General features: G+C 44.0%; 52 protein-coding genes (1 of these 52 running past the window's edge). 24 read left to right on the forward strand and 28 right to left on the reverse strand.

Going from position 1 to position 57,671, the window contains the following annotated elements:
* Window positions 1-202 precede the first annotated feature (202 nt).
* Together D6V41_RS12635 and D6V41_RS12640 are read right to left on the reverse strand one after the other, a co-directional pair.
* Window positions 203-583 carry a DUF6768 family protein gene (locus D6V41_RS12635; RefSeq protein ID WP_136251902.1) on the reverse strand — a complete coding sequence of 127 codons (381 nt, stop codon included), beginning with the start codon at window positions 581-583 and terminating at the stop codon, window positions 203-205.
* 97 nt (window positions 584-680) lie between these two features.
* Window positions 681-1,247 (reverse strand): RNA polymerase sigma factor, encoded by a 567-nt coding sequence (locus D6V41_RS12640; RefSeq protein WP_136251903.1) that lies wholly within the window; start codon window positions 1,245-1,247, stop codon window positions 681-683.
* A 171-nt stretch (window positions 1,248-1,418) separates the two neighbouring features.
* Here D6V41_RS12640 and D6V41_RS12645 point away from each other — a divergent pair, with 171 nt between their 5' ends.
* Window positions 1,419-2,240, forward strand: a complete 822-nt coding sequence (locus D6V41_RS12645) for a M90 family metallopeptidase (RefSeq protein WP_136251904.1) — start codon at window positions 1,419-1,421, stop codon at window positions 2,238-2,240.
* A gap of 15 nt (window positions 2,241-2,255) precedes the next feature.
* Here D6V41_RS12645 and D6V41_RS12650 read toward each other — a convergent pair whose 3' ends face one another.
* Both D6V41_RS12650 and D6V41_RS12655 read right to left on the reverse strand, forming a co-directional pair.
* A complete protein-coding gene (locus D6V41_RS12650; protein ID WP_136251905.1) occupies window positions 2,256-2,603 on the reverse strand; it encodes a hypothetical protein in 348 nt (115 codons plus the stop codon).
* 145 nt (window positions 2,604-2,748) lie between these two features.
* The gene (locus tag D6V41_RS12655) at window positions 2,749-3,318 is read right to left on the reverse strand and encodes an exopolysaccharide biosynthesis protein (protein WP_241664540.1); all 570 of its coding nucleotides are present in this window, start codon (window positions 3,316-3,318) and stop codon (window positions 2,749-2,751) included.
* Window positions 3,319-3,615: 297 nt separating this feature from the next.
* On the opposite strand from D6V41_RS12655, the gene D6V41_RS12660 reads away from it, so the two are divergent.
* Together D6V41_RS12660 and D6V41_RS12665 are read left to right on the forward strand one after the other, a co-directional pair.
* Entirely contained in the window at window positions 3,616-5,205 is a 1,590-nt protein-coding gene (locus D6V41_RS12660; protein ID WP_136251906.1) for an L-lactate permease, read from the forward strand.
* A 123-nt stretch (window positions 5,206-5,328) separates the two neighbouring features.
* Window positions 5,329-6,144, forward strand: coding sequence for a 2OG-Fe(II) oxygenase (locus tag D6V41_RS12665; protein ID WP_338324266.1), 816 nt, complete (start codon window positions 5,329-5,331; stop codon window positions 6,142-6,144).
* A gap of 31 nt (window positions 6,145-6,175) precedes the next feature.
* Here D6V41_RS12665 and dcd read toward each other — a convergent pair whose 3' ends face one another.
* Entirely contained in the window at window positions 6,176-6,769 is a 594-nt protein-coding gene (dcd, locus tag D6V41_RS12670; protein WP_136251907.1) for a dCTP deaminase, read from the reverse strand.
* 128 nt (window positions 6,770-6,897) lie between these two features.
* Window positions 6,898-8,049 (reverse strand): iron-sulfur cluster carrier protein ApbC, encoded by a 1,152-nt coding sequence (gene apbC, locus D6V41_RS12675; protein WP_136251908.1) that lies wholly within the window; start codon window positions 8,047-8,049, stop codon window positions 6,898-6,900.
* A 121-nt stretch (window positions 8,050-8,170) separates the two neighbouring features.
* Between apbC and metG the strand changes: the two genes are divergently transcribed.
* The gene (gene metG, locus D6V41_RS12680) at window positions 8,171-10,213 is read left to right on the forward strand and encodes a methionine--tRNA ligase (RefSeq protein ID WP_136251909.1); all 2,043 of its coding nucleotides are present in this window, start codon (window positions 8,171-8,173) and stop codon (window positions 10,211-10,213) included.
* Window positions 10,214-10,272: 59 nt separating this feature from the next.
* Here metG and D6V41_RS12685 read toward each other — a convergent pair whose 3' ends face one another.
* Window positions 10,273-11,043 carry a methyltransferase domain-containing protein gene (locus D6V41_RS12685; RefSeq protein ID WP_136251910.1) on the reverse strand — a complete coding sequence of 257 codons (771 nt, stop codon included), beginning with the start codon at window positions 11,041-11,043 and terminating at the stop codon, window positions 10,273-10,275.
* A 130-nt stretch (window positions 11,044-11,173) separates the two neighbouring features.
* On the opposite strand from D6V41_RS12685, the gene gloB reads away from it, so the two are divergent.
* Together gloB and D6V41_RS12695 are read left to right on the forward strand one after the other, a co-directional pair.
* Complete coding sequence (gloB, locus tag D6V41_RS12690) at window positions 11,174-11,974, forward strand: hydroxyacylglutathione hydrolase (RefSeq protein ID WP_136251911.1); 801 nt, start codon at window positions 11,174-11,176, stop codon at window positions 11,972-11,974.
* 112 nt (window positions 11,975-12,086) lie between these two features.
* The gene (locus D6V41_RS12695) at window positions 12,087-13,787 is read left to right on the forward strand and encodes a lytic transglycosylase (protein ID WP_241664541.1); all 1,701 of its coding nucleotides are present in this window, start codon (window positions 12,087-12,089) and stop codon (window positions 13,785-13,787) included.
* Between the two features lie 33 nt (window positions 13,788-13,820).
* Here the strand turns inward: D6V41_RS12695 and cysS are convergent, their stop codons facing one another.
* On the reverse strand, window positions 13,821-15,227 hold the full coding sequence (gene cysS, locus D6V41_RS12700) for a cysteine--tRNA ligase (protein ID WP_136251912.1): 1,407 nt from the start codon (window positions 15,225-15,227) through the stop codon (window positions 13,821-13,823).
* A gap of 191 nt (window positions 15,228-15,418) precedes the next feature.
* On the opposite strand from cysS, the gene D6V41_RS12705 reads away from it, so the two are divergent.
* The 3 genes from D6V41_RS12705 to D6V41_RS12715 all read left to right on the forward strand — a co-directional run bounded on the left by D6V41_RS12705 (window position 15,419) and on the right by D6V41_RS12715 (window position 17,697).
* Window positions 15,419-15,913, forward strand: coding sequence for a peptidylprolyl isomerase (locus D6V41_RS12705; protein WP_136251913.1), 495 nt, complete (start codon window positions 15,419-15,421; stop codon window positions 15,911-15,913).
* Between the two features lie 5 nt (window positions 15,914-15,918).
* On the forward strand, window positions 15,919-16,647 hold the full coding sequence (gene lpxH / locus D6V41_RS12710; RefSeq protein WP_136251914.1) for a UDP-2,3-diacylglucosamine diphosphatase: 729 nt from the start codon (window positions 15,919-15,921) through the stop codon (window positions 16,645-16,647).
* Window positions 16,648-16,806: 159 nt separating this feature from the next.
* Window positions 16,807-17,697, forward strand: a complete 891-nt coding sequence (locus D6V41_RS12715; RefSeq protein ID WP_136251915.1) for a hypothetical protein — start codon at window positions 16,807-16,809, stop codon at window positions 17,695-17,697.
* Window positions 17,698-17,706: 9 nt separating this feature from the next.
* On the opposite strand, the gene miaE is transcribed toward D6V41_RS12715, so the two are convergent.
* A complete protein-coding gene (gene miaE / locus D6V41_RS12720; protein ID WP_136251916.1) occupies window positions 17,707-18,573 on the reverse strand; it encodes a tRNA isopentenyl-2-thiomethyl-A-37 hydroxylase MiaE in 867 nt (288 codons plus the stop codon).
* A 76-nt stretch (window positions 18,574-18,649) separates the two neighbouring features.
* Complete coding sequence (locus tag D6V41_RS12725; RefSeq protein ID WP_241664542.1) at window positions 18,650-21,316, reverse strand: DUF305 domain-containing protein; 2,667 nt, start codon at window positions 21,314-21,316, stop codon at window positions 18,650-18,652.
* 309 nt (window positions 21,317-21,625) lie between these two features.
* Here D6V41_RS12725 and D6V41_RS12730 point away from each other — a divergent pair, with 309 nt between their 5' ends.
* Both D6V41_RS12730 and D6V41_RS12735 read left to right on the forward strand, forming a co-directional pair.
* Window positions 21,626-24,877 (forward strand): S41 family peptidase, encoded by a 3,252-nt coding sequence (locus D6V41_RS12730; RefSeq protein ID WP_136251917.1) that lies wholly within the window; start codon window positions 21,626-21,628, stop codon window positions 24,875-24,877.
* 646 nt (window positions 24,878-25,523) lie between these two features.
* On the forward strand, window positions 25,524-26,129 hold the full coding sequence (locus D6V41_RS12735) for a Yip1 family protein (RefSeq protein ID WP_136251918.1): 606 nt from the start codon (window positions 25,524-25,526) through the stop codon (window positions 26,127-26,129).
* A gap of 92 nt (window positions 26,130-26,221) precedes the next feature.
* Here the strand turns inward: D6V41_RS12735 and purF are convergent, their stop codons facing one another.
* The 6 genes from purF to D6V41_RS12765 all read right to left on the reverse strand — a co-directional run bounded on the left by purF (window position 26,222) and on the right by D6V41_RS12765 (window position 32,308).
* Complete coding sequence (gene purF, locus D6V41_RS12740; RefSeq protein WP_136251919.1) at window positions 26,222-27,739, reverse strand: amidophosphoribosyltransferase; 1,518 nt, start codon at window positions 27,737-27,739, stop codon at window positions 26,222-26,224.
* Between the two features lie 21 nt (window positions 27,740-27,760).
* The gene (locus D6V41_RS12745; RefSeq protein ID WP_136251920.1) at window positions 27,761-28,246 is read right to left on the reverse strand and encodes a CvpA family protein; all 486 of its coding nucleotides are present in this window, start codon (window positions 28,244-28,246) and stop codon (window positions 27,761-27,763) included.
* A gap of 133 nt (window positions 28,247-28,379) precedes the next feature.
* Window positions 28,380-29,060, reverse strand: coding sequence for an SPOR domain-containing protein (locus tag D6V41_RS12750; protein ID WP_136251921.1), 681 nt, complete (start codon window positions 29,058-29,060; stop codon window positions 28,380-28,382).
* A gap of 66 nt (window positions 29,061-29,126) precedes the next feature.
* On the reverse strand, window positions 29,127-30,530 hold the full coding sequence (gene folC / locus D6V41_RS12755) for a bifunctional tetrahydrofolate synthase/dihydrofolate synthase (RefSeq protein WP_136251922.1): 1,404 nt from the start codon (window positions 30,528-30,530) through the stop codon (window positions 29,127-29,129).
* 17 nt (window positions 30,531-30,547) lie between these two features.
* Window positions 30,548-31,420 carry an acetyl-CoA carboxylase, carboxyltransferase subunit beta gene (gene accD / locus D6V41_RS12760; RefSeq protein WP_136251923.1) on the reverse strand — a complete coding sequence of 291 codons (873 nt, stop codon included), beginning with the start codon at window positions 31,418-31,420 and terminating at the stop codon, window positions 30,548-30,550.
* Between the two features lie 213 nt (window positions 31,421-31,633).
* Window positions 31,634-32,308, reverse strand: a complete 675-nt coding sequence (locus D6V41_RS12765) for a TetR/AcrR family transcriptional regulator (RefSeq protein ID WP_168711031.1) — start codon at window positions 32,306-32,308, stop codon at window positions 31,634-31,636.
* Between the two features lie 125 nt (window positions 32,309-32,433).
* Between D6V41_RS12765 and D6V41_RS12770 the strand changes: the two genes are divergently transcribed.
* The 3 genes from D6V41_RS12770 (at window position 32,434) to D6V41_RS12780 (ending at window position 36,055) form a co-directional block, all read left to right on the forward strand.
* Window positions 32,434-33,402, forward strand: a complete 969-nt coding sequence (locus D6V41_RS12770) for a sterol desaturase family protein (protein ID WP_136251925.1) — start codon at window positions 32,434-32,436, stop codon at window positions 33,400-33,402.
* A gap of 105 nt (window positions 33,403-33,507) precedes the next feature.
* Entirely contained in the window at window positions 33,508-33,945 is a 438-nt protein-coding gene (locus tag D6V41_RS12775; protein WP_136251926.1) for a Plug domain-containing protein, read from the forward strand.
* Window positions 33,926-36,055, forward strand: a complete 2,130-nt coding sequence (locus tag D6V41_RS12780) for a TonB-dependent receptor (RefSeq protein ID WP_136251927.1) — start codon at window positions 33,926-33,928, stop codon at window positions 36,053-36,055. The genes D6V41_RS12775 and D6V41_RS12780 overlap by 20 nt, the downstream gene beginning before the upstream one ends.
* A gap of 13 nt (window positions 36,056-36,068) precedes the next feature.
* Here D6V41_RS12780 and truA read toward each other — a convergent pair whose 3' ends face one another.
* The 6 genes from truA to D6V41_RS12810 all read right to left on the reverse strand — a co-directional run bounded on the left by truA (window position 36,069) and on the right by D6V41_RS12810 (window position 41,168).
* Window positions 36,069-36,854: a tRNA pseudouridine(38-40) synthase TruA gene (gene truA / locus D6V41_RS12785; protein WP_136251928.1), complete on the reverse strand. Its 786-nt coding sequence runs from the start codon at window positions 36,852-36,854 to the stop codon at window positions 36,069-36,071.
* Window positions 36,855-36,884: 30 nt separating this feature from the next.
* Complete coding sequence (rluB, locus tag D6V41_RS12790) at window positions 36,885-37,757, reverse strand: 23S rRNA pseudouridine(2605) synthase RluB (protein WP_136251929.1); 873 nt, start codon at window positions 37,755-37,757, stop codon at window positions 36,885-36,887.
* A 1-nt stretch (window position 37,758) separates the two neighbouring features.
* Window positions 37,759-38,475, reverse strand: a complete 717-nt coding sequence (scpB, locus tag D6V41_RS12795) for an SMC-Scp complex subunit ScpB (RefSeq protein ID WP_136251930.1) — start codon at window positions 38,473-38,475, stop codon at window positions 37,759-37,761.
* Complete coding sequence (locus D6V41_RS12800) at window positions 38,468-39,394, reverse strand: segregation and condensation protein A (RefSeq protein WP_136251931.1); 927 nt, start codon at window positions 39,392-39,394, stop codon at window positions 38,468-38,470. The genes scpB and D6V41_RS12800 overlap by 8 nt, the downstream gene beginning before the upstream one ends.
* A gap of 35 nt (window positions 39,395-39,429) precedes the next feature.
* Complete coding sequence (locus D6V41_RS12805; protein WP_136251932.1) at window positions 39,430-40,050, reverse strand: L-threonylcarbamoyladenylate synthase; 621 nt, start codon at window positions 40,048-40,050, stop codon at window positions 39,430-39,432.
* Between the two features lie 272 nt (window positions 40,051-40,322).
* A complete protein-coding gene (locus D6V41_RS12810) occupies window positions 40,323-41,168 on the reverse strand; it encodes a PHP domain-containing protein (protein WP_136251933.1) in 846 nt (281 codons plus the stop codon).
* A gap of 371 nt (window positions 41,169-41,539) precedes the next feature.
* Between D6V41_RS12810 and D6V41_RS12815 the strand changes: the two genes are divergently transcribed.
* Genes D6V41_RS12815 through D6V41_RS12845 form a run of 7 tightly spaced genes read left to right on the forward strand, consistent with a single transcriptional unit; the run spans window position 41,540 to window position 48,734 of the window.
* The gene (locus tag D6V41_RS12815; protein WP_136251934.1) at window positions 41,540-43,234 is read left to right on the forward strand and encodes an anthranilate synthase component 1; all 1,695 of its coding nucleotides are present in this window, start codon (window positions 41,540-41,542) and stop codon (window positions 43,232-43,234) included.
* Complete coding sequence (locus D6V41_RS12820) at window positions 43,234-43,911, forward strand: aminodeoxychorismate/anthranilate synthase component II (RefSeq protein WP_136251935.1); 678 nt, start codon at window positions 43,234-43,236, stop codon at window positions 43,909-43,911. Before D6V41_RS12815 ends, D6V41_RS12820 begins: the two co-directional genes overlap by 1 nt.
* Window positions 43,904-44,935, forward strand: a complete 1,032-nt coding sequence (trpD, locus tag D6V41_RS12825) for an anthranilate phosphoribosyltransferase (RefSeq protein ID WP_136251936.1) — start codon at window positions 43,904-43,906, stop codon at window positions 44,933-44,935. Before D6V41_RS12820 ends, trpD begins: the two co-directional genes overlap by 8 nt.
* Window position 44,936: 1 nt before the next feature.
* A complete protein-coding gene (gene trpCF, locus D6V41_RS12830; protein WP_136251937.1) occupies window positions 44,937-46,385 on the forward strand; it encodes a bifunctional indole-3-glycerol-phosphate synthase TrpC/phosphoribosylanthranilate isomerase TrpF in 1,449 nt (482 codons plus the stop codon).
* Between the two features lie 10 nt (window positions 46,386-46,395).
* Window positions 46,396-47,577 carry a tryptophan synthase subunit beta gene (gene trpB, locus D6V41_RS12835; RefSeq protein ID WP_136251938.1) on the forward strand — a complete coding sequence of 394 codons (1,182 nt, stop codon included), beginning with the start codon at window positions 46,396-46,398 and terminating at the stop codon, window positions 47,575-47,577.
* The gene (gene trpA, locus D6V41_RS12840) at window positions 47,577-48,422 is read left to right on the forward strand and encodes a tryptophan synthase subunit alpha (RefSeq protein WP_136251939.1); all 846 of its coding nucleotides are present in this window, start codon (window positions 47,577-47,579) and stop codon (window positions 48,420-48,422) included. The genes trpB and trpA overlap by 1 nt, the downstream gene beginning before the upstream one ends.
* Before the next feature lie 12 nt (window positions 48,423-48,434).
* Window positions 48,435-48,734 (forward strand): YciI family protein, encoded by a 300-nt coding sequence (locus tag D6V41_RS12845; protein WP_136251940.1) that lies wholly within the window; start codon window positions 48,435-48,437, stop codon window positions 48,732-48,734.
* A gap of 65 nt (window positions 48,735-48,799) precedes the next feature.
* Here D6V41_RS12845 and D6V41_RS12850 read toward each other — a convergent pair whose 3' ends face one another.
* The gene (locus D6V41_RS12850; protein ID WP_136251941.1) at window positions 48,800-49,798 is read right to left on the reverse strand and encodes a GGDEF domain-containing protein; all 999 of its coding nucleotides are present in this window, start codon (window positions 49,796-49,798) and stop codon (window positions 48,800-48,802) included.
* Between the two features lie 12 nt (window positions 49,799-49,810).
* The gene (locus tag D6V41_RS12855) at window positions 49,811-50,881 is read right to left on the reverse strand and encodes an AI-2E family transporter (RefSeq protein ID WP_136251942.1); all 1,071 of its coding nucleotides are present in this window, start codon (window positions 50,879-50,881) and stop codon (window positions 49,811-49,813) included.
* Between the two features lie 93 nt (window positions 50,882-50,974).
* Here D6V41_RS12855 and folX point away from each other — a divergent pair, with 93 nt between their 5' ends.
* Entirely contained in the window at window positions 50,975-51,340 is a 366-nt protein-coding gene (folX, locus tag D6V41_RS12860) for a dihydroneopterin triphosphate 2'-epimerase (RefSeq protein ID WP_136251943.1), read from the forward strand.
* A 6-nt stretch (window positions 51,341-51,346) separates the two neighbouring features.
* A complete protein-coding gene (locus D6V41_RS12865; protein WP_136251944.1) occupies window positions 51,347-52,237 on the forward strand; it encodes a TIGR01777 family oxidoreductase in 891 nt (296 codons plus the stop codon).
* Window positions 52,238-52,304: 67 nt separating this feature from the next.
* On the opposite strand, the gene D6V41_RS12870 is transcribed toward D6V41_RS12865, so the two are convergent.
* Together D6V41_RS12870 and D6V41_RS12875 are read right to left on the reverse strand one after the other, a co-directional pair.
* Window positions 52,305-54,821, reverse strand: a complete 2,517-nt coding sequence (locus tag D6V41_RS12870; protein WP_136251945.1) for an ABC transporter permease — start codon at window positions 54,819-54,821, stop codon at window positions 52,305-52,307.
* A complete protein-coding gene (locus D6V41_RS12875) occupies window positions 54,818-55,537 on the reverse strand; it encodes an ABC transporter ATP-binding protein (RefSeq protein ID WP_179952558.1) in 720 nt (239 codons plus the stop codon). The genes D6V41_RS12870 and D6V41_RS12875 overlap by 4 nt, the downstream gene beginning before the upstream one ends.
* Window position 55,538: 1 nt before the next feature.
* On the opposite strand from D6V41_RS12875, the gene D6V41_RS12880 reads away from it, so the two are divergent.
* The gene (locus tag D6V41_RS12880) at window positions 55,539-56,234 is read left to right on the forward strand and encodes an arylesterase (RefSeq protein WP_421907810.1); all 696 of its coding nucleotides are present in this window, start codon (window positions 55,539-55,541) and stop codon (window positions 56,232-56,234) included.
* An 89-nt stretch (window positions 56,235-56,323) separates the two neighbouring features.
* Here the strand turns inward: D6V41_RS12880 and D6V41_RS12885 are convergent, their stop codons facing one another.
* Entirely contained in the window at window positions 56,324-56,920 is a 597-nt protein-coding gene (locus tag D6V41_RS12885) for a Uma2 family endonuclease (RefSeq protein WP_136251947.1), read from the reverse strand.
* Window positions 56,921-56,994: 74 nt separating this feature from the next.
* Window positions 56,995-57,671, reverse strand: partial view of an exodeoxyribonuclease III gene (locus tag D6V41_RS12890; RefSeq protein ID WP_136251948.1) — the 3' portion only. It continues 94 nt past the right edge of the window; the window shows 677 of its 771 coding nt (coding positions 95-771); the start codon falls outside the window, past its right edge; the stop codon is at window positions 56,995-56,997.

The following is a 57,671-nucleotide window of genomic DNA, read 5'->3' on the forward strand; positions in this document are numbered from 1 at the left end:
AGTGCGCTACCAAGCTGCGCCACACACCGACCGAGGTTGTGCATTATATTGATTACTTGAAAAAAATCCACCGTTTTTACGGAAATATTAAAGTAGTCAGAGCGATTGAATATAAATCGCTCAGCATCAAAAATAAACAAATACAAGGCCTTATCTTTTTAACTCCATTTTCATCGATTGTTTTATGCATGTTATGTCGTGGCTACTGTGTATTTCTCTCCTCATTTATTATAGCTATCTGAAGTTCAACGCGTTTCAGCTCCCGTAAAATTGAAAGGCGATTAAGCTCTAAAAAGAAATAAATACGGGCAATCGCAAAGACGAGCACAGATACGATTATGGCCACAGACCATTCTATTTTTTCTCCAAGAGGCTCAACTTGTAATAGTTGAGCAGTTGCGTAAATTGCGAAGCCTGCTAACAATAACTGCATCACCACTACAAAAATAAAAGTCAGTTTAAATTTTCCATGAAAGCTTTCTTTTATCAGATCCAGCGCGTTTGCATCCTGCTCATTCAAGCTAGATTGTTTGAGCTCGTCATCTTTAAGCGTCTGTAGTATTTTCTTGTTTATATCGCTCATCGTTCTCTCCTCACAGTAAGCGTTGCTTACCATTTTCATAAGTTATTTAAATTGCTGTAACAACATAATCACTATTAAAAGTAATAAAATAATGAATTCAATTAGTTGCATCATCGTTTTTCTCCACATGCCGTTTGAGCATCTGTCTTGCTTCATACATTCTGGATTTTACTGTGCCTTCTCGAACATTAATAAGCTCGGCAATTTCTTTCACAGAAAACCCCTCCAGATAATAAAGATGAACCACTTTATAAAGCTTTGCTGGTAATGCAGATAAGGCTGCATCAAGTTCATCAAGAGGTGGCGTTTCATCGATTTTATTATATGGCTGGTCTTCGACTGTATTTTCCTGCGTCAAAGCGTCGATAACGACTCTTTGCTTTTGATGCTGACTAATAAGATCGGCACATTTAAAATGTAAAATTCGATAAATCCACTTAGGAAAAGCTTGCGGATCATCCAGCTTCTTAATGGACTTGCAAAGCGCCTCCATGCTATGTTGCACCGCATCCTGCGCACGTGTTTCATCTCGCAGGGTATATCGCGCATATCGCATGAGCTTTGGATACCAAAGTGTGATAAGACGGTCAAAGGCGTCTTTTTCGCCCAACTGGCAACTGATCACCAAGTACTCACTTAATATTTGTTCGGCATTTCGTTTCATAAATATAAGGTCACTACTAGGCTTAAATCGGTTCGATTTATTTTTATACATTTACTCGATGCATATGGTCGTGATGATCATAAGGCTTTTTAATCGTTCTCAATTCGTTGTAACTTGAAATGAAGCGCCACAATGCATACATAGTTGTAATTCAAAGGTGTTGAGTTTCCCATGCTTCCTGTATTTGTTCTTTGTATCATAGCGGCCGTTATTATTGGCCTGATTGCTGGTAAACCCTTTTGGCAGCGCCGCAAACGCGCTCAGATCACAAGCAAAGCCTTTCCAAAGGCCTGGCGCTCAATTATTCAAAAAAGAGTGCCCTACTTTCGAAAAATGCCGAGCGATTTGCAACTGCAGCTTAAAAAACACATACAGGTGTTCTTGGCTGAAAAAAAGTTTATTGGGTGTAATGGCGTGGTCATAAACGATGACATTCGCGTTACCATTGCGGCTCAAGCTTGTTTGTTGTTGTTAAATCGAAAAACAGACTTTTATCCCAAGCTTAAGCGCATTCTTGTTTACCCGCGCGCATTTGTAAAATCGCATCAAAGCGCGAACCCAGATGGGGTGCATTTTTTTCAAAATAGCATCCTGGCAGGAGAATCCTGGGAACAAGGTACGGTGGTTTTATCCTGGCAGGATACGATAAGCGGAGCACATTTGCCCGACGATGGGCACAACGTCGTCATTCATGAGTTTGCCCATCAACTTGACCAGGAGAACGGCTCAGCCAACGGTGCTCCCCGTTTAGCGCGAAACCAAAGTTTACGCAAGTGGGCCGATGTCTTGTCGGAAGAATTTGCCATACTTAATACACAAATGGCTAATGGTGAACCCTCTATTTTCGATTACTACGGTGCAAGCAATCCAGCTGAATTTTTCGCAGTGGCCAGCGAGGTATTTTTTGAAAAACCTCATGACTTAAAGCGTTTTCATCCAAAACTTTATGAACAACTGTCAGCTTATTATATGGTGAATCCGGTTATTTGGTAGTGAGGAAAATTCGAGTTATGCACATTGGCGTGCTTCAAGTTGACGATCAAAAAGCACAAGTGTTCCTACAAGTTGCTCGCTTACATCGTAGATTTCTTCTTCAATTTCTTTCACGAGATGCTCGATCCGCGCTTTATTAACATTGTGTTGAGCAAGTTCTTCTAAGGCGTCATCTAACAAATGGGCCAACATATACGCGTATATATTTTGAGCGTCTATATGCAGTTTCACGCAAAGCGCACTCAATCCATCAAGGTTTTCTTTACTTAAAAGCGTTCGTAAATTTTGAACATGCGTTGCCGATTGCAGGCAAAAATGTGAAAGCTCATTTTTTAAATTGTCAATTTGATTTGGCTGAGTCATCTTATACCTCAAGAAGTCAGAAACGACGCGCAATGTATCAAAGGCTATCGACACATCAAAGCTTAATGTGAGCTGATAAATAGATACAGATCAATACAAGATGAAAAGTTCGCGCTATTTGTCTAATAAGTGTTCAACGAAGCGACTAGGCCAACACTTGAGTGTATACAATATAAACACTCACAGCAGATAGGGCCACGCCAAAAATAGACATCAGGCCGTCTTCAGTGCTCAAGCCTAAACCTAAAAGCACTATTGCACCGGCTGGAATAGCTGCTGCAAAGGGGACAATTTCAAGCGGTATCATTAAAAGTGCTGTAATACTTGCCAGCGCAGCGATAAGGCGCTTTCCAATTTCATTGGTCAAAAAACTCAGGCGCGGTTTAAACACTTTATCAATACGCTTAGTGTAAGGTTCAAATCGTTCCACGCTCTGTTTTAACGTATCTCTTTGTATCTCAATTTCTTTGAGTTTTTTTGGAAGCCATGGATGTTGTTGACCAAACATTAGCTGAACAGTAATTAAAATGATGCTTAAGGCGCACAGGGTAGGAACGGATGGAATAGCGCCAGTCGGCAACAAGGCAATTAGCGCAGGTGCAATGAGCAATGGGCCAAAGCCTCTGCTTTCTAACTGCGCAACCACATCATTTAAAGTGGTTGTCTCACCTTTAGTATCATTGGCCATTTTCTTGAGTACTTGCGTAAGTTTCACTGGCGTCGTTTCTCTTTTAATGGTCTGGTAAAGCGGGATAAGGGAGTAAGCTTAGCACAAAGTCTAATTTTCGCTTGAGTCGCGCTATTTCTCAACGCGCTATTTTTTAAACGTTAAACCTCAACAAAAACGCAACGCGCCATGCTGATTAATTAGCATGTTAATCTAAAGCGCAATGCTTACTTTAAAAGAGCCAAGCATTTTCGGGCTTGAGTAACTACCGAATTGATGCGTACAATTTAAATACGCTTTCCTTTTTAATTGTCTTTTTGGTCAATACTGATTTAAGGTTCTAAGGTGACAGAGCTCATTTTCTCCTACTTGCCAGTTATTTTACTGATCATTTTGATGACCAAGCGCAATAACATGCCTTCTTATCAGGCATTACCACTTTGTGCATTCATTGTTTATTTGCTCCTGATAGCTGTTTTTCAATTCGAGCTTAATTTGATACACGCCAAGCTTATTAGTGGCGCGCTCACTGCATTAACGCCAATAAGTATTATTGCCGGCGCAATTTTTTTGTTCCGCTGTATGGAAATAACTGGCGCACTCGACACAATCAAAGCTTGGTTGAATACGATCAGCAGTCATCCTGTTGCACAGCTAATGATCATAGGATGGGCTTTTGCATTTTTGATTGAAGGCGTGAGCGGATTTGGAACTCCCGCAGCGATTGCCGCGCCGATATTGTTCAGTTTGGGATTTCCGGCGCTAAAAGTTGCGATATTTTGTTTGATCATGAATACCATTCCCGTCACCTTCGGTGCTGTCGGCACGCCGATGTGGTTTGGATTGTCACTGGTTCCCATCAGCCAAGAAACTCTATCTGGCATCGCGTTCTCTTCTGCTTTGTTAAATACTTTTGCGGCTCCTTTTGTTGTCATCGCAGGACTCATGTTTGTGGTAGACAGTTATAAAACCATCATCAAAAATTTACTTTTTATTCTGCTTTCGGTTTTCTCCTGTACCTTGCCATTTTTGCTGATTAGCTATTACAGTCTGGAATTCCCCTCACTTATCGGCGGCTTACTCGGCCTTATATTAACTGTCGTGTTTGCAAAATTCTCAATCGGTCTTGAAAAGCCCGACGAGGAGCAAACTCCATCTGGCCTTGCTCGAGTCAGCATTGGCCAACTGACCAAGGCTAGCTTCCCAATCTGGGGGACGGTACTTCTATTGTCTTTAACAAGGATTGATGCCATAGGCTTAAAAGCTTTGCTTCAGTTAACGGAACCGTCGCTGATCATCGAACTGGGTGTGCTCGGTGAGTTCGCTATCAGCGCCTCTTTGGTATTGTCTTTAAGCAATATTTTTAATACCGGCGAGGTATGGTCTCATAGCCTGTTGTATGTCCCATCTATACTTCCGTTCTTTTTGATAGGGTACTTGACCATGCAATGGTTTCAGCCTGAAAAACTAAAAGTAGCACTTATCGACACCAGTAACAAAATGCTGATGCCTTCTGTAGCGCTAGTTGGAGCGCTAATATTTGTTAATTTAATGATGGCAGGAGGTCTGTCGTCCCCAGTCAATAAAATCGGATTAAACCTTGCTGATCTCAGTCAACAACATTGGGGAATGCTTGCTTCGTTTTTAGGGGCATTGGGTTCATTTTTTTCCGGTTCTGCCACTATATCAAACTTAAGCTTTGGCACCATTCAATTCAGTATTGCTGAGCAGCTTTCTTTAAATACCAACAAAATATTGGCACTGCAATCAGTGGGAGCGGCCATGGGAAACATGGTTTGTATTAATAATATTGTGGCAGTAAGTGCCATTCTTGGGCTTAAAAATATGGACGGTGAAATACTCAAACGCACCGCCATCGTTGTATTGCTCTACGGCATTCTCGTGGGGGTCGCCGCAAATGTTTTACTGACTTAGCGCTTAAGATGCAGCAGTGGCATGCCTAAGCTGATTATCACCGTTCTCAATACAAAAAAATGCTTGTACAAACTTTTAAAAGCGCGTAAAAAGCAGAAAATTTTTTAAGATACTATTCTGACAGTGAAATCCCTAACCGAGACCGCATGTCCCTTGGACTTACAGCAAGCTTCTGAAGCCGCTTTTTTACAAGCCAAGACGCAAAAAATATCAGCAAGTTTATCGTCTGAATCAACGGTACTGGATTCAAGTGTCAGTGCGAGCGCTAATCAGAACATTTATCCTGCTGTTGCCAGCCCAATATCTATTGAAGACGAACAGATATTTGAACAAATAGCCTTGGACTTATTAAGCAAAGGTTATTGTGTTTTACCAAAAGCGCTCCCTCTTGAAATTTGTGACGCCCTGCATTTTCACATGGTTAATATGCCGGAGTATAAATTCACTGAAGCCAGTATTGGCCGTAAATTGGATAACCAGCAAAACGCCAAAATCCGAAACGATGAGATTGCCTGGATCAACGGTGAAAGTCCTGCCGGTCAAAAATGGCTGCAATGGACGCATGCTTTGCAAATGTATTTGAATAGGCGCTTGTTTTTAGGCTTATTTTCTTTTGAAAGTCATTTTGCGCATTATGCACCCGGTCATTTTTACAAACGCCACTTTGATGCCTTTAAAGGTGAAACCAATCGTATTTTATCCTTGGTGACTTATCTCAACCCCAGCTGGGAAGCGCAAATGGGCGGCGAGCTGCAAATTTATGAAAATACAGGCGATGAAAGTGGTTTGAAAGTGCTGCCAGAATACGGCACCCTGTGCGTTTTTCTGTCTGAAGAATTTGAACATGAAGTTAAACCTGCAACGGCGCATCGATACTCTATTGCAGGCTGGTTTAGAGTAAACACGAGTACGGCCGAAAAAGTCGACCCACCGGCCTAAAGCTTATGCGCTTTGGAAAGACGACGTCGAGTTAGTCGTCTTCGCCATCTCCACTAATTCGACTCGCAATCGCACCATCTTGATTGCGATACTTTGCATCAAGCCTCGCATTGTATGGTTTAGCTGCAGAGCCTGAGAGCATTTCAAAACTGATTGCGCCAATTTTCATGCCCGGTTTTAAGGCAAGCGGAAGCTTCCCTGAATTAAAAAACTCCAATACAATATTTCCTGACCAGCCCGGGTCAATTCGATGTGCCGTAACATGAACCATCAGCCCCAAGCGTGCTAACGACGAGCGTCCGTCTAGCCAACCAACAATGTTATCGGGCAAACTTACCGACTCAAGGGTAACGGCAATGGCTAATTCACCCGGATGCAAAAAGAAGGATTCCTCTTCAGCAATTTCAATCTCATCAGACATCACCCGATCAAGTGCAGCTTGCACCTCGGCTTTTGGTCCGCTCAAATCGATAAAGGGAGCTGCGTGATCCTGAAAGACACGAAACTTGTTACCCAAGCGAATATCAACCGTAACGCCACTTATTTGTTCATGAAGGGGGGCTGGATGAATGGCGATTTTTCCATCGTTCAAATATTGGATAATGTCCGTGTCACATAAACGCATAGTTGACCCTAAACCTCATAAATAAGTGCTTGTGAAAATGCTAAATAAGAAAGTGCTCAGGTAACGCTTTGAGCCTTACATAAAATCTGCGCTGATTATGCGCAGACTTTACCTGGGGTGCAAGCCTGTTAGTCGAGTTTTGTAATATCAATGGCATTCGCTGCATATTTTGCCTGGCTTGAGACCTCAAGGGATAAAAGCATCTGCCAGGAAAGCTTAACTGCAGCATTTAAATAAACTTGCGTGATTGCATGGTTCGGATGTTCAGAAATCAAGGATTTACCGCTGTCTGCACACTCACGAACAATCATGTTGAGCGGCACTTGTGCTAGCAGAGGCAAATGGTATTTTTGCGCCAGTCTGTGTGCACCGTGTTCTGAAAAGATGGGGGTTTTGTGTTGGCAATTAGGACATTCAAAATAACTCATGTTTTCAATAAGACCTAAAACCGGAACATCGAGTTTATTAAACATCGCAATACCTTTTTGTGCATCAGACAGCGCGATATCCTGAGGCGTGGTGACGACAATAGCGCCAGTAAGCGGCAATTGCTGAGCCATGGTAAGCTGAATATCACCCGTGCCCGGAGGCATATCAACAATAAGGTAATCCAATAAAGGCCAACGCGTTTCCTTAGCCAGTTGGGTAAGCGCTTTACTTGCCATCGGTCCGCGCCAAATAGACGCATGCTCATTATTAACTAAGTAACCGATAGATATCGACGCAAGCCCGTGCGCCATGATTGCTTGCATATGCTTATTGTCTTGACTTTCTGGCGATGCATTTTCGGTCCCTAGCATGATAGGAACGGACGGGCCATAAATATCTGCATCCAAAATCCCTACTCTCGCCCCTTGTGCAGAAAGTGCAAGCGCAAGATTTACGGCGCTTGCCGATTTTCCTACTCCGCCTTTTCCGGAAGATACCGCAATAACATTTTTCACATTGGCAAGATGCGGCTGCTTGGCTGAAAAAATCGGGACGTTATACTGAATGCTTATATTCGTTTGCGCTAATTCCGAGATATTTGACTTCAACGCTTCTATTAAGGCCTGATTTTGTAATTCGCATACAAAACCAAGCTTTAGTGCAATTGCACTATCGTTCAAGCGCTCGATTGAAACTAAGCTCGTCTGCTGGGCACTCATTTCACTTTTGTCTGCAAAAAATTTCTGTAATACCAGTAGTACTTTAGTTTGCAGTGAGCGTTCAACTGATGCTTTACTTGATGGATCAGTATCGCTGTTTTTTGCTTTATCTTTATTGCGTTTAAAAAACATAAGTTCTCTTAGAGCCTGTTAAATTTAAGTCCCAGTAACATCGAGCGCTTTGCAAAATAGCCCTTTTGGGCTAACATCTGCGCCCAACTACTATAATCTAAAGTGAAAGGTATCGCATTACATGTCATCTCGAAAGCGCCGAATTTTAACCACCAGTGCTCTACCCTATGCAAATGGGTCGATTCACCTCGGGCATTTATTGGAGCATATTCAAACCGATATCTGGGTTCGGTTTCAGCGTTTACGAGGCCACACCTGCTTTAGCGTATGTGCAGATGATGCTCACGGCACACCTGTCATGCTCAAAGCGCAAGAGCTTGGCATAACGCCAGAAGAAATGGTGGCGCAAACCAGACAAGAGCATCATCAGGACTTACTGGATTTTTATGTCAATTACGACAATTACTACGTTACCCACTCTCCTGAAAACAAAGCGTTGTGCGAATTAATCTACAAGCGCTTAGATGAGAATGGCTACATTTCAAAACGGTCGATAAATCAATTGTTTGATCCGGAAAAACAAATGTTTTTACCAGATCGTTTTGTGAAAGGAACCTGTCCTAAATGCGGTGCAGAAGACCAAAACGGCGATAGCTGTGATGTTTGCGGCGCAACATACTCTCCAACGGAGCTTAAAAACCCCAAATCTGTGGTGTCAGGCGCAGAGCCTATCATGAAAGAATCGGAGCATTACTTTTTTGACCTGCCACAATTTGAAAGCATGCTCAAAGAGTGGATAAACACAGGCGCTATTCAAAAAGAAATGGCGAATAAATTTAACGAGTGGTTTGAACAAGGGCTCCAGCAATGGGATATTAGTCGAGATGCGCCGTATTTTGGTTTTGAAATACCGGGCGCGCCAAATAAATTCTTTTATGTATGGGTTGACGCGCCTGTTGGCTACATGGCAAGTTTTAAGAACTACTGCGATGCCAATGGGCTTGACCATGAATTGTATTGGCAAACAGGAAATGACACAGAGCTATATCACTTTATTGGTAAAGATATTAGTTATTTTCACTGCCTGTTTTGGCCTGCCATGCTTGAGGGAGCCGGGTTTCGAAAGCCGACAAAAGTCAACATTCACGGCTTTGTTACCGTAAATGGTGCGAAAATGTCAAAATCACGCGGAACCTTCATAAAAGCGCGAACCTATTTACAACATTTAAACCCCGAGTATCTGCGCTATTACTACGCCAGCAAGCTCAATGATAGTGTGACGGATATTGATTTAAACCTGCCCGATTTAGCACAGAAAGTGAATGCTGATCTGGTTGGAAAAGTTGTAAATATTGCGTCACGTTGTGCAGGATTTATCACAAAAAAGTTTGATGGCAAACTTTCCAACAATATTGAAGATAAAGCCTTAATTAAGCAATTCCAAGAAGCAGAAGATGACATCGCCTGGTATTTTGAATCTCGTCAATATAATAAAGCAATACGCGATATTATGGCTCTGGCAGATAAAGCCAATCAATATATCGATGCGGCAGCGCCATGGGTGACGATTAAAGATGAAAGCAAGCAGCAATATACCCACGATGTTTGTTCAATGGGCATTCACTTATTTAGAATACTCATGATTTATTTAACGCCTGTGCTACCCAAATTATCAGAACAAGCTCAGGCCTTTTTGAACGACGAGTTTAGCTGGGATGCCGCAAAAGACCTCAAGCTAGGACACGAAATTAACAAATTTAAAGCCATGATGTCTCGAGTTGAAATCGATAAGATTGATGCGATGATTGAAGCAAGCAAGGAAAATCTGAAAGAAACAAAAAGCCAGGTGGCAAATGTAGCGTCAGACAAAGGGCAGCTGGCTGAAGACCCAATCAGCGACACAATAAGTTTTGAAGATTTTGCCAAAGTCGATTTGCGCGTCGTAAAGATCGTCAATGCCGAAGCGGTCGAAAAAGCGGATAAATTAATTCGCCTGGAATTGGATTTAGGCGGCGAAACCCGTCAGGTATTTGCTGGCATTAAATCAGCTTACGACCCGTCCACACTTATTGGAAAGCACACAGTGATGGTTGCCAACCTTGCGCCGCGAAAAATGCGATTTGGGGTATCAGAGGGGATGGTGCTCGCAGCAGGGCCAGGTGGAAGTGATTTGTACATATTAAATCCGGATGATGGCGCACAGCCGGGAATGCGGGTTAAGTAACTATAGTCATATCTCAAACTCATCCTCGCCAAGATATCGCCAGATTGGACATCAATATGTTACAGATCAGGCTTATCCTGCGTTTGAGTGCGATAAAACGAGCGAATACTTGCCCCTGCCGCACTTGAGCTGAACTTGGGATTAAGTTTCCATTTGGGTTTAATGGGCGACAGCGGGACTTCGCGCTTTCTCGCGACAATGACGTACATCCCTGAAAACCAAGGTAAATAGCGCTTACACCATTTTTGAATACGGCTTCGCTGATTTAGTCGCTTTCGCATAAATAATGCCGAATATACTACCTGCTCCTGCTGTATAATTTCAAAGTCCAATAACTGCAACCAATCTTTGATACGCGCAGCAGTAAAAAATCGCCCTTCATGAAGCAGGTTGTTGCGATTTATGGGTAAATACTTCATAACGCCAGCAAGGCTAAAAGGATTGAAGCCCGCAATAATGACATGACCATTCGCCGTTATCGCTCTGTCTATTTCACGGATTATCTGATGAGGATCTTGCGCAAAATCGAGCTCCGCTGCCAACAAAAAAGCATCTACGCTATTATTTTGTAGCGGCAACTTACAAGATTCAGATTTAACATTGGCTTGTTCTATGATGGTTTGAGCAAAACAAAACTGATCTCTGATAGGGCACGCTTTTGTGTTAATTTGTGAACTTAAATTACCAAGCTTAACAAAGTAGTAACCAAATACTCGCTCTAAAATGGGTTTAAGTGCAACTTCAAGCTCTCGTTTCACATTCGCGCCCTGGCTTAAGGCCAGCCATTTTTCGGGATATTTAGGGCGAGTGTGGCTACGCGCTTCACGCATTAACAACTTAAGCTCCTAAGGTTGATACTCAATATGACTTATCTTAAACGATATGCACTTGCATGAGTGAGGAATAATCCCTAAAGTTATCGCAACTAAACGAAAGGTCAACACATTTCGCGAGGCAAAAATGAGCTCAGCACTACATATTACCGCTATCAAGGCCTTTACTGACAACTATATCTGGTGTATTCACAATGATACACACGCGGCGGTTGTTGACCCAGGTAATGCCGCGCCCGTGTTGCAATTTCTTAAAAATAATTCGCTTGTATTGAGTGACATTTTAATAACGCATCATCACTATGATCACACTGGTGGTGTGTTGGATTTAAAAGATGCGTGTCAATCGGTACATGTCCTTGGTCCAGTGAACGATAAAATTCTTGGCGTAAACACACGCTTGGTAGAAGGCGATAAGATAAGCATTTTAAATGACTTAGTCAGTTTTGAAGTGCTTGAGACCCCTGGTCACACGCTCGATCACATTGCCTTTTTCAACGGACAATGGCTTTTTTGCGGTGACACACTTTTTTCAGCTGGCTGTGGACGCATGTTTGAAGGCACGCCTGATGTGTTTTTAGCTTCTTTGGACAAATTGTCTGCCTTACCCGGTCATTTAAAGGTGTATTGCACCCACGAATATACGCTAGCTAATCTTAAATTCGCTCGTTTTTTGCTACCGCACGATAAGGCGCTGGCCGAGTATGAAACTTGGGCGAAGGCTGAAAGAGCTGAAAATAGGATAACGCTGCCCTCCACTATTGAACAACAGCGCGAAATTAATCCTTTTTTACAGTGTCATAAAAGGTCATTTCAAGCGAGTGTGGCAGAAAAATTGCAAAGCCAAAGAATACAGATAACATTGCAAAATGAGAATGCGATAAGCACCTTTGCGGCAATACGCGCCGCTAAAGACAATTTTGCTTAACGAATGTCTGAGTATTACGTATGATTGCCTGCCACTATGCCGACATTGTTGAGGCAAAACGTTTGAGCACATCGTTTCAAAAAATATTAGCAATAAAATAATATAAGGTCTTATGAAGTTTTCCTATAAAAAATTCAATCACTTATGCGCAATGATTTTTCTCTCAGTTCTACTCGGCGCATGCTCTGTTACCAGTAATACAGATAAAAATGCCAAGTTGAATAGTTTAGAGAATAAAGCACTAATCATCTGCAGTGATATTCACGAAAACGCCGAGGATGAAAATAAGTTAGACGATGAAGCCTGCGTTGCAGCACAAGACGGTGTAAGTCCCGTTATCCACCCTAAAACGAAACCGACAACCGTTAGCTTGCCAAAGGCCAAAAAAGGCGAAAATCTGGTTTATGATAATTTATGGCATTACATCGGAGACCATCTCTCATTAAAAGTGCCCGCAGACCAGGCTCGAATCAACAAACATAAAAAATGGTTTTTAAAGCATCCCAATTATATGGAAGTGGTGTCAGCTCGTGCAGAGCCTTTTCTGTTTTATATTGTTCAGGAGCTAAAAGCGCACGATATGCCGCTTGACATTGCACTTCTGCCTATCGTTGAGAGCTCTTTTGATGCTTTGGCATACTCACCGGGTAAAGCGGCAGGCATATGGCAATTTATTCCCTCTACCGGCAAAAATCACGGCATGGCGCAAAACTGGTGGTACGATGGCCGAAGGGACGTAATCGCCTCCACTCAAGGCGCAATTGAATATTTGAAACGCCTTCATAAAATGTTTGATGGAAACTGGATGCACGCACTTGCTGCCTATAACAGTGGTGAAGGACGTGTTCAACGAGCGATACGAAAAAACAAACGGAATGGGAAACCCACAGACTTTTGGTCCCTGGATCTGCCCAGAGAAACGCGTGCTTATGTTCCAAAGCTGCTAGCGCTTGCTGAAATATTGCGCAACAAAGATAATTATAATTTTGTCTGGCCCGAAATTGACAATATTGAAGTTATCCAAATCGTTGATATTGGTGGGCAACTAGATTTGTCGGTTGCAGCTGACTTGGCTGGTTTAAGTGTAGATGAACTTAAAACCTTAAATCCCGGTTTTAAACATTTTGCAACCGCGCCCGACGGCCCTCATTACCTGGTCTTGCCCTCAAACAAGGTAGGCGATTTTAGTTTGGCTTTAAGTCAACTTCCTGACACTAAGCGTTTAAACTGGGCCAGACATGAAATTAAATCAGGTGACAGCATTGGTGAAATTGCGCTTGCCTATAACACCTCGGTTAATGTAATAAAGCGCGTAAACAACATGCGCTCCAACACCATTTATGCTGGCGATCATTTATTGGTGCCAATTTCGGTATCTCAATTGGACGATTTATCTATTGACCAGCAGCAACTAGCAAGCATACAGCTTGACGCCATAAACCGCGATGCAATCAATAACGTAGAACAAAACACTCGTATTTATCACACCATATCCTCCGGTGACACTCTATGGGACATTTCACGAGCGTACAATGTAAGTATCGAAGACATTACTTCATGGAACAAGATTAAACGCTCTGAGACCTTAAAACTGGGCTCAAAGCTTGCACTTTACACAAGCTTGATATCTGATGAGCCGGATGCGGCAAAAAGCGTGGTCAATTACAAAGTGAAATCCGGCGATTCATTATCAGTCATTGCCCAACGCTTTAGTGTAAGAGTTCGCGATATTATGCGATGGAACGGGATTTCCAAAAATGACTATTTGCAGATAGGACAAGAGCTGCGTTTATTTTTGCTACAACGCAGCTAAACGCGATTATAGCTTGCTTACATATTACTTAAGTCAAGCTTTGCGCCAAACGGTACCCTCTGGTCCATCTTCAAGCACCACACCTAAGCTCGTGAGTTCATCGCGAGCTGCATCCGCGCTTGCCCAATCTTTATCTTTGCGAGCTTGATTGCGTTTTTGGATTAGCATCTCTACCTGAGCTGCAAATTCATCATTACCGGGCTGGGCATTTCCTTGCAAATAATCATTTGGCTCAGACTGCAGTATGCCTAAGATATCCCCGAGCTTTTTAAGGACTCCCGCTAAATCCTTTGCTTGCTCAGAAGATTTGTCATGTTTGTTAAGCTCTTTTGCCACATCAAAGAGCACCGAAAATGCAATGGGCATATTAAAGTCGTCGTTCATGGCGTCTTCAAATCGTTTTAAATATGCGCTTTCACTTAGTGACACAGTCATATTTGCTTCGACGTCTCGCAGTGCAGTATACAAGCGTTCCAGTGCGCTTCGGGCTTGATTTATGTTCTCTTGCGAATAGCTTAACTGACTACGATAGTGGGCGCTCATCAAGAAAAATCGCAAGGTTTCAGGATCGTGTTTGGCCAATACATCTCTAAGCGTAAAGAAATTGCCTAAAGACTTGGACATTTTTTCGTTGTCTACCTGCACCATGCCGGTATGCATCCATGTGTTGACATACTTTGTGTCAAATGCACAGCATGACTGAGCAACTTCATTTTCATGGTGAGGAAAAATGAGATCGGAACCGCCTCCATGAATATCAAAATGCTCGCCCAGATGCTTGTGATTCATAGCAGAACACTCAATGTGCCATCCTGGACGCCCTTCTCCCCATGGGCTTTGCCAACTCGGTTCTGATGGTTTCGCTGCTTTCCAAAGCACAAAGTCCAGTGGATCCTGCTTATCGGATGTGGTTTGGACACGAATACCCGCTTCTAATTGAGATAAATCCTGTTTTGACAGTTCGCCATAGCGGTCGAATGCGCTCACATCAAACAATACGTCTTTATTTTGCTTTTCACTATCAGGCACGTACGCATAACCTTTATCTATCAGCCGCTGGATTACGTCAATAATCTCATCCATATGCTGAGTTACTCTCGGTTCAACATCTGGCTCAACAAGATTAAGTGCGGCAAAATCTTCATGCATCATTTTGATGGTGCGTTCGGTCAGTTCGCTGTGCGTTTCTTTGTTTTCATTCGCTCGCTGAATAATTTTATCGTCAACGTCGGTTATATTGCGCACATATTTAAGGTCGTAGCCTAAATGCCGCAAATAACGGGCAATTATGTCGAAACTTAGATAGGTTCGAGCGTGCCCCATGTGGCAAAGGTCATATACTGTGATCCCACACACATACATCCCCACTTTGTTGTCGTTAAGTGGCTTGAAGACTTCTTTTTTACGAGTGAGAGTGTTGTATATTTTAAGCTCAGACATGCTTATTTTTTATTCTGTGTTAAGTAAATTTGTGTGAATTCTAGCATCAGGCAAGGCTTTTAAGCTACCATTGGCGTCTATTTTTAGCGGCTTTTGCGTCGGCAGGTGCATTGAACGCATTAACATGATCCTCAAATGTGCGGCTTTAGCACATGTTTACTGTTTACACTTAAAAAGGTAATTAAACAATTATGGTTATTTTAGAAACAAACTTTGGCGATATTTCACTTAAACTTTTTGAAGACAAAGCACCGAAAACAGCAGAAAACTTTAAGCAGTATGTAAAAGATGGTTTTTATAACAACACGATTTTTCACCGAGTAATTGGCAACTTTATGATTCAAGGCGGTGGATTTGAGCCTGGAATGCAGCAAAAATCAACTCGCGATCCAATCGAAAATGAAGCAGACAATGGCTTGAGCAACAAAGTGGGTACGGTAGCTATGGCTCGGACAAACGACCCACATTCTGCAACCGCTCAGTTTTTTATTAACGTAAAAGATAACGATTTTCTGGATTTTAGTGCACCTAATGCGCATGGCTATGGTTACTGTGTATTTGCTGAAGTGACTGACGGCATGGATGTGGTTGAAAAAATCAAAGGGGTTGAAACCGGCAATTCAGGATTTCATCAAGATGTACCTGTTGAAGACGTTATCATTAAATCGGCGCGCATCGACGAGTAAAACTTGTGTCATCATCTATCACCTTTTTTATATCTGATTTGCACCTAAGCGCCCAGCGGCCAGACATCACGGCCTGCTTTGATAACTTTATGCAAAATGAGGCGCCTCAAGCCGAGGCGCTTTACATACTAGGCGATCTATTTGAGGTGTGGATAGGTGATGACGATATCACTGATTTTAGTGAACATATTGCAAATACCATTGCGCAGGTTGCCAATAAGTTACCGGTCTATTTTATTCATGGAAACCGCGATTTCGCGATCCGAGAAGGCTTTGCCAAGCGTTGTGGTATGCAGCTTTTACCCGAACAAGCTGTCATCGATTTATACGGGCGTAAAACACTAATCAGTCATGGTGATGAGCTTTGTACGCGCGACAAGGCTTACATGAAATTCCGAAAAAAAGCGCGCGGATGGTGGTGGCCAAAATTAATGTTAGCCCTTCCATTGTCATGGCGCAGACGCATAGCGGAAAATGGCCGTAAAACCAGTCAAAATAATCAAAAAGTGCTTACCGCTGACATTATGGATGTGACTCCCTCAGAGGTTGACGCAGCAATGCGCCGATTTGAAGTCGATTACTTTATTCACGGCCACACGCATCGGCCAAACATTCATCGTTTCAACTTGGATGGGCGGGCAAGACAACGAATCGTGCTTGGCGATTGGTACGACCAAGGTTCTATTTTGCGCGCAAGTCCGGATGAACTCAGTCTTGAAGTGCGTCCTTTCTGAGTGAATCATCAATTTGCACTTGGCACTGACACATAAATGGTGAATAATTGCGCGAAAGTATTTAAAAAAGGGTAAAGTCAAGACTCCTGTAAGGACCTTTGTGTAGACTTTGCTACATTCATTGCTAAATTCAGCTACCTTTTTGAAAAGGACTTTCGCGTGTTTAATCGCAGCATAAAGTATCTAATATTGCTCTGCATCAATATCATCGTATTGGTGGTGTATTATGTAAATCAGACGCCGTCTGAAGAGGGTATTTTTGATACGCAATTTGTCATTAATCTGTTGGAAGAACGGGACGAACTCCAAGAAGAACTCATCGATATTCAAATTCAGATGCGCGATAATCAACGCCAGGTGAATATCGTAGAAGGTGTATTGGAAGAGACACAGAGACTGCTGACTGACAGTACTGAAAACTTACGTCAATGTGAAGTCGCTCGCCTCGATGCCATTGCACTTGCGAATGAACAAGCTGCCCAGCTTGATGCCAGAGTCAATACCTATGCCAATAATAATGCTGCCAGCGCATCTAATTGCAACGCGCAAAGCGCGAAATTAAGAGTTGCCCGTCAGGAACTAGCATCTGCCACCGCCCAGTTAGATACCCTCAGGGCAGAAAAAAAGGAACTGGAAAGTCTGGTTGAACAAACATCGGATTCTCCTGATACCGAGCAACTGATCGATGAAATAGAAAAGCTCAAAGCTGAAAATGCACAACTTAAATCGGATATTGAAAACCCTATCTACTTGAAGTCGGTTTATATTTCAGGTCGCAAATGTGAAAAGCCCGACTTTGACGAATTGGTTTGCCTCAAAGAAATTATGGTACGGCCAAAATTCAGTAAAGCTCCCACGACCAATGTAATGGTGCGTGTTTACAGCCCAGACGATCGACTTATCGCAAGAAGTAGCTTTAGTTCGGATCGCGCTCAGCTATATCGCTTTGAGCTAGGACGCGGGCGAGAATTGTTGGCAGGTGAATATTATGCAACTTTTGAAGTGGAAGACGAACTACTTAACTCCGGCCCTCATTTAATCAAGCAGTAGTTTTCGCATTCACGAAACCTGACTCAATTCCTCGTTCAAATTTACACGGCCTTGGATCGGCGCACCTGAATGAAATTTAAAATCTTTATCGGGTGAAAGAATCAAATCAGCTTCTTCTAAAGACAAGAATTGGACGCGCGATTCAAACGCCGCTAAAGCCTGCTCTTCATTTTTGTATTTGCCATTGTCTTTGCCTTGTGCGTTTTTAAAATCCTCAAGAACAATACTTTTTGCAAGGCTCAAATAATCTTCAAAATGTCTCGCTTCAGAGCGCAACAGGGAGATGTAAAAATCAGCCAGTGGCTTATCTAAATGAGGGGCAATGGCGGCAAAACGTTCGCAAGAACGCGCTTCAATTAAGGCGCCGCAGATCAGCTTATCAATGAGCGCGGCAGGTTCGTGCGTGCGCACGTGCTTTAATAGGCCTCTGGCATAGCGAGACGAGCTGATATTCTCATACTCAATATTATAGGCCTGCATCATTTCAAGCACTTGAAAAAAGTGATGTAGCTCTTCTTTAATCAGCAAAACCATTTTATTTATTAGTTCTTGACCATGCGCACTGCCCGCTTTGGGGATCATTGTTTTGGATAAGCGCTGCGCATTTTTCAAGTCTCGCCAGTCGCCTTCCTTTCGATACGCAAAATGCTCAAAGGGCGCAAGCCACTCAAGTAGCGCGCTGGCGCTTTGTTCATCAACCGCATATCGACGAATCAAAAACATGGCGCTTTGCGCAGCTTTTAGCTCGCAAATTAAATGATCGGTTAACAGCACCGAAAGGTGCTCGGGCTTTTTCGCTTCATTAATCCATGTTTTTGGAGTTTCGCATTTTAAAAACGCATGCACGGGTGCAAGCAATTCAGTATTGTCGATCATATTGTCTGCGTCTTGTTCGCGTCATATTAGCTTTAATCAATAATAACAAAATGGCGCTCCCACATGAATAAAAACTTTAGCCGCCAAGTCGCTCAGCCATTGCCTGTAAATTTTTATCCAGCATTGCCAGGCGTTCGTTTAGGGCCTTAGCATTCGCCGCAGTACCCGTTCTAGTTTGCGTCTTTGTATTATTCTCTATGTCTTTCTGTACAAAATCCTGTGTGTGGCCTTGTGTGTGATCTTGCTTATTTAAGGCAAGACGCAAACCCGACACCAGGTTTTTTAATAGGCTCCCCAGTGCTTTATCTTGTTGCTTCCCTTCGAAGGCTTGCTGTGCTTTATCCATTAACATCATTGCTTCGTTATATTGGTTTTGATGAAGACCAAAATCGCGATGCAGTTGATCAAGATACGCTTTTGCTACAACAGGCTCGGCTGGCCACGTTACCGGAAACTGCTGCTGCGGATTGAATACTTCGCCCATGTTCGCTAATTTTGCAGCTTCTATTTCGTTCTCGGTCAAAAATTCACTGGGTGACAATTCAAACACGTCCAGACCTCTTACTATGCCTGTTCCATAGATTTTGCCCTGATACCAATATGTTGACCAATAGCCTGCAACCACTAATTTATCTTCATGAACGGGGCCTCTGTCAAAATATGCAATTTCGACCGGGTTCGCGCTATCGCTAAAGTCTGATAGCGACAAGCCACCCTGGTACCAGGCTTGCGCAAAAATGTCACGCCCCGGCACTGGCACAAGGGAGCCGTTGTGTGCTACGCAATTTTCCACATCAGATTGCGGTGCCGGAATTTTGTAGTAACTGGCAAAATTCAACTTGCCATCCTGGATGTCGTATATAGCGTTTGCTCCCCATGTAATTGGGTCTGAGGCGCGACAGCGTGCCTGCGTTCCCCCGCCCCATTCATCAGTAAAGAGTACCTTTGTGCCATCGTTATTAAAGGTTGCAGAATGCCAATAAGCAAAGCCGGGATCGGTAACGGCATCAATACGCGTGGGGTTGTAAGGGTCGGATATATCCAAAATGATTCCGTTACCTGAACAAGCGCCTGCAGCTAAATTGAGCGATGGAAATACCGTAATATCATGACATTCATCTGTGGGGCGTGTTTCTTGAGTACCTTCACCGTGGTCTCCCCCAAGCCAAAGGCCTGCTACCCTGCCCTCCTCATCAGCGAACACTGCCGGACTTGACGTAATTCGCGCATCTTGAGGACGATCAATGGGTATCTCAATAACGTCAATTCTAAATAAGGCAGTACGCTCATCTCCAGGGACTTCACCAATGCAGCCCGCTAATTCTTTCGCGTCGCGAACGCCAGCGGTTCCGGAGTTATATACAACAATTTTTTGTTCATCTTTAGATACAACCGAATGGGTATGTGAGCCTCGACAGGTTTGCACCAGGCCAACCTGCGCCGGGCGGGTAATGTCTGATATGTCAAATATTCGCAAGCCTCTGAAACGCTCTTCGCTTACATCTTCACTAATGCCCTCTAAACCACAGTCTATCCGTCCTCGCGTCTGCTCAACCGACATGATCAGCAAATCATCGACAATGGAAACATCGCCCTGACCACCAGGGCATACAACAGAGCTTTGTAGCTTCGGCAAGCCTGATTCATCTAGTTGATAGATATTAAAACCATGATAATTTCCCGCCACCAGAATATCCCCGGCAAAAGCCATATCGGTATTCCAAAAACTTAAAAGTGGCCAACGCTCAGAATATTCCATTTTTGCATCAGCCCCGTCAGATTCATCTCTTTCAGCGCTTTCAATTTGTGCAACATCATCAGAACTCTCACTTTGCTTTTCATGATGCCTATGGTGTCCATCATGACCGTTTTGCTGTGCATGATTATTTGATTCATCTTCGCTTGTAATATCTGCTTCCTTTTCAGACACAAGCGGTGGAATATTTGCAGGATTATCCGGGTCAAAAAAACCTGCGGGTTTAGGCAGAGAAGCAAGCAATACCAGATTGCTAATTGCCTCGCCCGCATCTCTAAATCCGGCTTTCAAACCAACTCGAGGGTCGCTAGATAAGCCCTCAAGCAATTTATTCATTTGGGTAATCTCGGCTTTTTGGTCTGCCAGAATATCATTAACAAAATTATACAAGATAGGGTCATAGGCGGACCCTGATTGTTCCAATAGGTCATCTACCATGCGAATGGCCCCTTCATGATGAGGGATCATCAGCGTTAAGAACAAGCGATCAAACTCAACCCCTTCTGCCGCTTCAAGTGCCTTCATTTGTGCTGGGGTAGCCATCCCCATCATGGAATGGTCCATATGCATATGATGAGGGACTTCAACGGCTTGTCCACGCTCCTGCAGCCAGTTCTTCATGAACGCAATTTCATCGTCTTGCGATTTTTTTATGCGCCCGGCAATATCAATAATCTGGGGATTGTTGGTCCTATCTTCTACTAGATGCCCCATTTCAACAGCCTGCCCATGGTGGGGGATCATATTCTGCATAAAACTCACATCATCTTTGGTAAATGAGGTATTGCTTAGTTTTATTGCTTCATCCGCCGAAATTGCGCGTGGCGTTTGCCCGGGTGCGCCTGGTTTAATGATTGGAACCTCTTGCGCCTGCGCCGCAGAGCTGGTGAAGGTAGCGAACGCGCAAATAAGCGCGATTGCGCTTTTTTTAAAGGGAAGCATTTTAGTTACTAAACGGGTTTGTAAAACCAAACGATTGTCAGACATGAGTCACCTTGAGTTCTTGTTCTTATAGTATTTATAATGGCAAAAGCCGATGGACCTCCTCACTATAAACACAAACATTATGTAAATAAACATGCTTTGTGTTGATGCCCCTTGTCGAATTATACGAACAGAATTTTACGAACAGATTTTTGCGAATAGCTTTTATTTTTAGATGAGGCGATCCAACATAAGCAAGGCACCGTCAGATTCAAAAACATTTACAATTTAATAGTTAATGCTTTATAGCCTATAGTGTATCTTGTTGTTTATAAAACTATGTGTATCTAAAAACGATTAAAAAGAGAACCTATGAAGCGAATTATCTGCATTGCCTCACTCGCACTATTTAGTGCCAGCACTCTCGCTGAAATCACGCCTGAATGGGTAAGATATCCAGCTATTTCACCAGATGGGCAACATATTGCCTTTACCTACAAAGGCGATATTTATTCTGTTCCCAGCACTGGTGGACAGGCAACTCGTTTAACTTTTCATAAAGCGCACGACTACAATCCCGTTTGGAGCCATGATTCACAGCAGCTTGCTTTTGCGTCCGACCGCTTTGGTAATTTCGATGTGTATACCATGAGTGCCGCAGGCGGCGAAGCCACACGTCTTACTTTCCATTCTGCCAACGAAGAGCCCTATACATTCACACGTGATAATGCGGCGATTATTTTTGGTGGGCAGCGCATGGATACTTCTGAAAACAGAGAGTATCCAAGCTCCCGCATGGGTGAGTTGTATAGCGTTCCATCTTCTGGCGGCAGAATAACGCAAGTCTTCAGTTTACCTGCCGAAGACGCTCAGTTCAGTCCAAACGGTGAAACGCTGATTTACCATGATTACAAAGGCACCGAAAACAAGTGGCGTAAACATCACAAAAGCGCCATTACTCGAGATATCTGGACCTTTGATATAGATTCAAAAGAGCACAGACAAATTACCGAATTTGAAGGTGAAGATCGCAACCCAGTGTTTGCAGACGAAAACGATGCGGTATTTTATTTAAGTGAGAAAAACGGTAGCTTTAATGTGTATCGAATGGACTTGGACCGGCCCTCTCGAAGCACGCAATTAACCGACTTTAATACGCACCCAGTTCGTTTTTTGTCTTATGGAAATGGCACCCTTGCCTTTTCATATCACGGGGAACTCTATACGCTAGACGCGAGCAGCGGTAAAACGCAGGCTCAAAAAGTAAAAATCAGTATTAGAACGCAAGATGTTGATAATAAGCAGGAGCGAGTGTCGGTAAATGGTGAAATTGCCGACATGGCCATTTCACCTGATGGAAAAGAAATTGCTTTTATTGCAAAAGGCGACGTATTCGTTAGTTCAGTAGATGGTGCCTTTACCAAACAGATTACAGATACACCTTCACAGGAAAATTTTGTCAGCTTTTCTGACGAGGGAGACGCTGTCCTTTATGCCTCTGAGCGCGACAGTAAATGGAGTATATTCAAGTCAACAAAAGTACGCGAACAGGAGCCATTCTTTTATGCAGCAACGCTGATTAAAGAATCTAGCTTAATAGAAAATGAAAAAGACAACTATCTACCAAAAGTGTCTCCAGACGGCAAAAAACTTGCGTATGTAGAAGACAGACGCACACTAAAAGTAATGGATTTGGCAACCGGCAAATCTGTAACGCTTCTTAAGCCCGATATTGCTATCCATTTTGGTGATGGTGACATGAACTTTAGCTGGAGCCCGGATAGTGAATGGATACTGTTTGAGCACAAAAAACAGCTTCATAATTATGATATCGCAATGATCAAAGCGTCGGGAGATGAGGCTATGCAGGTGCTCGTGCCAAGTGGCTACTTTGATTACTCGCCTAAATGGGTAAATGACGGCAAGCAAATTATTTGGATGAGCGACAGAGACGGATTGCGCAGTTATGCTACGAGTGGTCGCACTGAAAATGACGTCTATTCTTTGTTTTTCACGCAAGACGCTTGGGATGAGTTCCGCCTAAGTGAAGATGACTACAAACTTATGCAGGCGATTGAAGAGGCCCAGAAAGATGAAGAAAAAGAGGCTGACAAAGAGACAGACGCTAAAAGCGACGACGAAACGGATGACGATGACAGTAAAGAAGAAGTCGAGCCGCTGGAAATCGAATTAGAAGGTTTGAATGAGCGTATCGCGCGTTTGACTTTGCATTCATCTCGTCTGGCAGATGCAGTATTAAGCAAAGATGCACAAACACTTTATTACCTCACTCAATTTGAAGATAAATTAGATTTATGGGAAACCAATCTGCGTACCAAAGAAACCAAAAAAGCGATTGGGCTTGGGGTTTCACGCGCTTCGCTAAGCTGGGATCCCAATATGGAAAATTTATACCTCTTGGCTGACGGAAATATTTCCAAACTCGATTTGGAAAAAGGTTCGCAAGAGCAAATCAGCGTGAATGCGCAAGTTGTAATAAAAGAAGAGGAAGCCCGCAAACAGGCTTTCGAACACGTTTGGCTGCGCACCGCAAAAATCTTTTATGAACCCACTTATCATGGTGTGGATTGGAAGAAAATGGGCGAAGCTTATGCGCCTAAAGTGGCTCACGTAGGTAACGAATATGAGTTTACTGAATTACTGAGTGAATTGCTGGGCGAGCTAAATGTCTCTCATTCTGGCGCAGGATACCGTCCTCGATTGCCAGATGCAGACAATACGGCATCTTTAGGTATTTTCTTCGACTATTCACACGATGATGCTGGTATCAAAATTACTGAAGTAATTAGCGGTGGTCCGCTCGATAAAGCAGCCTTTGATGTGAAACCGGGCATGTTGATAACGCATATTGATGGTGAAAAAGTCGAAGCCAATATGGACTGGGCTAAATTGCTTAACCTGAAATCTGACAAGTTTGTCTTGCTGGATCTCATTGATACTGCAGGGCAATCTCAGCAAATTACCGTTAAGCCAATCTCTCAGGGAGAGGAACAAGCCCTTCTTTATAAGCGATTTATTAAAATCAATGAACAAGAAGTGCTCAAGCGCAGCAATGGTCAGCTAGGCTATGTGCATATCCCAGGCATGAGTGATGGTCCCTACCGAGACGTGTACGATGAAATGATGGGACGCTTTTCTGATAAAAAAGCCATGGTTGTTGATACCCGCTACAATGGCGGCGGCGATTTGGTGGCAGACCTTGCCATGTTCTTTACCGGCGAAGCGTTTTTAACCTATGCAACTGAGCAACGTGTTGTGGGCGGAGAACCAACCTCTCGTTATACCAAGCCAGTGGTCACCTTGTTTAATGAAGCGATGTACAGTGATGGACACTGCTATGCCAGCGGCTTTCAGGACTTGGATCTAGGTGTTTCGGTGGGCATGCCGGTACCGGGAACCTGCAGCTTTGCAGGCTGGGAAGGTCTTCCCACTGGCGGTTACTGGGGCGTGGTACCAGTAAGTGCTAAAAACAAAGCTGGAGAATGGCTTGAAAACAATGAGACCGCGCCAGATGTCAAGGTGAAAAACATGCCTGGCATCATCGACGCAGGAAGAGATCAGCAGTTGGAGCGCGCTATCAAAGAGGCGCTTGACGAAATTTGAGCCGGAAGTAAAAACTGAAAAGTCCCTTGTCTTTTATAGCCAAGGGACTTTTTGTTGCCTATAAAAACTTCTTTAAAGTGCTTTATTCTCTGTAAAAAGATGCAATTGAATAGAAATAGCCGCTAAATTCATTCGAATTCGGCTCGACTGCTTTTAAATAAGCATAAATATCGCGAACAAAAAATACATTTATTTTTTTTATTAGTCAGGAAGTACAAATAAGGCGACAACTCGCCTGATATAGCAAACCAAGCTAACTTTCTCGCAAAAAATATCATATATTCAGATACATAGCGTTTTTCTATTTATGTTAGTTTTACTCTGGCATTTACCGCATTAATGAAAAGGTTTATGCATATCATTAAATCTGATGATTTCTTCATTTTATCAGTTTTTTCCGTTGCACATACTTGTTAAACCATTGTTAATAAATTATATTGCTTGTTAACAGGTGATGTATTTTTAGCCTGTAAGCAGTTCGCTTGGTTAGCGCTTTTTGGTTTTATGTTTGTGTCAGTGACGACCAAGTCGATCTTAAATGTCTCTGTTTGTACTAACGTTATTCTTTTGCATTTTTATCGTTTGGCAAAGCAGTTTCAGAGAACAAGTGTCGAGTTATCGGCTTTACATTTCAGGAGCAACATCAGTGATACTAAACCATCTATGGGGTTTTTATACGGCCCCAAAACAAGAATGGCAAAACGTAGATAAGAAGCACGAAAGTTATTTTTATGTGCTCAGTCATATACTAATTATCTCGCTTATTCCAGCTGGAATGGCGTATTACGCATCGGCACACCTTGGTTGGGACATTGGTGCTGGCGCAACGGCAGAAACGGTCAAACTTACTCAGGCAAGTGCTGCTAGCATGGCAGTGGCGATGTATTGCGGCCTCTTATTTGGTGTAAGCGCACTCGCCGTGCTTATCCATCAACTGGCTAAAGCATTTGATGCAAAGCCAAACTATACGCAAAGTTTGGAAATCGCTGCATATACAGCTACGCCGTTATTTATGTCTGGTTTCAGCGCGTTTTATCCCGAACTTTGGTTTATTATGATGGCAGTACTTGTAGGCGTAAGCTACTCGGTGTATTTACTTTATACTGGCGTACCTATCATGATGCATATACCGGAAGAAAAAGGCTTTATCTTCTCGAGCTCTGTCGTGACCTGCGGACTGGTTTTGATGGTTATTTTGATGGTTTTGTCGGTGATATTATGGAGTTTGGGGCTTGGTCCTCAGCATATGTAATTGTACTTGCCCCTATAGCCTGAAAAATAAAAAAGCTTTAACGAAAAAGCGCGGACGGACAAGGCTCGCGCTTTTTTTCTTCCTCTAAATAATCAATTATCCATATTGTGCATTTCAAGATTACTCAGTTCTGCCTGGAACATCGATAAAGCTTTCTGAGATTCGCCCCGCGCTTTGTCGATTCGCTCCAAATAGGACTGGTCAATATCCCCAGTGACATAGCTTCCATCAAACACTGATGTCTCAAATTTCGTAATCACCGGATTCTCTTCACTCACTGCTGCGACGAGATCGGATATATCCTGGAAAATTAATCCATCTGCTTTAATACACTCGCAAATCTGATCTATCTCGCGGCCATAGGCGATTAGTTCATTTGCTGATGGCATATCAATGCCGTAAACATTTGGAAAACGTATTTCAGGTGCGGCAGACGCAAAATAAACTTTATTAGCGCCGGATTCTCTGGCCATTTCAATGATCTGTTCAGAGGTTGTGCCGCGAACGATACTATCATCTACAAGCAATACATTTTTGCCTTTAAACTCAGATGAGATAGCGTTTAATTTACGCCTGACAGACTTACGGCGCATTTTCTGCCCTGGCATGATAAACGTGCGGCCGATATAGCGGTTTTTCACAAAACCTTGGCGATATGGCAACTCTAAGGTGTTGGCAATTTGCAAGGCCACATCCATCGACGTTTCCGGAATGGGGATCACAACATCAATATCCAAATGTCCCCACTCACGCTTGATTTTTTCGCCCAGTTTGCGTCCCATGTTGACGCGAGATGCATATACTGACACGCCATCGATAAACGAATCAGGTCGAGCAAAATAAACAAACTCAAAAATGCAAGGATGACACACCGGGTTAGGCGCACACTGCTTGGTAAAGAGCTCACCATTTTCAGTTACATAAATCGCTTCACCGGGTGCAACATCACGAATAAAACTAAAGCCAACCGCATCTAAAGCAACGCTTTCAGAAGCGACCATGTACTCATCGCCTTTGGCCGTCGTGCGCTTGCCAAGCACAAGGGGTCTTATGCCATGCGGGTCTCGAAAAGCTACCATTCCCTGCCCGATAATGGCTGCAACGACTGCGTAAGCACCGCGTATTTTGGCGTGCACGCGCTCAACGGCAGCAAAAATCTCATCAGGATGAATAGTAAGCTCAGAGGTCTGATGCAGCGCATGAGCGAATATATTTAGCAATAACTCAGAATCTGAAGTGGTGTTAATGTGGCGTCTTGCAATCTTGAAGACCTCCTCCTGAAGCTCATGGGAGTTGGTTAAGTTACCATTATGCGCAAAGGCAATTCCAAAAGGGGAATTAACATAAAAAGGCTGAGCTTCGGCCGAGCTGGAACTTCCTGCGGTAGGATATCGACAGTGCCCTATTCCAACATTTCCGGTAAGGCGCTTCATGTGACGCGTATGAAATACATCGCGGACCAAACCATTTGCCTTGCGCAGATTAAACATATTATTTTCAATGGTCATAATGCCCGCGGCGTCCTGCCCTCTATGTTGCAAAACAATCAGTGCATCATAAAGCGATTGATTGACCGGCTCTTTAGCGACTATGCCGACGATACCACACATACGATTTATTACCTTTTTAGACTATGATGATAAAAAGCTGGAACTGCTTTTTACGTATTCAAAAAACCATTCAATGATAAAAGCGAACTCAGGCACTAAAACAGACTGCGCCCACCAGGTAGAAGAAGAAGCCGGTGTAAACGTGTCTAAGAAAAATAAAGCCGCACTGACAATCAAAACGCCTCTTAAGGCACCAAAAACAGCGCCAAGGACTCGGTCGGTGCCCGACAAACCGGTTGCTTTAACTAGTTGAGAAATTAAATAATTGATAAGCGCACCAGCGATCAGGGTGCCAATAAATAATATGGCGATCGCAACACCATTTCGCATCGTAGTGTCGTCGATTTGAGTTAAAAATTGCGCAAGCTTGGGATAAAACTGACTGGCGATAAAAAAAGCAGAAATCCACACAATGAGCGAAACAGCTTCTTTAACAAAACCGCGTACAACACTGATTAGCGCTGAAAACGCGATAATTCCTATGATTGCAAAATCAAACCAATTCATTGGTGACGGTGATTCCAGTAGACAGTATGTTGCCCGGCCTTTTGAAACAACATTTGGTACAAGTAAGATAGCGCAAAAAATGTTTCGCTAACGTACATCAATTTTTTGATGGCGCGGATTGTAGCAAATTCACTCAACCAGCGCTAACTTCAAATGCAGTTATTTTACCTTTTAGATTTGTTAGTTCTTGCAGATGCGGCAGGGCTTGCTCAAGCTTTTCTCGCTCAAGCTCTGGGCCAACAAATACTTTATTTAATATGCCTACGTCGGTTTGAACAGGGCGACTGTAGGCGCGATAACCTGCCTGTTTTAGTTTCGAAATTAGCTCGTTAACATTTTTCTCATACCGAAAACTTCCTAGTTGCACTACATAACCTGAGTTTTGCACTTCTATTTCAGCATCATCAGGTTCTTCGAGGGCTAGGGTTTTGGTAGTTTCTTTCTGATTGGTCTCATTATCACTCGGCTCGCCTGCACTCACACCATCATTTGCGGTGTTATTGTCTTGCGAATTACGCTGCGAACTGCTCTTTGAATTATTTTGCAGATTGTTTCGTGTAAGGTCGCTCGATTGAGGATCATCAACAGGATTCGCTTTAACAATCTCAACGGGTCTGCTGGTTTTTTCGTCGAGTTTTTCTTGAGGAAAGGCTTTAGGTTCTTCTATTAAAATGGCTTCAGGTGCTGGAGGAATATCAACAAAACGCTGAGCACTCTGGCGCTTCTCACCATCAAGAACTTCTGGAAGTAAAATGACAACTAGCGCCATTACTATGATAGTGCCTACGAGTCTGTTCTGTAATGCTGAATTCATGACCTTACTTGCTTATCCTAGCTTTTTTAAGCGTTTCACCATTGGTAAAGTGCGGGCTAATACCATTTAATCAAGCGTTAGTGACAACGCCTCATAGGCTTGTGCAACACTCACAAACGAACCCATAACCACTATCATATCAGCATTCGAAGCCTGTTCAAGCGCGCTTTGCAAGGCTGCACTTATATCATCGAACGCTTCACAGGGTGCTTGCGTTTGCGTTTTGACAGCATTGACCAATCTCGACGAGAGTTCGCCGCGTTTGCCCGGCAAGCTAGCGCAATACCAGTTTGTGGCAATTCCACTAAGACTTTGAATAGTCGCTTCAATATTTTTATCTTTGAGCATGCCAATCACCATATGACAACGCTTATGCGCGATGGTTGCCAATTTGTTGGCTAGATATTCTGCAGCCGCCTGATTGTGCGCAACATCCAAAATGATACAGGGTGAATTGGAAACAATCTGTGCTCGCCCAAAAAGTGAAGTGCTGGCGATAACTTTGCTTATGTCGGCTTCGTCTTGAGGCGCAGCGGTCAATAAATTAAATAGCTGCTGATTTGCCTTTAAGCGTTGATTTGATGGATTGGGATTCAAGTGGCTATATTCTTGTGCACGCTCTTTAATACAGTGCCAAATATGCCACGCGCCGGCAATTGCGCCCATCACGTTTTGAGGAGGAATCGCGCTTCCCGCCCAATGGTATTCAAAATGCTGTTTTACTGGCGTATCCAAGGGCAAACTAAAGCGGGCTGCATAACACTCATCGCGATTTTTCGAAGGTGCTTCTACAAAATCAAAATCGACGCCCCGACGATAAACCCTGTTTTGCTGCCCGTCTATATGTGCTTCAGCCTTTGCATAACGTTCAGTGTAGGCAATAACACTTCGTTTGTTCTGCTTAACGATCCCGCATTTTTCATATGCAATTTGCTCCAGGCTTGAACCCAGATAGTCCTGATGATCAAGACCTATGCTAGTAATGATATTAACATCAGCATCAATGATGTTGGTGGCATCTAAACGCCCGCCGAGACCTACTTCAAGGATAATGATATCCAGCGCTTTTTCTTTAAAAATATGCATCGCGGCAAGTGTGGCATATTCAAAATACGTTAAGCTTATCGACGGATAAGCAGCAGAAGCCTCGCACGCGTGCTTAATTTGTTTAAAGGCCTTACAAATATTGAGGTCCGATTCTGACGTATTGTTTACTCGAATACGTTCATTGAACTTTAAGATATGGGGCGACGAATACACACCAACGCTAAAACCGGCTTGCAAGCATATTTGCTCAAGCAAACGGCAGGTCGTTCCTTTGCCATTAGTGCCTGCTACGGTGATAACGACAGCCTGCTCAAAATTCAATTGCATTCGCTGAGCTATCAGCCTGACTCTCTCAAGCCCCATGTCAATATCAATAGAATGACTCGCTTCGATATAAGCGAGCCATGCGGCGAGGTTTTTCATAGCCTTATAGACCAATCTTATTCAATCAGGAGGGCCTTGTCTTCAGATGAACTGCCTTTCAGTTTACTTAAAATACCGAAAAGCTTATCGCGCATTTGCCGTCTATCAACAATCATATCGATTGCGCCTTTTTCAAGCAAAAACTCACTGCGCTGAAAACCATCGGGTAGCTTTTCTCTAACAGTTTGTTCTATTACGCGAGGACCGGCAAAACCAATCAGCGCTTTGGGTTCAGCGATATTGATATCGCCAAGCATTGCCAAACTGGCAGAAACGCCACCCATGGTCGGATCGGTTAACACCGAAATATAAGGCAAACCTTTTTCGCTCATTTTGGCAAGGGCAGCACTGGTTTTTGCCATTTGCATCAGTGAAAGCAATGCTTCTTGCATGCGCGCACCACCGCTGGTCGAAAAGCAGACCAAAGGTATATTATGCTCTAAACAGGCGTTTACCGCAGCGACAAAGCGCGCACCAACCACGGAGGCCATCGAACCGCCCATAAAGGCAAATTCAAAGGCAGCAACCACAACAGGCATACCGTTAATAGTGCCTTTCATCACAACAAGCGCATCTTTTTCATTTGTTGCTTTTTGCGCCGCTGAAATACGATCTTTATATTTTTTGGAGTCTTTAAATTTAAGCACATCCTGAGGCTCAAATTCAGCGCCAATTTCTTTGCGGTCTTTACTATCTAGCAGAGAGTTAATGCGTGCTCGTGCTGTAATTCGCATGTGATGGTCACATTTTGGGCATACTTCCAGAAGCTTCTCGAGCTCGGTTTTATACAACACAGCGTTACATGCAGAGCATTTTGTCCATATGCCTTCAGGCACATTACTTTTGGTTGATGATTGTGTTTTTGGCAGTATCTTTTCGATCCAGCTCATTGACAGGTGTCCTGTTTATATTTTTATTACTCACTGTTATGAAAAGGCAAGATTAAGCCTTTGCATCACAAATAAATGTAAGGTCGTTAAAGCAATATACATTCTATTTATTTGATTACTCTAACATAGCGCAAGTTGGCAATTAAATCATATTCCACGCATCTTAAAAACAAAAAAGCGAGAGGACTTACCACCCTGTTTACTTCAAAGACTTCACTCGGTGCTTTTCAAGTTAAAAAATAAACGCATACAAGCATCAACATGTCGGTTAATTACTTCGTCGCTATGTGCATTTTCACCCGTAATCAATTTAAATTCAGGTGCCAAAATAAACGGCGCACCAACAGCGGTAGCAAGTATGTACTTTGCGTGCATGAGGTCAACATTTTGATTGAAGCTACCGCTTGCCTGTGCCTGTTCAATGACATTCATAATCATGTGACTATGATGTCGCTGATGCGTATCAACCAGCCACTCCAACCTCCCACTGGCTTGCATTCCCTCTAAAAATAACAGGCGCATATATTCAGGAGCGCTTGCTGTAGCCTTTATATACCCAGTTAATAAAGCGCGTATGTAGTCGTCACCACTAAGATTTTGTAAAGATGAAAATAATTTGGATAGCGCGTCATCCAGCTTTCTGAACAAGGCATTTACACATGCTTTCCACAAATCTTCTTTATTTTTGAAATGATAAACAATCAGTGGAACTTTAACATGTGCATCTTTTGCGATATCGCTTAAAGACGCTGCTTCGAAACCAACGCTAAAAAAACGTTTGCTCGCTGCTGCTAAAACCGCTTGCTGAGTCGCCTCTTTTGCCGCTTTGCGACTATTAGGTGAGCAGCAGCTCTGGTCTGTCTCACTCTTTTTGTTGTTTTTGTCCAATATGTTCCCCGTCTACCAATTTTTACACGCCTCACTATAATTTCATTGACAAACAACTCAGTCAATGAAAAACTGTCGTTCATCACGTTTTATTTACATTAATATAACATTGTATTGGGTGCGATATGTATCACGAAGTCTATCTTGAAAGTGCATTTGATCAAATCACTCAATGGGGTCGTTTTTTGTATGATGCGGCCGAAAGTGGCGAAATGTTTCTGCTTTTGCTTTTTACCTATCTTGCCATGATTGCTACCGAACGTTTGCTTTACATTTGGCTTAAACCCAGACAATACAATGATAAAGATGGTTTGTGCAGTATGGCGGTGTCGACAATAACGGCCATAGGTGAAGCGCTCATTTTTGGCGCCCTGTTTGTTGCGATCTATATTTTTGTGTATGAGAATTTAAGAATCTTCACTATGCCCAATGTGTGGTGGGCTTGGGCCTTCATATTTGTACTCCACGATTTCTGCTATTACGTCGACCATTATGTCAGCCACCGGGTCGGATTTTTCTGGGCCTTCCACCATATCCATCATTCCTCTAATGAATTAAACATTACCACGGCCGCAAGAGGATTCGTCCTGGGTCAGTTAGCCCAGCCAGCTTATTTTTTAATGCCCTTTTTAGGCGTGGACTTAATTCAATTGGCCGTTATTGCATTTGTAAAAAGCTTATGGGGCATCTTCAATCATACGCAACTGGTAAACAGAATGGGTGTGTTGGAAAAAGTGCTATGTACCCCTTCTGTGCATAGAGTTCATCACGGTACGCAAGCAAAATACATCGACAAAAATTACGGACAGGTACTTCTAGTTTGGGATAAGCTTTTTAAGACTTTTCAAGAGGAAGACGAAAAGCCAAAATACGGATTAGTAAACCCGCTTAATACCTACAACCCACTAAAAGTTCACTACGCCGGCGTATATGACCTTTACAAAAAAATCGCCAGCGCGCCAAAAATATCTGACAAATTTAAATATCTCATCAAGCCTCCGGGATGGGATCACGTCAGTCAGTCTGAGACAACAAAATACGCCAATCCATTGCGGTCTCAGCAAGCGCCACCGTCGAACATTGAATCACCCTAATCCCTTATATGTATGAAGGATTTATTCAATTGAGTGCTTACAGAACAATACCTTTCCACTCATACAACTTTGCACATACAACTTTACATAAGAAAAGGACGCACCATGAGCCATTCAGTTATTCAACAGGGAAGTATTAAAACGCCCCAACGCCGAGTATTTAAACATTCTGCTATTGCATTAAGCTTCAGTTTATTGTTTTGCAGTTCAGGCGCTTATGCAAACCTGATGTCCGATTCGCAAACTCAGCCTGACGAAGAGGCGAGGAATTCAGAACCGCTAAAGCGTTCCACCCAAGCGCAGCAAAACCCGGAAAATGCTTCACTTGAAGTAATTGAAGTGAATGCATTACGCCGAACTTCTTCTTTGCAAGAGGTCCCTGTTTCGGTGTCGGCGTTTAGGGAAGATTTACTCAATAATGTTGGTATCAGAGATATTCGAGATTTAGAAAATCTCTCTCCAAGTATCGATGTAAGCACTGGGCAGTCTGCAGCAACCGCTACAGCTATTAGTATACGTGGTATTGGAACAGGCTCGGAATAACCCCGGATTTGAACCGGCAGTGGGTATTTTCATCGATGGCGTTTATCGAAGCCGAACGGGAGTGGCGCTTTCTGAATTACCTGAACTGGAGCGAGTGGAAGTATTGCGAGGGCCACAAGGCACTTTGTTTGGAAAAAATACATCGGCCGGTGCCCTGACAATCACCACAAAAGGTCCCTCATTTGAAAAAAAAGGCTATCTTGAGTTGGCAATAGGAAACTTTAGTGCACGAGAAATTAAAGCCGCACTCAATACGCCTCTGAACGACGAATGGGCTTTTCGTGTAAATGGTTCGCATCGAACTCGAGATGGCTACATCGATGATTTTAATGCAGACCGCGCCTTTAATGATATTGACCGGTACACACTTAGAGGCCAGGCGCTTTATGAAGGAAATGACTTAACTGCACGGATTATCGTTGATACTGCCTCAACGGACGAAAATTGTTGCGCGGGTATTAATGTGTTTACTGGACCCACCGCACCTGCTGTCAATGCCGGAGCAAGCTTTCTGGGACTGCAGGGAATAGTCGCTTCAACAATAGGAGAACCACAAGTTTCTTATAGTCCTAATCGCGATTTAGGGGAGCAGGTAGACGAATACGGCATTTCTGTAGATCTTGAATACGCTTTGGAAAGTGCCACTTTTTATTCCCTGACCGCTTATCGAGATTGGGAAGTGGACCGAGGCATGGATGTTGATTTTTCAGGCATTGACCGAGCTTATCGAGATGATTACCTGTCGTCTGTAAGCGACTTTATGCAAGAGTTCAGACTACAGGGACTGGCTTTTAACGATAAGGTCGATTACCTTGTAGGCGCATTTTACTCTATGCAAGATTTGAGCTTGACTGACACGGTAAGGGTTGGCACTCAGGGCAACTTATATGTAGATTTGCTCTTAAGCGGTCTGGCCGGCGGCCAACTATTTGGCAGTCTTGGCCCGTCGGTTCCATTACTTTTACCTATTGCTGTCCCTGCCTCAATGGAAGGTGATGGTCAACTGGGTGATAATTTTGACGTAGAAACGCAATCAATCGCGCTATTTTCACACAATATCATCAGCTTAGGCGAGCGTTTAAAGCTAAGCGCAGGCATTCGCTACTTACACGAATCGAAAGAGGCATCGGCCAATCTGCTTGGTCAACTTCCGGCCTGTGATTTTTACCTTGACTCGGCCAATGCACCTTTAACACAAGGTTTATTGGGCGTAGCAGGCGGCGCTGCCGTTTTACTCTCATGCAACCCTGCAATAAATACTGAATTCAATGGTCAGTATGCCGACGACAGAAGCGAAAATGCGCTTACCGGTAGTATTAAACTTTCTTATCAACTTAATGACGACACACTTTTATTCGGTGGTTACGATAGAGGCTACAAAGCAGGCGGATATAATCTTGATCGTGGTGGATTTGATTCAGTGTTATTTGGGGGTGATGGCCCCCAGATGGACGATTTGGAATTTGAAGAGGAAAGTGTTAATGCATTTGAAGTCGGATTAAAGAGCAGCATGCTCGATAACAGACTGACACTTAATACCAGCGTGTATTATCAGGATTTTTCAAACTATCAGTCGCTGGTGTTTTCAGGCTCAAACTTTACCGTTCAAAATGTCGATAAAACAATCTCAAAAGGCATCGAATTTGAAAGCGCCTTAGTGGTGAGTGAAGCATTAACGGTTAATGCTGCCTACACCTATAATGAAGTCTACTTTGACCAAAACGCCAACCTAAGTAACACCCCACTAGACGGATTGCAAGGTCAACAGCTTGCGAATGCACCTCGTAATAGCTACAACTTCAACGTGACTTATTCGCCTCAGATAAACGATACCATGCGCCTGATTTTACATACTAATATCAGAGCCTATTCCTCTCATCGAGTAGAAAGCAGTGAGCTATCACCCTTCAATGAATCGGGCGCCTTGGTTGGGGCTAAAATTGCTTTGGAAGCGATAGATAATCGATGGGAATTTAGTTTACGCGCAGAAAATTTGTTCGAAGAAGAAATTTACGTGGCCGGGTTCTTTGTGCCTGAACAAAACGGCACATTTGCAGCTTATCCAAATGCGCCTCGTTTTGTTACCCTCGAAGGGCTTTGGCGCTTTTAGTCAAACAAGACTCCTAGTCTGGTAAAAATAAGGGCCCTATCGGCATATCAGGCAAGGAAAAGGTGTCTGGATAGTGAACTTTAACCAGATAGAGCCCGTTAGGTTTAGCCGTAGCGGCGGCTTTTGTTCTGTCTTTAGCAGCAAGTAAATCCGCCATCCATGAGGGCGATTGCTCGTTTTGACCAACAATTAAAAGCGAGCCGACAATATTGCGCACCATGTGATGTAAAAATGCATTGGCTTGAATATCAACTACAATGTAGCGCCCTTTACGATACACACTTACACGTTGCACGTTTCGAAAAGGCGTCTTTGACTGACACAACGACGCTCTAAATGCGCTAAAATCATGCTCACCTACAAGATGCTGCGCGCCTTCGTGCATAAGTTGCTCGTTTAATGGCTGATAGACATGCGTTAAACCTTTTTGCATGATACCGGGGCGTAATGCATCGTTATAAATTACATAGCGATATCGACGTGCATGAGCGCTGAATCGAGCATGAAAATCTTCGCTGACTTCTTGCGCCCAGGTAACGGCGATATCATCGGGGAGCAAAGTATTCATTCCCCTTGTGTAGGCTTTCAAAGGCCGTGAAAGCGTCGTATCAAAATGGATGATCTGACCTGTGGCGTGCACACCTGCGTCAGTTCGACCGGCGCAAACCACTTCCACTTTTTCCTGTAATATTTGTGCAAGGGCATCTTCGACTTTTGCTTGCACGCTGCTTACATGCTCCTGACGTTGCCACCCTTTGTAAGCATGTCCAAAATATTCGATCCCTAAGGCAATTCGCATAATGTCTTTGAGTTAAACTGTAATGAAGGTTTATCGTCGGGTTTTAACGCGCTGTCTGTGTGCTGCAACCTTGTTGGTTTTATGCTTGCGAACGGACCGACGCATTCTGCTCAATTTAGTATGATCAAGTTTGTCCATTGTGTGAACCTTGGTCTCGGTTTCAGGCGCAAGCTTTACCATGTCTCGCAGGGCATTAACGTTTTCCAGATCAAGCTCAATCCAGGCGCCTTGCGGTAATCGCTTAAACATTTCAAGATTGCCATAGCGCACGCGGATAAGTCGCGATACTTGCAAGCCTTGAGACTCCCAAAGGCGTCGGACTTCACGATTTCGCCCCTCTGAAAGCGTGACGTTAAACCACTGGTTTTGCGACTCATCGTCAGTAGGGCGAACATGAATATGATTAAACTTAGCCATCCCATCTTCCAATTCCACGCCCTTACAGAGCTTGCGTAAAATAGCCGGAGTTACTTCGCCAAACACGCGCACGGCATACTCTCTTTCCACTTCGTGGGAAGGATGCATCAAGCGATTGGCAAGCTCACCGTCGTTGGTGAACAAAAGCAGGCCACTGGTGTTGATATCCAGCCGACCTACGGCTATCCACCTTTCGCCCACAAGATGCGGCAGCCTGTCGAAAACCGTTGCCCTGCCCTCTGGATCATTGCGCGAGCACAATTCACCCTCTGGTTTGTTATACATCAGAACACGACAGGCACCGCGCTCCTTGTTGCGAGCGAGAGGATGCCCATCAACACGAATTTGGTCAGCAAGCTCTACCCTATCCCCAAGTGTTGCTATTTTACCATTGACAGAAACACGTCCTTGCTCAATCCATTTTTCCATTTCGCGGCGCGATCCTACACCATTGTTTGCCAGGACTTTTTGCAGTTTTTCACTCATATTAATGTAAGGTTCCGGTATTAGGGATGTCACTATCATCTGATTCATCCGCTTGTTTCTGAGCACCTGATGCGGGTGATGACAGGCTAAAGGTATCTGTTTCGCTTACAGACGCAGCTTTTGACTCAGGCTCATCTTCAGTTAACACAGACGGACTTGATGATGCGGCTTCTGCGGCTGCTAAGGCTTCATCAAACATATCTGCAGAAGGTAATTGAGATAGCGAAGATAAACCAAAGTAGTCTAAAAAAACAGGCGTTGTAGCAAAAAGTGCCGGTCTGCCTGGCACTTCTTTATGTCCAATCACTTTGATCCATTCCCGCTCACTTAAGGATTTTATAATTTGGCTGCTAACGGCCACACCTCTTATTTCTTCAATTTCTCCGCGCGTAATGGGTTGCTTATAGGCAATTAATGAAAGCGTTTCAAGCATTGCGCGAGAATATTTAGGCACTGTTTCTTGCCAAAGTTTACTTAAAATTTGCCCTAATCCGGAATTTGACTGAAAGCGGTAGCCAGACGCCACTTTCAACAATTGTATACCGCGTGGAGCGTAATCCAACTCCAGCTCTTTAAGCGCTTTATTTAGCTGACGACTGGACACATCAAAATCGCTCAAAATAGTCGCTCGCATCTTGTCTACCGATAGAGGCTTTTCGGCAACAAATATGGCCGCTTCAATCAGTTGTTTTAGCTGTTCATCTTTAATCTTACTCAAAATCTGACTCGTTCTGATTGTCTATAGCATCAGCGTCATCATCGTATGCACCAAGTTTAACATGAATATTTGAATAAGGCTTTGCCTGTTGAAGCATCACCAGACCTTCTTTTACAAGCTCTAAAATTGCGATGAATGTAACTACCACACCCGACTTGCCTTCTTTTGCGTCAAGCAGGCTATCTAAACCTACATATTCCCGCTGAGAAAGTCGCGTCATTAGCATGCTCATTCGCTCGCGTGTTGAAAGCACTTCTTTTTCAATCTGATGATGTTCAAAGGCATTGGCGCGCTGCATCGCTTGTGAAAATGCCAACACCAATTCCTGAAGATGTACCTGAGGTAGATGTTTAATGGGCTGTACGTTGTCGCTGGTATCTGCATTTGCCACATACATATCACGATGCAGTCTTGGCGCGCCATCGAGCGCTTCAGCTGCATTTTTGATTCGCTCGTATTCTTTTAAACGGCGTATGAGTTCAGCGCGTGGATCAAGTTCTTCGTCGTCCTCGCTCTCTACTTTCGGCAGTAACAAGCGCGACTTAATTTCAGCAAGCATTGCCGCCATCACTAAATATTCACCCGCCAGTTCAAGCTTAACGTCTGTCATGGTTTCAACATACTGCATATATTGCTGAGTAACTTGCAATACCGGCAGCTCAACAATATCAAACTTTTGTTTTCGAATAAGATAAAGCAATAAATCCAAAGGCCCTTCGAAGGTTTCGAGAATGACCTCAAGCGCATCAGGTGGAATGTATAAATCTTCGGGTTTTTCTATTAGCGCTTCACCGTTAACAAAGGCAAGCGCCAAAGGTTGCTGTTTTGTGGGCGATGCAGCAAGCAGTTCGGGTGATGAGTTTGTACTCTCAGCCTTTTCTAATGAATCATCCACCGCCCATGCTCCAATGCACGCCATTGTAGCGGCCACATGATGAGTAAGCCACTCGCTTCTTATTCAAAAGGACTTGGATCGCCGCTTCCATAGCGCATAACCGTTGTTCCACCTTCAGACATATCAATCACGGTAGTGGGCTGCTCACCTAAATAACCACCATGAATAATGACTCCCACCAGCTTTTCAAGTTTGTCTCTGATTTCATCGGGATCACTTTCAGCCACTATTGCATTAGGTAAAATCAGGGTTGTCGACATTAAAGGCTCACCCAGCTCTTCCAGTATTGCCAATGCAATATTGTTTGCCGGCACACGAATACCGATGGTTTTACGTTTTGGGTTTTGCAATCGCTTTGGCACTTCTTTTGTGGCTTTAAGGATAAAGGTGTAAGGACCAGGCGTGTTGTTTTTTATCTGACGAAAGGCGGTATTGTCCACGCGCGCATAAACCGACAGTTCAGACATATCGCGACACATCAGCGTAAAGTTATGGTCTTTGTCGATATCGCGGATGCGGCAAATCTGCTCAAGCGCCTTTTTGTCGTCCATTTGACAGCCAATAGCGTAGCCAGAGTCGGTTGGATAAACTACAACTTCGCCTTGACGAATTAATTCGCAGGTTTGACGCACAAGACGCACCTGAGGATTATCGGGATGAATATAAAAAAATTGGCTCATGGGTAAAGTATACCAAAGTAATGGCGAAGGGTAAGTAAAAAGTAATGTGTTAGAAGTTACATCAATTGGTAAAAACCCAGTGGACGCATGCTTTGTTGTTGGCGAAGCGAAACGCGTGAAGTGAAGGAGGTCTCAAAATAAAGTGTCGAAAAACAAGGATGTTTTTCGTCATGCTTCTCACGGATGAGCTTGAAGCGTCTTTATTTTGAGACCTCCTTCACTTTGCATTAGTTTCGCCGCCAAAAACAAAGCATGCGTTCACTGGGTTCTTATTAAGCCTCATTGCTTAACTGCCAATCGTGCCAAATGGGCCTGATATTGTCCGCAAGGGTCAAGCGTTTGCCCAATTCCGTCCATCGACCCGGCGCATGAAAATCAGACCCGACACTTGCCAATAATGACTGTTCATTAGCAATCGACACCATCAAATCATGTTTGGGTTTGGCAAGATTAGGATGCTGTACTTCCATTGCATGCCCGCCGTACGATGCAAATTCAGCGGCTAAACGCCGAAGCCATTTTGTCGTCATATCGTAGTGAAACGGATGCGCAATTGATGCCTGCCCACCGGCATCGATAATCCAAGAGACGGCGGTTTTAATATCAATCCATTTAGGTGCAACGTAGGCTTTTTTGTTTTTACCCAAATAGCGCGAAAAAGCTTGCTGCGGATGCTCACATACGCCCTTTTTAACTAGCATTTGAGCAATATGTCCCCTTGAAATGACGCCTTTTGCACATTGCGCAAGTTCATCATAATCCATTGCAAGGCCCGCTTTGTTGAGCTTATCAACAATTGCCATGCCTCGCTCTTGACGGGTTTGCTGCTGTTGCTTCAAACGGTTTAAAAAGCGCTCATCGCTTTCATCTACGTTGTAACCGAGTATATGAATTTCAAATCCATGCCATGCAGTAGATAGTTCAACGCCGCTGATGATTTTTAACTTCGCGCCTTGCTCAATCACCGCTTGTTTCGCTAAGTCAATCCCAGCAACTGTATCGTGATCGGTAATAGCCAGCGCATCAAGCTGCATTTGTCCGGCGCGCATAACGAGCTCAGATGGTTTTAATGCGCCATCTGAACAGGTGGTGTGGCTGTGTAAATCGATTCTTAACACGAATTGGCAATATTTACTGGCGTGATTGATTCATCCATCTTACCATTTTCATCAAGTTCTATGCGAAAGAAAATCGTTTTATCGTAAAAAAGAGTCTTGACATCAACCGCCAATTATTATCTTCTATAGGGGCAAAATTAAGAGGACTACATGCAAATAAGTAAAACCAATCTAATCAAGACAAGCTACGTTCCAAGCGTTGTAGCTACTTGGTGGTGGAGCAACCAACCCTAGGGCTGGCTGCATTTTTGTGCATGTTGTAAAGGCCCGTTTATCGGGTCTTTTTCGTTTTTGGGCCCGAACACATCGCTTATTTTGACTACAAACAAAAAGAAAATGGGAATGAATATTTTAATTAACAGGAAAAAAGCATGAGTTTAGTGGACTTGGGCACCGTACCCGGCAAAGTCGAAACCATTCGCGTTGAAAGTGACTACATTGCCGATCCCCTGCTTGGTTTCAAAGCCCTCGCCAAGCCGAATAGCATATTGCTTGAATCAGCTGAAATCGACAGCAAAGATAACCTTAAAAGCCTGATTTTAGTAGACGCTGCCTTGCGTATCGAATGTAAGGGACAGCACGTGATGGTTGAAAGCCTGACGCCTAATGGTGAGTCACTTATTGACCTTTTATCTTCAAGTCTTAATCACTTTGTTATTAAGCAAACTGATTTAAATCAAGAGTCAACTGTGCAGTTGAATCACCCATCAGATGACGCCAACAGAACACTGTTTTTGCAATTCCCAAAGCTTGATCAAAATACTGACGAAGACTCCCGCTTGAAACAAAGTTATGTACTGGATGTGTTGCGCAGCTTGCAGCGCGAAATACACGCGCTAAGAGCGCATCCGCATGCGGTGTTTTTAGGCGGGGTCTTTGCCTACGATTTACTTGCCAGCTTTGAGCAACTGCCTGATGTTAAGCAAGGTAATAATTCCTGTCCCGACTATGTTTTTTATTTGGCAGAAACCTTAGTTCTAATTGACCATCAGGCCTGTTCAACTGAAATTCTTGGCAGTGTATTTAGCGGAGAAAATGTTGCCCAGCAATATTTCGATATTCAACAACGCCTTGAAATCCTGAAAAGAACCCTTGAGAACGCATCCAACGAGCACTTTTTGCCCAGCCATGTGCCCACCATAGAAGACTTAAAAGTCGATAAGTCGGATGAGCAGTATTGCGATGACGTTCTGACACTAAAGGAGCATATTCTTGATGGAGATATCTTTCAAGTAGTGCCATCGCGAACCTTTTCACTCCCCTGCACCGACTCGATGCTGGCCTACAAGCGGTTAAAACAAACAAACCCTTCGCCTTATATGTTTTATTTGTACGACCAGCATTTTGTCATGTTTGGTGCTTCACCAGAGTCTGCATTAAAATACGAAAAACAAAGTAATCAGGTAGAGATCTACCCAATCGCGGGCACACGAGAGCGAGGCAAACGTGCTGACGGCAGTATCGACCTGGATTTAGATAGCCGTTTAGAACTTAATCTCCAGCAGGACGAAAAAGAAAAAGCCGAGCATATTATGCTGGTAGATCTTGCCCGAAATGACGTTGCCAAGGTCTCTGAACCAGGCACGCGTTATGTAAAAGACTTATTGAAAGTCGACCGCTACTCGCACGTTATGCATCTTGTTTCTCGAGTAGTGGGGCAACTGAGAAATGATTTGGATGCCCTGCATGCTTATCAAGCCTGCATGAACATGGGGACACTGACGGGTGCGCCAAAAATATCAGCGGCCAGTTTAATCCGGGACACCGAACAATGTACGCGCGGGAGCTACGGCGGTGCCGTTGGCTATTTAAATGGCCAAGGTGATTTTGACACCTGCATTGTTATTCGAAGTGCGTTTGTCAAAAACGAGATAGCGTATATACAGGCGGGTGCAGGCGTGGTGAAAGACTCTATCCCGCAATCAGAAGCAGACGAGACGCGCGCCAAGGCGCAGGCCGTTATTCATGCCATTCTCACCGCTAATGAAGCACTTGATGAAGATATTAACATCGCAAATGTTGAAAACAACCGTCAAGCAGCGACGCCAAACAGGGAGGAGGTGTAATGGACGTTGAAAACGTCAAGGTGGTCTTAATTGATAATCACGATAGTTTTACCTATAACCTGGTGGATGAGCTCAGAGTGCTTGGGGTAGAATTAAAAGTGTTTCGAAACAGCGTAGATGTGGGTGTTGTGTTTGCTCAACTCGAAAGCTATCGAACACAAGGCCCTACTTTGCTAATGCTTTCGCCCGGACCAGGTGCACCCAAAGATGCCGGTAATATGCCGCAGGTCATCGAACGAGCAAAGGGCCAGTACCCGGTTCTGGGAATATGTTTAGGCCATCAAGCCATTGTTGAAGCATACGGTGGAGAGGTTGGCCGGGCAGAAGATGTTATGCACGGTAAAGCGTCACTTATGCAACATAGCTTTGAAGCAGTGTTTGAAAAACTACCTCAGCCGCTTTCCATTGCAAGGTATCATTCACTTGTTGCCACACGCGTACCCGATTGTTTGCAGGTGATTGCGCACATCCAACAATTACCTATGGCATTGCATCATCCCTCTGATAATATGCTCGGCTTTCAATTTCACCCTGAATCGATATTAACCGCACAAGGCAGTCGATTGCTGAAACAGGCGATCTTGTATTTGGTATCGAGCCGTATGCCAAGCCAAATCGATAGCAAAAGCCAAGTGAATTGTTCCCAAACACTCAAGCAGGAAGGTAGTCATGGATAATGCTTACAACACCGCATCTTTGCTCGAGAAGCTGTATTCAGGCGCTCACTTAAGCCTGGATGAATCTCGTTTTCTGTTTACTTTGGTTATGCAAGGACAGATGGACTCCATAAGTTTAAGTGCACTTTTAATTGCACTTAAAATAAAAGGTGAAACCACTGACGAAATCGCCGGTGCAGCGGGAGCGATGATACATAGCGCCAAAGCCTTTCCTCGCCCTGACTATGCCTTTAGTGATATTGTTGGCACCGGTGGAGACGGTCATAACACCATTAACGTCTCAAGCGCGGCGGCGATAGTAGCGGCCGCCTGCGGCGTAAAAGTTGCCAAACACGGCAATCGCAGTGTATCCAGCAAGTCGGGATCGTCAGATTTATTTGCCGGTTTTGGTATGGATTTGATGATGACACCCGACACCGCCAGACGCTGCTTAGACGAAGCAAATATTTGTTTTCTCGCGGCGCCTAACTATCATGCCGGCGTTGCGCACGCGATGCCGGTGCGCACCACGCTCAAAACCCGTACCCTATTTAACATACTCGGTCCTTTGGCCAATCCTGCTCGACCCAGTCACGGTGTTTATGGAGTATATACCCCGAAATTATTGGATGTTTATGCACAGGTATTAAGCACATTGGGTCATGAAAATGCGCTGGTTGTTCATGGCGATGGCCTTGATGAAATAGCGCTACACGGTGAGACTCAGGTCCGCCACATCAGAGGCAAGGATATAGTTTCGACTACCCTTAACGCAGAAACCTTTGGCGCGCAGCCTGCCCCTATAGAGGCCATTCAGGGAGGCGAACCTGCTGAAAATGTAGATGCGATACGACAAGTCTTAAGTGGAAAGGGTAAAATTGCGCATCGACACGCTATCGCATTAAACGCAGCGGCGCTTTTATGGGTAAACGACAATCAGCAATCGCAAAAAGCATGTTTTGAAAAAGCCATGGATGTAATGGCATCAGGCCAAGGGCTTCGTACCATTGAACATGCTGCAAGAATTAGTCAAGAAGAGGTGTAATGTGGCAGATGTATTAGCCAAGATAGTGGCCGATAAGCGCAATGAAATCGAGACCCGAAAACAAGCCTTTCCACTGAGTGAATTTAAACATAAGCTCGAAAAAGGAACGAAGTCTTTTATTCAAGCCATACGTGGCAAGAAAGGTGGCAAGAAAGGTGGCGAAAAAGCCGGTTTTATCTTTGAATGTAAAAAAGCCTCACCTTCCAAAGGCCTTATTCGTGAAAATTTTGATTTACGTGAAATTGTCACCAGCTACGAAAAAGAAGCGGCCTGTTTTTCAGTTTTAACTGACGAAAAGTACTTTCAAGGCAAGTTTGAATACCTTGAATATGTTACATCGCGCGTAAGTCAACCCGTATTAAATAAAGATTTTTTTATAGATACCTATCAAATTTACTTAGCCCGTTATTACCGCGCAGATGCTGTTTTATTGATGCTTTCTGTTCTTGATGATGCCACATACTCTGAACTATCAAGGCTTTGCTACTCATTGGGCATGGAAGTACTAACTGAGGTCAGTAACGAAGACGAAACGCATCGTGCACTTGCCCTCGGTGCAAAAATTATCGGCATCAATAATCGGGATTTGCGCGACCTGTCTACAGACTTAGCCACTACTGAAAAGCTGGTTCCAATTATACGAAACAGCAATTTTGATGGCGTGATTATTTCTGAATCGGGCATTTATACCCATCAGGATCTGCTCCGCCTGCATCAGCTCGTTGACGGTTTTTTGGTTGGCTCATCGTTAATGGCACAAAGCAATCTTGATTTAGCTGTGTTTCAACTGGCCTATGGCGAAGTGAAAATATGCGGGGTGACGCAAATAAGTGATGCGCAGGCTATTGCTCAAACACAAGCATCGTATATGGGACTCATTTTTGCGCCAAATTCACCACGCTACGTATCCATAGAGCAGGCAAAAAGTATCGTTGCAGCGGTAAAAGACGTATTCAAAGGTGCGATTGTTGGTGTTTTTGTTGATGCGCCTTTATCTCAGGTTATTCAGTACAGCCACCAGCTTGATTTAGATGTTGTGCAGCTTCATGGCAACGAATCTGTCGACTACATCAGTGAATTAAAGCCAGCTTTGGGTGACACAACACAAATATGGAAAGTGGTGAGCGTGACTGAGCAAGAAAGTGCTGAGACACTTCAAGAAAAGCTGGATACTTATATAGCGGCAGATGCTTCTATAGAGCGTTTTTTATTGGATTGTAAAATTGGGACACAAGTTGGCGGCACAGGCAAAAGCTTTGATTGGTCACTTTTACAATCCATAGAGCTAAATAAAAAAGCCATGATTGCTGGCGGCATTCATCCGCAAAATGCAAAAGATGCAATGCAAATTGGCTTAAGCGGTATAGATGTAAATAGCGGCGTGGAATCAGCGCCAGGGCAAAAAGACATTACAAAGATTCAAGCGCTGTTTTCGTCGCTGAGAATTTAGAGGATTGATCATGAATAAACTGGACACAAAATTTGGTGACTTTGGGGGAATGTATGTCCCTGAGTTACTTATTCCTGCACTGGATCAACTGGAACAAGCGTTTTTAGACGCAAAAGATGACCCAGGCTTTCAGGAAGAATTCATGTCATTGCTTAAAGACTATGCGGGCAGACCCACTGCAATGACGCTGTCGAGAAACTTGGTTTCCAACCCTAAAGTAAAGCTATATTTAAAACGTGAAGACTTGCTGCACGGCGGCGCGCATAAAACCAATCAGGTATTAGGCCAGGCGCTTTTAACTAAGCGTATGGGTAAAAAAGAAGTGATTGCCGAAACCGGCGCAGGTCAACACGGCGTGGCAACTGCCCTTGCCTGTGCGCTTTTGGGTTTAAAAGCACGCATCTACATGGGAGCCAAAGACGTTGAGCGTCAGGCACCGAATGTATTTAGAATGCGGTTAATGGGCGCTGAAGTCATACCTGTAGACTCTGGCTCTGGGACATTAAAGGACGCCGTAAACGAGGCCATGCGCGACTGGTCAGCGACTTACGACAAAGCGCATTATTTACTGGGAACGGCAGCCGGTCCCCACCCCTTCCCTACCATTGTGCGCGAATATCATCGCATGATTGGAGAAGAAACGCGTGCGCAAATCATGGAAAAAGAAGGTCGTCTGCCCGATGCAGTGGTGGCTTGCGTTGGCGGTGGTTCTAACGCAATTGGTATGTTTGCAGACTTTATAGACGAACCTGACGTGCGATTGATAGGCGTTGAGCCGGCGGGCAAAGGCGTTCATACCAAAGAGCATGGCGCGACTATTTGTACCGGCACAAAAGGTATTCTTCACGGAGCCTTTACTTTCATCATGCAAGATCACGACGGTCAAATCGAAGAGTCCTATTCAGTTAGTGCAGGCTTAGATTATCCCGCTGTAGGACCGCAGCATGCCTATTTGCATGACATTGGCCGGGCGGAATATTTTGCAGTCACCGATACTGAGGCACTCAACGCCTTTCAACTGCTTGCTCGCAAAGAAGGTATTATTCCTGCGCTTGAAAGTTCTCACGCCTTAGCTCACGCACTCAACATGGCTGAAGAAGCGGAAGAAGAAACAATAATCGTCGTGAATTTATCAGGCAGAGGTGATAAAGACTTAGCGCATGTAACCAAAATTTTAGGAGACAAACTATAATGGAGCAAACCCGCAGTCAAAGCGCCAAATTTGACGGAAGCGCGCGCTATAGCAAAATGTTTTCACGTTTGAATGAAGTCGAACAGGGTGCCTTCGTTCCCTTTGTTATGCTAGGCGATCCTGAACCTGAAACGTCCTTTGAAATCATTAAAGCGCTTATTGAAGGCGGTGCGGATGCGCTTGAACTGGGCATTCCTTATTCCGACCCGATTGCTGATGGTCCTACTATCCAAAAGGCAAGCATTCGCGCCTTAAAAAGCAAAGTGCGTCCAGGTGATTGCTTTGAAATTATCAGTAAAGTGCGAGCCGAATTTCCTGATATTCCTATTGGTCTTTTGCTTTATAGCAATTTGGTGTTGGCAAAAGGCGTCGATGAATTTTATCTGTCTGCCAGTAAGGCAGGCGTAGATTCTATTTTAATCGCCGATGTACCGCTTCGTGAAGCCGACCGATTTATTAATATTGCGAAAGCGCATAACATTCAGCAAATTCTGATTGCTCCGCCGAATGCCTCAGATGAAACCTTAAGCGCCATTGGTGACAAGTCTGCCGGTTACACCTATTTGCTTGGCCGGGCAGGCGTTACCGGAGCAGAAACCGCAGCCGATGTACCTGCTAAGGCATTAATCGACAAATTGCAGCAATATCAGGTTGCACCTCCTTTATTGGGCTTTGGTATATCGACACCTGAGCAAGTCAAAACGGCGATACAAAGTGGCGCAGCTGGTGCGATTAGCGGCTCCGCAACGGTCAATATCATCGAAAAGCACCTAGATGATAAACCCGCAATGCTATCGGCTTTAAAGGCCTTTGTGCAATCAATGAAAGCGGCTACGCAAAAATAAAAAGGAGTTTTTATGTACTATATGATTTTATCAGAAGACAAACCGGACTCTTTGCCGCGTCGTATGCAGGCTCGCCCTGAGCATTTAGCCCGCCTTGAAAAACTAAAATCCCAAGGCAGGCTGGTGATTGCAGGTCCTAATCCGGCCATTGATGCAGAAGATCCAGGCCCGGCCGGATTTACCGGTTCATTGATAGTGGCAGAATTTGAATCCCTTGAAGAAGCCACTGAATGGGCAAACGAAGACCCATACGCCGCGGCTGATGTCTATGATACCCTCACCGTAAAACCTTACAAAAAAGTGCTTCCATAATGGCGCTTTACGCAAATTACGCAAATTAGGCAAACTACGCTTACTGCTTACTCATAGGACGCGCATCAGGCAATAGAGACTTGATCGCGTCCATTGCGTTTTGACTCATAGAGCGCATTGTCGGTGCGACTCATCCAGTTCGTTAATGACTCCCCTGCTTTTAGTGAAGCTATACCAAATGAAACCGTGTAACAAGGTAGTTCACGATCTCGTCTGACCGCAATCGATTCACGGATCTTTTCTGCCACACCCATTGCATCTTCTGCACTAGCATTGTGTAAAATAATCGCAAATTCCTCTCCGCCTAAACGGTAAAGCTTGTCAGACACTCGCAGGCAACTTTGCACAATGTTCGTGACATCCTGTAGCACTGCGTCACCAACCACGTGGCCGTGTTCATCGTTTAACAATTTAAAGAAATCCATATCGAAAAGCACAAGCACGCTGGGTTTTCCTTTGCGTTTTAGCTGCTCTATGCAAAGTTCTGCTCTAGACTGAAAAGCTCTTCTATTGCCCGTTTGCGTTAAAAAATCTTCGCTTGCAAGCAGTGTTAATCGCTCATGCGCAGACCGGAACTCTCGTGCAAAGTAAAACACAAAAACGATGCTAGTACTCAGCGTTGCGTATAAGGTGACAATGTCAGTTGTAGGTAATCGCTGCAATAGAAACGGCAAAACGATCATGCTGGTGCCTGCACATAGCATCAGGGCAACACTTGGACTAAACATAAAGAAAATAGCGGTAAAGCCCGGATAGAGCCAATACATGTTTGCAGACGTTCCGAAGATGCACGTGCCTGCCATTCCTATCGTTAAAATTGTACCTAAGGTATATTTCGCGATTTCGCTATGTTTATGAAAATAGGTAGATACACAAATACCAAAAAACGCAATTAAGAGAATGGAGTCAAGTATGACCATGGCGATGTTTTGCTCGACTAAACGCGCAACGAGCATAGGGACAACAGCCAAAAATGATAAAAATGAAACCGCAATCACAATCTTGTCAGTTAAACTGTGTTTGCTAAACCCATGCTTAATCTGTTCAATACGCGACAAAGTCATATAATGTCTCGCCTAATGAGGATCCTCGCCTAACAACCCTTCTTGCTTTGGTATCGCCGGTTCGTCATCTGCGGATAAAAGCAGAGCCAACCAGCGTGTTTCTTCTCGCGATTCCATTGCTATTTTTACGACCATGGTAAGTGGGACCGACAATAGCATTCCAACACTGCCTAGCAGCCATCCCCAAAAAATAAGAGACAGAAATACCACCAAAGTGGAAAGCCCCAGCCCTCTGCCCATAAAACGAGGCTCAACCATATTCCCCATAACCATATTGACCACAATAAAACCCAAGCCAGTTAAACCTGCTTTTGCAAAACCAAATTCAACAAATGCCATTAATACGGCGGGGATCGCAGCTATAATAGAGCCGATATTAGGAATAAAGTTGAGCATAAAAGCGAGTACTGCCCACAACATAAAATGGTCTATTCCCAGTAACCAAAGCCAAAGGCCAATCAGAAGGCCAGTTCCCATACTAACCAGCATTTTTATCACAAGATATTGGTTTACCGACACCAGAAATTTGTCGATGTGGCCCATCTTCATATCAGGATCTGCCATGGCGACATGCACTCTTCGAGGCATACTTTCAGCTTCAAACAACATAAATAGGACGGTTAACAAGATTAAGAACACATTTGATAATACCGTGCCCATGCCGGTGATAAAGTTTGTTGCTACCGACATAGCGGTTGCCGGATCCAGATGAGAGCGAAGCAAATTCGGATTAATATGAATATTAAAACGCGCCAGACGTTCAATCACCCAGGCAAACTCGCCTGACAATTGCTCGCGATAAATCGGCATATTCTGTCTAAAGTCAGCCAAAGATTGCGTAATTAGCCCTGCCAGCATGAAACCAATCACCACCATCAGCAGTATAACTAGAGTAATGGATATCCATCGAGGCACTTTATACTTTGCTGACCAGTTAATAAGCGGACTAACAGCAATTGCAATAAAAGCAGAAAGCAGTAAGGGAATAACAATGACACTCGCAGCTTTAATGCCAGCTAAGACAATAACAATGGCGGCCATCACTAATAAGGTTTTGGTCGTTGACGAAGAATTTAAATCCATGATGGTCTGAGATCCATTAATGAGGTCCAACAGGACAATATCTGACTATAATCGCTAAGAATACCAGTAAAACAATAAGGACGCAGTATCTCAATGAACTTAAATCTAGCCACAATTCGCATCAAAAACCTACGTCTTCGTACCTACATAGGTATCAATGAAGATGAAATTAAAAATCAGCAAGACGTCGTGATTAATGTGATTATTCAATATGATGCGAAACGCGCCACCGATACTGATAATATGGACGATGCGCTTAATTATAAAACTATTACCAAAGCGATCATTCGCTTAGTTGAAGATAATCGTTTTTCACTGCTGGAGAAACTGACCGCTGATGTATTGGCAATTGCAGCGGAGCATCCATGGGTCACCTTTGCAGAGGCCGAGGTGGATAAACCTCATGCACTGAGATTCTCAGACTCAGTTTCTCTTGCGATCTCCTGTACTAAGGACTAATCCTTTATGAAACACATATTGCTTACGGGCGGCACTGGACTTATTGGTCGTCATTTGATTGAAAAACTTAAAAGTAAATATCAGTTTAGTGTGATAAGTCGGGATCCGAAGCGCGCAAAACGGCTTTTAGGTGACGATATACAGGCAATGGAAATTGAAGATCTAAGCAATTTAGAAAATATCGACATTGTTGTAAATCTGGCAGGTGAGCCTATTGCAGACAGTCGATGGAGCGATTCGCAAAAACAACGCATTTGTGCCTCGCGTTGGGATATCACATCTCGTTTGGTCGAATTAATAAACAAGTCAGAGTCTAAACCTGAGACATTTATCAGTGGTTCAGCCATTGGATTTTATGGTCGTCAGGGTGATACACCCATTACTGAAGACTTTAACGACTTTCACGAAGAATTTAGCCGAGAAGTGTGTAAAAAGTGGGAAGACATTGCGAATCAGGCGCAAACGCGCACCTGCATTTTACGCACAGGCGTTGTGTTATCTGATGATGGCGGTGCGCTAAGTAAAATGCTTATGCCTTTTCGCTTAGGTTTGGGCGGGCCCATCGGCGACGGCAAACAGTTCATGTCGTGGATCCATATTGACGATATGGTACGTGGCATTCAGTTTCTCATCGAGAATGAACAATGTTCAGGTCCGTTTAACTTCACTTCTCCAAAACCTGCAAGCAATGCATTTTTTGCCCATAAACTTTGCAAGCGCCTCGACAGACCCTGCATTTTTACTACACCAACCTTTGCAGTTAAGCTGCTTATGGGCGAGTCTTCTGAACTGGTTATTTATGGACAGAAAGTCATTCCCATGCGACTTGAAGCGGCTGGCTTCCATTTTAATTACCCGGTGTTGATGGACGCACTGGATTCGCTTGACCTGCGCTAATTAAGCATAGACATTAAAAAGCCTTCATTGTGAAGGCTTTTTTTTGAGAGGGCGTTTTGCTAACGCCCTACACCATTTTCCTAAGCAAATGACCGGTGTTAAGCGATAACAAGCGCCAGCAACCGATTGCTCCAAGTAGTCCTACTACCACTGCTCCCACGGTGGGTGCGATTGCCCAATATTCCACATGCAATCCAAAGGGCATTTGGAATACTTGCGTTTGCAGCATATACAGACTGAACTCATTGGCAAGTGCAGCCATAAGTCCTGCAACCGTGCCGATAATGAGAAACTCATTGATTACACTAAAGCGAATGCTCGAGCCTTTTAAACCAAGCGTGCGTAATATCGCTAATTCCTGCAACCTTTCATCCATACTGGCTTGCACCTGCGCAATGAGCACCAAAGCCCCTGCGACAAGCACCAGTACCAATATAAATTCTACCGCCATGGAGACCTGATCGATGATCTCTCGCAACTGATTGATGCGCGCGTCCACATCAAAAAGTGTCACGCTTGCAAACGGCGCCATAATGCGTGAGATCTCATTTTTGCGCGACTCATCAAGATGAAAGCTTGTGATGTAGGTTGCACTGAAATTTTCCATGGCTTTGGGATGTAGAACAAAGAAAAAGTTTGGTTGTAAGGTTTGCCAGTCGACTTCACGCATACTGGTAACGGTCGCAGAGACGACTTCTGAGCCAATGTTAAAGGTCAGTACATCGCCCATTTCAATATCGAGCCGACTTGCCACTTCAGTTTCAACAGAAATCGGAACTGGCTCGCCTTCTTGCCAATCGTCATGCCATTGACCTTCGACTATGACATTGCCTCGCTGAAGTTCAGTGCTCCAGCTTAAGTTTGCTTCACGGCCAAGACCTTGTCGCCCCTCGTTTGCCACTTCTTCATCTTCTTTGGTAATTTCAGTGCGGATGCGCTCTTCATTGATTGCAACAAAACGCCCTCGAGCGACCGGGTAAAACTTCTCGTACTGCACGTCATTTTTTGTGAAGTGCTCTTTTAAAGCTTCTTTTTGCGATTCAGTAACGTTTGCAATGAAATAGTTCGGCGTACCTTCCGGTAGCTGGTCTCGCCATTGTTTTACCATGTCGTTGCGCATGACAAGCACAACAAGCAGCAACATGATAGTGATAGCAAAACTGATTAATTGCACTGAATTACCCATAGCGCGTCGGCGTATACGCGCCCATGCCAGTGTCCAGGCTCCCATGCTACCTGCCCCCAATTTTCTGCCGAGCATAATTAATAAATATGTCATACCCAGTAAGCTCACTACCAGAATAATCCCGGAAGCAAACAGAATGCTGGAGATAAGCAAGTTTTGGCTGTAGGTCCACATAAGTAAAAAGACAGCAGAGCCTGAGAATACAAATTGCAACGCTCTTGACGATAAGGTCGCCTGAATATCTTTTCGCAGCACGCGTAGTGGCGGAACAGAAAATAGCTGCAATAGCGGGTAAAGCGAGAATAATAGCGCGCATACAACGCCGGTGAAGACCGCTATCCCGAGGGGACGCCAGTACCATGTATTAAGCGCGACCTCGACCTGTCCGGCCAGCAAAGTAACTACCGCCTGCTGGATTAAATAACCGGCAATCACACCAATCAAAATTCCCAATATGGTAATAAAGCAAATTTGCATTAAGTAAATTTTGCGTACCATGGCACCACTGGCACCTAAGGTTTTCATGATTGCGACAGGGTCAAAGTGACGCTGAGAATAACGTTGCGCAGCCACCGCAATAGAAACTGCAGCCAAGACAATCGCCAGTAGTGAAGCAAGTAAAAAGTATTCTTCCGCCCGGGCAACTGAACGACCAATGGGTGATTCGTCATCTTCAATACTGGTCCATCGATGCACTTCCCTATTTAACTGAGGACGCAGCCACTCGTAATAATCATCAAGTTCGTTGGCCTCTCCGGTGAAATAGTACTTATAGCTCACGCGACTACCAGGACCTGTGATGTTGGTAGCAGGCACGTCTGTTGATGACATTAACAGCATGGGGTCGGTGTTAAACACGCTAAAGCCTGCATCCGGTATTTCACTTAAAATTTCGGTCACGGTGAGAGTCGCATCCCCAACTTCTATCTGGCTACCCTTTTCAACGCCAAGCAACTGATACAAGCGAGAGTCAATCCATACCTCCCCAGGTGCAGGAGAGGCCTGCGTCACTTCTCCTTCGCCAAAAGCCTGCTGTGTTATTTTTATATTTCCTTTTAATGGGTAGTTTTCATCAACTGCTCGTAAATCTGACAGTGCAAGCTCGTCGCCAGCAAATACCATAGAGCGAGTGGATATCTGAAAAGCGGTACCCAAGCCTCTATTTCGGGCTTCCTGGATCCATGCATCATCTACCGGGTTTCTTGAGCGAAGCTGACTGTCAGCGGCAATAAATTCCGCGCTTCTGTCGGTAAGGGCTTGCTGTAAACGCTCTGAGAATAAAGAAAGGGATAAGACAGAAGCAACCGATAAGACAATGGCAAGCAAAATGATCGTCAATTCGCCCCGCCGCGCCTCATGTTTAAATAAACGCCAAGCTAGCGTGAAGGCCATCTTCATCCGTTTTGTCCTCCAGCAACGACTTTAAGCGGCTGGGTTTCCTCTTTAAGCTCGCCTGCACTCATGCGTAACTGTCTTTCACAGCGACTGGCAAGCTCATCATCGTGCGTCACCAAAACCAGGGTTGTATCTGACTCTTGATTGAGTTTGAACAAAAGCTCCTCCACTTTTTGAGAATTACTTGAATCAAGATTACCGGTAGGCTCATCAGCGAAGAGAATTTTAGGATTGGTGATAAATGCGCGGGCAATCGCAACACGCTGTTGTTCGCCGCCCGAAAGCTGGTTTGGAAAATGATGCGCTCTATGATCAAGGCCAACTTGTTTGAGTATTTCCTGCGCGCGCTGCTTTGGCTTGTCTAATCCGGCAATCTCGGCTGGAAGCATAATATTTTCAAGCGCCGTTAAGCTTTGCACCAACATAAAACTTTGAAAGATAAAGCCAACTTTTTCACCTCTGACTCTTGCTCGCGCTTCTTCATCCATTTCATGAAGTGGCGCACCATCTAGCATGATATGACCACCACTGACCTCGTCAAGTCCGGCTAATAAACCCAACAATGTTGACTTACCCGAGCCAGATGCCCCTATAATAGCCACCGACTCACCCTGCTTTACGCTAAAGGTGATAGGCTGAAGGATCTGTAATTCGCCTTCGCTCGTAGTCACTTTTTTAATTAATGATTTTGTTTCAATAATGGTGGAGGCCTTCGTCATAGTGTCTTTGTTCTCTCGAAAGTTGGTAAGCGTTGTTCAATCTTTATTTTTCGTTAGTCTTTTATTCCCGTTTATCGTTCATTCAGATCAAGCGATAAGCGCGCCTGATAATGACAAAAATGTAAGCGCGTGTGTCGATACCTGTAAATTGCTGGTGCTAGGCGACAGCTTAAGTGCAGCCTATGGCTTAACAAGTGACCAAGGTTGGGTAGCACTTTTGCAAGATTATTGGGAGGCACAAAATCAACCGATAGAAGTGATCAACGCAGCAATTAGCGGGGATACAAGCGACGGTGGACTGGCTCGATTACCTCGCTTACTTGAGTTGCATGAGCCTACTCATCTTTATATCGAACTTGGCGGCAATAACGGCTTGCAAGGCCATAATCCGACCAAAATTAAACAAAATCTTGCTGAAATGATAGAACTTGCGCTTAAAAATGATGTGAAGGTTATTCTACAGGAAATTCAAATCCCCACTAACTACGGTCGACGATACACCGAGCTTTTTGTGCAAAACTATCACGAACTAGCTGAAGAATATGACGTGCCTCTGCTGCCGTTTTTCTTGCAAGACATCGCGCTTAATCCAACATTGATGCAAAACGACGGCATCCATCCAACTGCCGAAGCGCAGCCGATGATCGTGGAGTTTTTAGCCCCAAAGTTATTGCCTCTAATCAGGGAAAGTAAATAAAAAAGGTAATAAAGAGTTGCTAGAAAAGGTAAGCGGTTGTTTTAAAAATGCCTTCCGCTTTTTTCTGCCGCTTTTAAAGTAAAGCGGGACTAACTTTCATATTCTGCTTCCTGTTCTTCGATATAAAGCCGAACATCTTCGTTTTTGACACGCTGATAGATTTCTTCAACGCTAATAGTGCAGTCAATTGAGTCAAAATAAATCTCTTCCCCCAAAAAATAATGGGTAGAGCGCCAATCATCGTTTTTACGGTATACAGTAACATCTGCCACATCTTGCTCTATCAGTACATACTCTTGAAGACTCGCAAGATTTAAATAATCCAGAAGCTTAGTTTTTTCATCCATTTTGCGCGTTGAGCGAGACACAACTTCTACAATGATCACGGGAGTTTCAGTAAAATAAGGCTCTGATTCATCAAAATGACAATCCACAAGCACATCTGGATAATAAAAATTGTCTTTCACGCGTACTTTCATATCAGAGCCAAAAGGTTCGCAGGGTGAACCATCAAGGTGATTTCCAAAACGTCTCGTAACGTTTTGGCTAATTCGCTCATGATTGGCAGATGCACCTGCCATAGCATACGCCTCACCGTCAATCAGCTCATGCTTAATCTTGCTTGTTAATTCTCCCTTTAAATACTCATCAGGGCGTATGACTTTCTTTTGACTCAGCGTGGACATAATCTACCTTTTGAACTGCTTATTCTAATGGACCGGCGCGTAAACGACTGAGTTTACGCTAGAGCAACTTTATCTTAAGTCAATTTCAAATCAACCGAAACTGGACAATGGTCAGATCCTAAAATATCGTCATGGATGTTTGCATCGCAAACCATGGGTAATAATGCTTTGGAAGCCAGAAAATAATCAATTCTCCACCCGATATTTCGCGGCCTTGCCCCCGCACGATAACTCCACCATGTGTATTTGTCTGTCGTGTCCGGGTAATGATGCCTGAAAGTATCGACAAAACCTGCTTCAACTAAATTGTCGATGCCGTCAATTTCCTTTTGGGTAAAGCCTGCGCTTTTATTGTAATTTTCCTTGGGGCGAGCCAAATCGATATTTTTATGCGCAACATTAAGATCACCACACACCAACACTGGCTTTTTCGCCTCTAACTTTTTCAGATGTGCTAAAAACGCCGCATCCCATTCTTGCCTGTAAGGCAGACGCTTCAGTTCGTTACCTGAATTAGGCGTATAAACGGTAACTAAAATAAATTTATCAAATTCAGCCGCAATAACGCGCCCTTCTTGGTCATGCTCTTCGATACCCAAGCCATATTCAACGTTAACGGGAGATGCCTTACTTAAAATAGCTGTGCCAGAGTAGCCTTTACGGATTGCTGAATGCGAGAAAAGTTCGTAACCTTCAACACTGCCAATGGCCTCGGCCACTTGTTCACACTGTGCTTTAGTCTCCTGAAAAC

Source organism: Ningiella ruwaisensis (genome assembly GCF_004798935.1).
Lineage (GTDB): Bacteria > Pseudomonadota > Gammaproteobacteria > Enterobacterales > Alteromonadaceae > Glaciecola > Glaciecola ruwaisensis.

Coding starts and splice junctions, on each gene's coding strand:
- apbC (WP_136251908.1), bottom strand. CDS start 8,049: ATGTTTTTTAAACGCAATAAAGATAAAGCAAAAAACAGCGATACTGAT.
- dcd (WP_136251907.1), bottom strand. CDS start 6,769: ATGCGTTTATGTGACACGGACATTATCCAATATTTGAACGATGGAAAA.
- accD (WP_136251923.1), bottom strand. CDS start 31,420: ATGAGCTGGATCGAAAAGATACTGCCAAAAACACAATCATCAACCAAA.
- rluB (WP_136251929.1), bottom strand. CDS start 37,757: ATGAGTGAAAAACTGCAAAAAGTCCTGGCAAACAATGGTGTAGGATCG.
- miaE (WP_136251916.1), bottom strand. CDS start 18,573: ATGATCGACAATACTGAATTGCTTGCACCCGTGCATGCGTTTTTAAAA.
- D6V41_RS12865 (WP_136251944.1), top strand. CDS start 51,347: ATGAAACACATATTGCTTACGGGCGGCACTGGACTTATTGGTCGTCAT.
- D6V41_RS12635 (WP_136251902.1), bottom strand. CDS start 583: ATGAGCGATATAAACAAGAAAATACTACAGACGCTTAAAGATGACGAG.
- D6V41_RS12730 (WP_136251917.1), top strand. CDS start 21,626: ATGAAGCGAATTATCTGCATTGCCTCACTCGCACTATTTAGTGCCAGC.
- D6V41_RS12745 (WP_136251920.1), bottom strand. CDS start 28,246: ATGAATTGGTTTGATTTTGCAATCATAGGAATTATCGCGTTTTCAGCG.
- folC (WP_136251922.1), bottom strand. CDS start 30,530: ATGAAAAACCTCGCCGCATGGCTCGCTTATATCGAAGCGAGTCATTCT.
- truA (WP_136251928.1), bottom strand. CDS start 36,854: ATGCGAATTGCCTTAGGGATCGAATATTTTGGACATGCTTACAAAGGG.
- D6V41_RS12645 (WP_136251904.1), top strand. CDS start 1,419: ATGCTTCCTGTATTTGTTCTTTGTATCATAGCGGCCGTTATTATTGGC.
- D6V41_RS12805 (WP_136251932.1), bottom strand. CDS start 40,050: ATGAGCCAATTTTTTTATATTCATCCCGATAATCCTCAGGTGCGTCTT.
- trpD (WP_136251936.1), top strand. CDS start 43,904: ATGGATAATGCTTACAACACCGCATCTTTGCTCGAGAAGCTGTATTCA.
- trpA (WP_136251939.1), top strand. CDS start 47,577: ATGGAGCAAACCCGCAGTCAAAGCGCCAAATTTGACGGAAGCGCGCGC.
- D6V41_RS12885 (WP_136251947.1), bottom strand. CDS start 56,920: ATGTCCACGCTGAGTCAAAAGAAAGTCATACGCCCTGATGAGTATTTA.
- D6V41_RS12775 (WP_136251926.1), top strand. CDS start 33,508: ATGAGCCATTCAGTTATTCAACAGGGAAGTATTAAAACGCCCCAACGC.
- metG (WP_136251909.1), top strand. CDS start 8,171: ATGTCATCTCGAAAGCGCCGAATTTTAACCACCAGTGCTCTACCCTAT.
- D6V41_RS12685 (WP_136251910.1), bottom strand. CDS start 11,043: ATGCGTGAAGCGCGTAGCCACACTCGCCCTAAATATCCCGAAAAATGG.
- D6V41_RS12770 (WP_136251925.1), top strand. CDS start 32,434: ATGTATCACGAAGTCTATCTTGAAAGTGCATTTGATCAAATCACTCAA.
- D6V41_RS12695 (WP_241664541.1), top strand. CDS start 12,087: ATGAAGTTTTCCTATAAAAAATTCAATCACTTATGCGCAATGATTTTT.
- trpB (WP_136251938.1), top strand. CDS start 46,396: ATGAATAAACTGGACACAAAATTTGGTGACTTTGGGGGAATGTATGTC.
- D6V41_RS12850 (WP_136251941.1), bottom strand. CDS start 49,798: ATGACTTTGTCGCGTATTGAACAGATTAAGCATGGGTTTAGCAAACAC.
- D6V41_RS12705 (WP_136251913.1), top strand. CDS start 15,419: ATGGTTATTTTAGAAACAAACTTTGGCGATATTTCACTTAAACTTTTT.
- D6V41_RS12875 (WP_179952558.1), bottom strand. CDS start 55,537: ATGACGAAGGCCTCCACCATTATTGAAACAAAATCATTAATTAAAAAA.
- D6V41_RS12750 (WP_136251921.1), bottom strand. CDS start 29,060: ATGAATTCAGCATTACAGAACAGACTCGTAGGCACTATCATAGTAATG.
- D6V41_RS12815 (WP_136251934.1), top strand. CDS start 41,540: ATGAGTTTAGTGGACTTGGGCACCGTACCCGGCAAAGTCGAAACCATT.
- folX (WP_136251943.1), top strand. CDS start 50,975: ATGAACTTAAATCTAGCCACAATTCGCATCAAAAACCTACGTCTTCGT.
- D6V41_RS12640 (WP_136251903.1), bottom strand. CDS start 1,247: ATGAAACGAAATGCCGAACAAATATTAAGTGAGTACTTGGTGATCAGT.
- D6V41_RS12725 (WP_241664542.1), bottom strand. CDS start 21,316: ATGTCTGACAATCGTTTGGTTTTACAAACCCGTTTAGTAACTAAAATG.
- cysS (WP_136251912.1), bottom strand. CDS start 15,227: ATGTCTGAGCTTAAAATATACAACACTCTCACTCGTAAAAAAGAAGTC.
- D6V41_RS12845 (WP_136251940.1), top strand. CDS start 48,435: ATGTACTATATGATTTTATCAGAAGACAAACCGGACTCTTTGCCGCGT.
- D6V41_RS12855 (WP_136251942.1), bottom strand. CDS start 50,881: ATGGATTTAAATTCTTCGTCAACGACCAAAACCTTATTAGTGATGGCC.
- D6V41_RS12800 (WP_136251931.1), bottom strand. CDS start 39,394: ATGGCGTGCATTGGAGCATGGGCGGTGGATGATTCATTAGAAAAGGCT.
- purF (WP_136251919.1), bottom strand. CDS start 27,739: ATGTGTGGTATCGTCGGCATAGTCGCTAAAGAGCCGGTCAATCAATCG.
- D6V41_RS12650 (WP_136251905.1), bottom strand. CDS start 2,603: ATGACTCAGCCAAATCAAATTGACAATTTAAAAAATGAGCTTTCACAT.
- gloB (WP_136251911.1), top strand. CDS start 11,174: ATGAGCTCAGCACTACATATTACCGCTATCAAGGCCTTTACTGACAAC.
- D6V41_RS12820 (WP_136251935.1), top strand. CDS start 43,234: ATGGACGTTGAAAACGTCAAGGTGGTCTTAATTGATAATCACGATAGT.
- D6V41_RS12870 (WP_136251945.1), bottom strand. CDS start 54,821: ATGAAGATGGCCTTCACGCTAGCTTGGCGTTTATTTAAACATGAGGCG.